We start from the raw sequence: 55,962 nt of genomic DNA, 5'->3' as shown, positions 1-55,962 counted from the left end.
CCCAGCCTGCGGAGCGTCGGGGCCCACTCCGGCCGGACGATGCGGACCGCCGTGTCCGGCCAGAAGTCGTCCGCCGCCACCGCGCGCAGCACCGCGAGGCTTACCGGGCGCAGCGGTGCGTTCGACGGCGGCTCGGCCACCTTGCGCAGAGCGACGTAGCGCGCCCACTCCGCGCTCGTCGGCGTCCGCGCCGGCCCGGCGTGGACCGCGGCCGCGACGGTGGCCGGGAACGTCACCACCGGGTCGCGGCCCAGCACCCGCAGGACCGTCCAGACCGTCGACAGCGCCGCGCCGCAGTCGAGCAGCGCCGCCGTTCCGGCGCGGTCGCGGCCGCCGCCGGGTGACTGTGCCGTCAGCAGCACCTCGTCCGGCCTCACCTCCGCGACGCACCGGTTCGGGCCCAGCCGCACCAGCGCGTCGCCGAGAACGGCGCGGGACGAGGAGTCCCACCGGAAGCCGGGTGCGGTCATCCGGTGGTGACCGGGATGCCGAGGTGTCTCGCCGCGGCGCGGCAGGTGGCGAGCAGGCCGTCGACGTCGATCACGGTGACGCGGTTCTCCAGGCCCGGCGGCACTTCCGCGCGGACCGCCGGATCCGGCGAGACCAGCGCGACCGGCACGTTGTCGCGGACCGCGCAGACGACGCCGTACTCGCGGGCGGTCAGTTCGCCGCCCTGGCCACGGACATCGACGACCAAGTCGGGCTGGGCGAACGGCTCATCGAGCGGGCAGCGGCCGCCCACCGCGAGCGCCCGGCACAGCCCGGCCCGGCTGTGACAGCGGCTGACCAGGCAACCGGCGTCACGCAGAGGCTGGACGAGGAAATCGGCGTCCCCGAAGGACGATTCAGTCAGCAGCACGTGCATGGTTCACCTCGCGAACACTCGGGCGAGCGCCTCTTCGGCGCCGCGGGCCAGCTCCAGGTCTTCCCGGGGCAGCACGATCAAGGCGGGCACCGGTGAGCCCGCCGCGGTGACGATCCGATCGACTTCGGTGTGTGGAACGTCCCCGGCACGCACACCGAGCACGCCCAGCCCCTCGATCACCGACGTGATCACCTCCGGCTGATGCTCGGCGACACCGCCGGTGAACACGACCGCGTCCAGCCGCGACAGGCTCGTCGCGGCCGCACCGATCTCCCGCCGGAGCCGGTGCCGGTAGACATCCAGAGCCACCGAGGCGTCCGGTTCGCCGCGCGCGGCCGCGGCCAGCACCCGCCGCAGATCACCGTTGGTCCCGCTCATCCCGGCCAGCCCCGACCGGTGGAACAGCGCGTCGGACATCTCCGCCGGGCTCATCGGCACCGTCTGCATCACGTGCAGCAGCAGCCCCGGATCCACCGAACCCGACCGCGTCGCCATCATGGCGCCTTCGAGCGGGGTGAATCCCATGCTGGTGTCGACGCCGTGACCGTCGCGGATCGCCGTCACCGACACCCCGGCACCCACGTGAGCGCAGACGAGCTGCAGCTCTTCGGGTGCCCGGCCCAGCAGCTCACCGGTACGGCGCAACGCGTACTGGCACGACAGGCCGTGGAAACCGTAGCGGCGCAAGCGGTTCTGCGCCGTCCACGCCCGCGGCAACGGATACCGGGCCGCAGCTTCGGGCATCCGCGCGTGGAACGCCGTGTCGAAGCAGGCCACCACGGGGACGTCCGGCAGCAGACGGCGGACCTCGCGGGTCACCGCCAGCGACAGCGGCTGGTGGTTGGGCGCCAGCGAAGTGAGCCGTTCCAGGTTCGCGAGCAAGGCGTCGTCGACCCGGGCCGGGGCCTTCTGCGAGCCGCCGTGGACGAACCGGACGGCGACGGCGTCCACATCGGACCAGCGGCGGATCGCCTGGCCCACCACGGCCGGGTCGGTCAGGTCCCAGGCGGCCCAGCCGACCGCGGTGCCGTCGTCGACCAGCGACACCTTCATGCTCGACGAGCCCGGGTTCAGGGTCAGCACACGCACGGCAAAGCTCCTTCAGTCTCGCAGGTGACGCAGGAACGGGTCGGCGGCCGCGGGCCGCTCCAGCCGGGCGCGGACGTCGAGCGCCACGCAGCCGTCCGCGCGCACGCGCAGCGGGTTGAGGTCGAGTTCGGCCAGCTCAGGCACCAGCTCGGCCAGGCGGCTCACCTTCAGCAGGACTTCGCGGACGGCCGCGCGATCCAGCCCGGACGCCCAGAGCGCCTTCGACGCGCGCAACCCGTCCAGGAGCAGATCCGCGTCCGCGCCGGTCAGCGGGGCCAACCGGGCGGCGTGGTCGGCGATCAGGTCGGTGTCGACCCCGCCGAGACCGAACACCACCAACGGCCCGAACACCGGATCCGACCGCACCCCCACCAGCAGCTCCCGGCCAGGCTCGGCCATCGGCTGCACCGTCACCCCACGCAGCGCCGAGCCGAAGCGGGCCCGCAACGTCCGGAACGCCTCGAGGATCCGGTCCGCACCGTGGACATCCAGCAGGACACCGCCACCGGCGGTCTTGTGCAGCAGCCCATCGGCGTCCGCCTTGAGCACGACGGGAGAGCCGAGGTCGGTGGCCGCGGCGGCCATCGAGTCATCCGCCGTGACGTAGTGGGTCTCCACCATCGGGACGTCGGCCAAGCGCAGCAACTCGACGGCGTCAGCGGGCGAGAGCCAGCCTTCACGCCCGGCGGCGAACGCGCGCAGGGCGTCCGGATCTTCCAGTGGTGGCGAGGAATTCTCGGTTTCGGGCCGGTTGAGCCACCGCGCGTAGCGGACGAGCCTGGCGAGCACGGCGGCCGCCGCAGCGGGGTCGTCGTAGCAGGCGGTCACGCCACCGGGGACGAGCGGCGTGACGCGGGCCCGCTGCCCCGGCCGGACGGCGAAGACCGTCTTGTACTCGGGCGGCAGCACTTCGGCGAGCGAAGAGCCGGGGTCGCCGCACGCGGTCGGCACGGTCACCGCGATGACCGCGTCGACGCCGTCGTCGTCGAGGACCGCACGCAACGCTTCGGCGAACACCTCCGGCGCGACGGCCGCGGTCGTGTCGACCGGGTTCCGCACGGCGGCTTCGGCCGGGAGCGCCTTCGCGAGCCGCTCCCGGGTGTGGCCGGACAGCTCGGCCATGACCAGGCCTTCGCGCTCGCACGCGTCGGCGGCGAGCACCCCGGCTCCCCCGGCGTTGCTCACGACGGCCACCCGCGGCCCGCCGGGCAGCAGCTGCCAGGACAGGCCCGCGATGACGTCGACCAGCTCGGCGACGGTGTCGACGGCGATCACTCCGGCCTGCTCGAACAACGCGTCGCGCGTGACGGCGGGCGTCGCGGCCGCGGCGGTGTGCGACGCCGCCGCGCGCTGCGCGGTGTCACCACTGCCGGACCGGACGGCGAGCACCGGCCGCGTCCGGGCGAGCTGCCGGGCCAGGCGGCCGAACTTGCGCGGGTTGCCGAACGACTCGAGGTAGAGCACGGCCAGTTCCGTGTGCGGGTCGGCGGCCCACCACATCAGCAGGTCGTTGCCGCTGACGTCGTACTTGTCACCGGTCGAGACCAGCGTCGACAGGCCGAGGCCGAGGTCGCCGAGGGATTCGGCGAGCGCGATGCCGACGCCGCCGGACTGGGTGACGACGCCGACGGCGCCGGGCCGTACGGGCGCGCCGAGGAACGTCACGTTCACCGGGCAGGCGGGATCGGTCGAGACGACGCCGAGGCAGTTCGGCCCGACCAGGCGCAGGCCGTACTCGCGCACCGCCGCGCGCACCCGGTCGCCGGCTTCGGTCCCGGTGAGGCCCGACGAGATCACGACCACCGCGCGGACCCCGCGTTTCCCGCACGCTTCGACCGCCTCGGCGGCGGCGGGCGCGGGCAGGCAGACCACGGCGAGCTCGGGCGTGCGGCTCAGCTCCGCGACGGACGGCGCGCACGGCACGCCGAGGATCGCGCGGGCCCGCGGGTGCACCACCTCGACCGGGCCGCGGTAGCCGCAGGTGACCAGGTTGGCCAAGACGGCGTGGCCGACCGAGCCGGGTTGCCGTCCGGCCCCGATCACGGCGACCGAGGACGGCCTGAGCAGGTGCGCGAGGCTGGCCGCGTCGGCGGCCGCGTCGCGCTCGAGCACGGCGTCGAGGTAGGCGGTGTCCTGCTCGAGGTCCATCACGATGTCGCGTTCGGGGCCGCCGAGCCCGGGGTCGAACCGCAGGCCGAGGTCCCGGAAGACGTGGATCACCTTGGCGTTCTCGGCCAGCACTTCGGCGATGAACCGCTTCAGGCCCGTCGCGCGGGCGTGCGAGACCAGGTGTTCCATCAGCAGGGTCGCGACGCCCTGGGTGCGCACGGCCGCGTCCACGACGAGCGCCACTTCGGCGTCGGTGGAGCCGTCCAGCACCTCGTAGTTGGCGACGCCGATGAGCGCTCCGCGCAGGTAGCAGCCCACGGCGTAGTGGCCGGGCCCGGGTTCGGCGGCGATCTCGGCGGCCAGCTTGGCCAGGCCGGACGGCGCGCCGAAGAACCGGAAGTAGGTGTCCCGCCGGTCGAGCCGGGTGTGCAGGGCGAGCACCTCGGCGGTGTCGGCCGGGCGCAGCGGGCGCACGAGCACCACGTCGCCGCCGGAGAGCAGGGCCCGGGAGCCCGCCTCGACGCTCATCGCTTTCTCCTCACGGCATGCGGGTGGGCGCGGCCGACCAAGGGGCCGCGCCCACCGCGGGGCGGCCACCCGGTTCGCGGTGACCTGGCTCTTCGACGGCCGGTCACGGGGCTGTCCGTCCTCAGTGGACTTGGTCGCGCGACCTCGGGTGGCACCGCACAAGCAGACCGCGAGGGAGGGGGTGGGCGAACCGGCCGGACTGCCCGAACCCGGAGGACTTTGGTCACTGGCGCCGGGCGGGCACGAGTGTGGGCCGGCGCGCTGAGGGGGAGGGAGCGCGCCGGCCCACGGGCATGACGCTAGCGGAGTGCCGTCCGGTTCGCCGATCGGAGCCGGACGGCGCCTAGTGGGCCTGGTTGCGCAGCTCGGTCGCCAGGACGGCGGCTTGGGTGCGGCGTTCCAGGCCGAGCTTGGTCAGCAGCCGGGAGACGTAGTTCTTGACCGTCTTCTCGGCCAGGAACATGCGTTCGGAGATCTGCCGGTTGGTCAGGCCCTCCCCGATCAGTTCCAGCAGCTTGCGCTCTTGGTCCGACAGGTCCGCGAGCGGGCCTTTCTTGGCCTGGCTGTCGCGCAATTTCGCCATCAGGGCGGCGGCCGCGTGGGCGTCCAGCAGCGACTTTCCCGCGCCGACGTCCCGGACCGCCGACACCAGGTCCATGCCCTTGATGTCCTTGATGACGAATCCGCTCGCCCCGGCCATCACCGCGTCGAGCATGGCCTGCTCGTCGGTGTAGGAGGTCAGCATCAGGCACTTCAGCTCCGGCAGCTTCGACCGGAGTTCGCGGGCCAGCTCGATGCCGTTGCCGTCCGGCAGCCGCACGTCCAGCACCGCGACGTCCGGGTTCAACGCCGGAATCCGCGCCAGCGCCTGCGAGACGCTGCTCGCCTGCCCGACCACCGTGAGGTGCTCGTCCTCGTCCAGCAAATCGGCGACACCACGACGGACCACCTCGTGGTCATCGACGAGGAACACGCGCAGCATCCTGACCTCCTGAAACCGGTTCGACGGAGATCAGCCTACGGCCACCGGGCCGCGCGCGGCGATGACCAAAGTCCCCGGTTCCGCGCCACAGGTCCCGCCGCGCCGGAGAACAGATCACCGTCATCCTGTCCGGTTTGTTGAAGTTTCGCCGGATCGCGGATACGCTGTCGCACACGCTGGGAGCGCTCCCAATGGTCACCACCACTCATCACGAATGGAGGCCCATTCATGCGTACACGGACCACCTCCCGACGGCGGAGGGTCCTCATCGCCCTCGTCGCCGCGCTGGCCGGGATGTTCCTCTGGGTGCCGGCGGCATCCGCGCACGGCACCATCGTCAGCCCCGCCACCCGCGCCTACCAGTGCTGGCAGGACTGGGGCAGCCAGCACACGAACCCGGCCATGCAGCAGCAGGACCCGATGTGCTGGCAGGCCTTCCAGGCCAACGCCGACACCATGTGGAACTGGATGAGCGCCCTGCGGGACGGGCTCGGCGGCAACTTCCAGGGCTCGACCCCCGACGGCCAGCTCTGCAGCAACGCGCTGGCCCGCAACAACTCCCTGAACACCCCCGGCCCGTGGAAGGAGACCAGCCTCGGCAGCACCTTCTCGATGCACCTGTATGACCAGGCCAGCCACGGTGCCGACTACTTCCGGGTCTACGTCAGCAAGAACGGGTTCGACCCGGCCACCCAGCGCCTCGGCTGGGGCAACCTGGACTTCATCACCCAGACCGGCCGGTACGCCCCGGCCAAGGACATCACGTTCACGGTCCAGACGTCCGGCGCCTACCGGGGCCACCACGTCGTGTTCACCATCTGGCAGGCCTCCCACCTGGACCAGACGTACATGTGGTGCAGTGACGTGAACTTCGGTTAGCGGAGAGAGCGGGCTGAAGGGGACGTTCAGCGCATGTGATGCGCTGAACGTCCCCTTCACCGCATTACATGCGGGGAAAGTCCCCTTCAGCCCGCCGGGCCACCCGGGGCACTGTGGCCGTCGCGGAAGTGACCAAGGACCCTCTCGCCGGTGGCCCGCCCCACCGGATGCTGGCGCGGTCACCTTCGTCCGCGCGAGCAGGAGAAACCGGATGAGCGCCCTGGACCTCGCCCGATGGCAGTTCGGGATCACCACCGTCTACCACTTCCTCTTCGTCCCCTTGACCATCGGGCTGTCGTTCCTGGTCGCCGGGATGCAGACGGCGTGGGTCCGCACCGGGAACGACCGCTACCGCCGGATGACGAAGTTCTGGGGGAAGCTGTTCCTCATCAACTTCGCCATGGGCGTGGCGACCGGCATCGTGCAGGAGTTCCAGTTCGGGATGAACTGGTCGGACTACAGCACCTTCGTCGGCGACATCTTCGGCGCGCCACTGGCCATCGAAGGCCTGCTCGCGTTCTTCCTCGAGTCGACCTTCCTCGGCCTGTGGATCTTCGGCTGGGACAAGCTGCCGAAGAAGCTGCACCTGGCCACCATCTGGCTCGCCTCGATCGGCACGGTCCTCTCGGCGTACTTCATCCTCGCCGCCAACTCCTGGATGCAGCACCCGGTCGGCTACGCGGTCAACCCCGCCACCGGCCGCGCGGAGCTGAAGGACTTCGGCGCCGTGCTCACCAACTCCACCGCGGTCGGCGCCTTCGCCCACACGATCACCGCGTGCTTCCTCACCGGCGGCATGTTCGTCGTCGGGATCAGCGCCTGGCAGCTGAAGAAGAACCGCGACGCCGACGTCTTCCGCCCGTCGATGAAGCTCGCCCTGGTCACCGTGCTCATCGCCAGCCTCGGCGTCATCGTCACCGGTGACCTGCAGGCGCGGCTGATGACCGAGCAGCAGCCGATGAAGATGGCCGCCGCCGAGGCGCTCTACGACACCGTCGCGCCCGCGTCGTTCTCGCTGTTCACCATCGGCTCGCTCGACGGGTCGCAGGAGAAGTTCAGCATCCGCGTGCCCGGGGTGCTCTCGTTCATGGCCACCGGCAGTTTCGACGGCCGGGTCGAGGGCATCAACGACCTCCAGGCGGCCGAACAACAGCAGTACGGTCCCGGCGAGTACCGGCCCGACATCCCGGTCAGCTACTGGACGTTCCGCCTGATGATCGGCTTCGGCTTCTTCTGCCTGCTGATCTCCTTGGTCGGCCTGTGGCTGTTCCGCCGCGGCCGCACGCCGGGCGTCCGCTGGTTCTTCCCCGTCGCGACCGCCGGGCTCGCCCTGCCGTTCCTCGGCAACAGCGTCGGCTGGATCTTCACCGAGATGGGCCGCCAGCCGTGGTCGGTGTTCGGCGTGCTGCAGACGGCCGATTCGGTGTCGCCCACGGTGTCCGCCGGGACTGTGCTGACCTCGCTGATCGTGTTCACCGTGCTCTACGGCGTGCTCGCGGTCATCGACGGCGTCCTGATGGTGCGTTACGCCAAGGCCGGGCCGCCACCGCCCGAGGCACCGCGCGAAGAGACCGATTCCGACGAGCCGCGCCCCGCGGCCTTCGCCTACTGACGCCGGAGACCCGCCATGGCCCTCACCGACATCTGGTTCCTGCTCATCGCGGTCCTCTGGACCGGTTACTTCGTCCTCGAAGGCTTCGACTTCGGCGTCGGCACGCTGCTGCGCATCCTCGGCCACGACGACACCGACCGCCGGGTCCTGATCAACACGATCGGCCCGGTCTGGGACGGCAACGAAGTCTGGCTGCTGGTCGCCGGCGGCGCGACGTTCGCGGCGTTCCCGCTCTGGTACTCGAGCCTGTTCTCCGGCTTCTACCTGGCCTTGCTGCTGGTGCTCGTCGCGTTGATCCTGCGCGGCGTCGCGTTCGAGTTCCGCGGCAAGATCGACAGCCCGCGCTGGCGGAACGCCTGGGACTGGGTCATCGTCGGCGGTTCCGCCGCGCCCGCCCTGCTGTGGGGCGTGGCGTTCGGCAACATCGTCCACGGCGTCCCGCTCGACGCCCAGCACCACTTCACGGGCTCGTTCTTCACGCTCCTCAACCCGTACGCGCTGCTCGGCGGGCTGGCCACGCTCAGCCTCTTCTCCTTCCACGGCGCGGTGTTCCTCGCCTTGAAGACGACCGACGCGCTGCGCGACCGGGCTCGGGCGATCAGTCGCGCGCTCGGCGGCGCGGCCATCGTGGTCGGCGGCGGCTTCCTCGCCTACACCGCGGTCGAGCACGGTGGCTGGGCGTGGCTGTCGTCGGCCGTCGCCGCGGTGCTGCTGGCCGCGGCGGTGCTGTTCGCCGCGGGTGAGCGCGACGGGTTCGCCTTCGCGAGCACCGCCGGCGCGATCATCGCGGTCACCTTCACGCTGTTCTGGTCGCTGTACCCGGACGTGCTGCCCTCGACGACCGACCCGGCGTTCAGCCTGACCACGACGAACGCCTCCTCGACGCCGTACACGCTGCAGATCATGACCTGGGTCGCGGTCGCGTTCACCCCGATCGTGCTCGCCTACCAGGCCTGGACGTACTGGGTGTTCCGCAAGCGGATCAGCCGCGCGTCGATCCCCGCCGGCGGCGGTCTGCCCGCGGCCCGCCGGTGAAGCCGCTCGACCCGCGGCTGCTGCGCCACGCGAGCGCGGTCCGGCCGTTCGTGCTGGCCTGCGCCGCGCTGGGCGTGCTCACCGCGATGCTGGTGCTCGCCCAGGCGGAGCTGCTGGCGAAGACGGTCACCTGGGCGTTCCTCGACGGCTTCGGCCTCCGGGCCCTGCTGGTGCCGCTCGCGCTGCTCCTGCTGGTGGTCGTCGCGCGGGCCGGGATCACGTGGCTTTCGGAGACGACCGCCCACCGCGCCGCCGCGCGGGCGCTGTCGCAGCTGCGGGAGACCGTGATCGCGGCCGCGCTGCGCCTCGGGCCGCGGCGGGCGGACCGCTCGCCCGCGGAGATCGCCGGGCTGGCCACGCACGGCGTCGACCGGCTCGAGGGCTACTTCTCGCGGTACCTGCCGCAGCTGCTGATCGCCGCCGTGGTGCCGCTGGTGGTCGGGGTGCGGATCCTCGTCTCCGACTGGGTCGCGGCCCTGGTCGTCGGCCTCACGGTGCCGCTCATCCCGCTCTTCATGATCCTCATCGGGCTCTACACCCAGCGCGACGTCCGGCGGCAGTGGAAGACCCTGTCCGTGCTGGGCGACCACTTCCTCGACCTGGTCGCCGGGCTGGCCGAGCTGACGGCGTTCGGCCGGGCCCGGGCGCAGCTGCGCTCGCTGCGGGAGATCACCGGGCAGTACCGCGCGCACACCTTGCGCACCCTGCGCGTCGCGTTCCTGTCGGCCCTCGCGCTCGAGCTGCTCGCGACGCTGTCGGTCGCGCTCGTCGCCGTGTCGATCGGGCTCCGCCTGCTCGCCGGCGAGCTCGACCTGCACACGGCGCTGGTCGTGCTGATCCTCGCACCCGAGGTCTACCTGCCGCTGCGCGCGGTCGGCGCGCGCTTCCACGACAGCGCCGAGGGGCTGGCCGCGGCCGAAGAAATCCTCGCGCTCGCCGAGACGCCGTCCGGCGACCACGGCACGGGCACGGTCCCCGACCTCACGCGCACGGCGTTGCGCTGCGAAGACGTGACGGTCGAGGGCCGCTCCGGGCCGATCCTCGACGGCTTCACCCTGCGCCTCCCGCCCGGCGAGATCGTCGGCGTCACCGGGCCGAGCGGCGCGGGCAAGTCGACGCTGCTCGACCTGCTCCTCGGCTGGCGGCGCCCCGACGGCGGCCGCGTCATGGTGGGCGACGTCGACCTCGCCGACATCGGCCGCGCCACCTGGCACCGGCACCTGGCCTGGGTGCCGCAGCAGCCGCACCTGGTGGCCGGGACGGTGGCCGAGAACATCCGCCTGGGCTCCCCCGACGCTTCCGCGGACGCCGTGCGCGCCGCCGCCGAAGCCGCGGCCCTCGACGTCCCGCTGTCCACTGTGGTCGGTGAGCTGGGTGCCGGGCTGTCGACGGGCCAGCGCCGCCGGGTGGCGCTGGCCCGCTCGGTGCTGCTCGACCGGCCGCTGCTCCTGCTCGACGAGCCCACGGAGGGCGTCGACGCGGAGACCGAGGCGGCCATCCTCGACCGGCTTCCGGCGGTCCTGGCCGGGCGGACGGCGGTGATCGTCAGCCACCACCCCGCGGTGCTGGCCCGCTGCGACCGCGTCGTCTCGCTCGGCGGGCCGGTCGAACCCGCTGCTGTTCCGGAAGTCGCCGCACCTGCCTCGTCCTCGCCTCCTGCTCCTCAGCCTTTCGTGCCCACGGCTTCTTCCGCCACTGTGGACGGTGCGAAGTGGCGGCCGCTGCTGGCGGCGGTACGCCCGCACCGGTGGCGCCTGGCGATGGCGTGCCTGGCCGCGACGGCGGCGCTCGGCTGCGGGGTCGCGCTGACGGCGACGTCGTCGTGGCTGATCGCGAGCGCGGCCCTGCACCCGCCGGTGCTGAGCCTGATGGTGGCGATCGTGGCGGTGCGGACGTTCGGCTTGGCGAAGGGGATCCTGCGCTACGTCGAGCGGCTGTTGTCGCACGACGTCGCGTTGCGGGCGTTGGCGGACCTGCGGGTGCGGGTGTGGGCCCAGCTGGTCCGCATCGGGCCGGCGGGCACGTCCCGCCTCCGCCGCGGCGACCTCCTGCACCGCCTGGTGTCCGATGTGGACAGCCAGCAGGACGTCCTGGTCCGCGGCCTCGTCCCGGGCGTGTCGGTGGCGGCGGTGCTGACCGGAACGGCGATCACGCTCGGCGTGATCCTCCCGGGCGCCGGCTTCGCGGCGGCTCTCGGCCTGGCCGCGGCCGGTGTACTGGCCCCGGCGGTGGCGGCGATCGCGGCCCGCCGAGCGCAGCGCGAGACGGCGCGGCTGCGAGCGGAGCTGACGGCGGGCACGGTGGAGCTCCTGCAGGCGGCGGCCGACTTGATCACCCACGACGCGGCGACCCGGCGGCACAACCGGCTGCGGGAGCTGGACGCGGCGCTGACGGCGTTGCACCGCCGCTCGGCGGCGTGGCGCGGGCTCGGCGGCGGGATCGCGACGCTCGGGGTCGGGCTCACGTCGGTGGCGTGCTTGGCACTGGGCATCCTGGCGGCGGTCCCGGGCCCGGCGCTGGCGGTGCTGGCGTTGCTGCCCCTGGCGACGGCCGAGCTGGTGGCGGGCTTGCCGGAGGCGGCGCAACGGCTGCTCGGCGCGGCCGGTTCGGCACGTCGGCTCGCATCGCTGGACGCGTTGCCGGGGCCGGCGGAGGCTCGGGCGGTCGCGCCGACGGCGGCCGAGCTGGCGGCGGAGCACCTGTCGGTCCGCTGGCCGGGGGCTGTCGCCGACGCGGTCCGCGACGTCGACGTCCGGATCGGGTCCGGTTCCCGGATCGCGTTGACCGGGCGGTCCGGGGCGGGCAAGAGCACGGTGATCGCGGCGTTGATGCGGTACCTGGACCCGTCGGCGGGCCGGGTCCTGCTGGACGGCACGAACACGCTGGCGTACGACGGCGATTCGGTGCGCGAGCAGATCGCGTGGTGCGGGCCGGAGACGCACTTGTTCGACAGCACGCTGCGGGAGAACCTCCGCTTGGCCCGGCCGTCCGCTACGGATGCCGAGTTGCTGGTGGCGCTCGGTTCGGCCCAGCTGGGGGCGTGGTTCTCGCGGCTGCCGCTGGGTCTCGACACGGCGTTGGGGGCGCACGGAACGCCGGTGTCGGGCGGCGAAAGGCAGCGAATCGGGGTGGCCAGGGCGTTGCTGTCGGACCGGCCGATCCTGCTGCTGGACGAGCCGACGGCGCACTTGGACGCCCCGACGGCGGCGGCGTTGGCGGCCGACGTGCTGGCGGCGACCGAGGGGCGGTCGGCTTTGGTGGTGACGCATCGGCCCGCGGAGTTCCCGACGCTCGAGACAGTGGAGGTCGGCCGCCAGGGCGCGACCGTCGGGTGAGGTGACGGACCTTCGGGGCGGAAGCCGGTGGTTGACCATCGGCCTCCGCCCCGATTCGCACGCCGGAACCACGGATGCCTGGCAGCGAACCGCCAGGACACCGGCAACCGAAGGCCGGTCGACGCTGGTGGAGACCCACGGACCCGCGGAGTTCCCCACGCTCGAGACAGTGCAGGTCGGCCGCCAGGGCGCGGCGACCGGTCCGGGGTGTGGTGAAGGGTCCTTTCCTCGCATCACATGCGAGGAAAGGACCCTTCAGCCCGCTTCGAGGCGGGACCACCGCGAGCCCCCAGCAGGGCACAACGCAAATCGGCCACGACTCGAGGTGAGTCGTGGCCGATTCCGGTTCTCTCAAGCCTGCCAGCTCCAGTTCCGGACCTCGGGCAAGTCCTCCCCGTGCGTCCGGATCCACCGGCTGTGCCGCCCCTGGGCCTCGGTCATCTCCTGCCGCAGCACACCCGCCGTCGCCGCGAGGCCCGGTACCCGGTCGATCACGTCGATCACCAGCTGGAAGCGGTCCATGTGGTTGAGCACGAGCATGTCGAACGGTGTCGTCGTGGTCCCGTGCTCGGTGTACCCGCGCACGTGCATCCCGGCGTGGTTCGTCCGCCGGTAGGCCAGGCGGTGGATCAGCCACGGATAACCGTGGTAGGCGAAGATCACCGGGCGGTCCGGGGTGAACAACGCGTCGAACTCCCGGTCCGACAGCCCGTGCGGGTGCTCGGACTCCGGCTGCAAGCGCATCAGGTCGACGACGTTCACCACGCGGACCGCGAGCGACGGCAACGCCGCACGCAGGAGCGACGCCGCCGCCAGGACCTCCAGCGTCGGCGCGTCACCCGCGCAGGCGAGGACGACGTCCGGCTCCCGATCGGTGTGCGTGCTCGCCCACTCCCAGATGCTCACGCCACGAGCGCAGTGCAGCGCCGCCTGCTCGGCGTCCAGCCAGTTCGGCGTGTCGTTCTTGCCCGCCACCACCACGTTCACGTAATCGCGAGAACGCAGGCAGTGCGCCGAAACCTCCAGCAACGTGTTCGTGTCCGGCGGGAAATACACCCGCACGACCTCGGCGCTCTTGTTCGCCACGTGGTCGACAAACCCCGGGTCCTGGTGGGAGAACCCGTTGTGGTCCTGCCGCCACACGTGCGAGGTCAGCAGGTAGTTCAGCGATGCCACCGGCCGCCGCCACGGGATCTGCCGGTGCACCCGCAGCCACTTGATGTGCTGGTTGACCATCGAGTCCACGATGTGCACGAACGCCTCGTAGCACGAGAACAACCCGTGCCGCCCCGACAGCAGGTACCCCTCGAGCCAGCCCTGGCACAGGTGCTCCGAGAGCACCTCCAGCACCCGGCCGTCCGCCGCCAGGTGCTCGTCGACCGGCTCGATCGCGGCCTGCCACTGCTTGGCCGTCACGTCGTACACGGCGTCCAGCCGGTTGGACGCCGTCTCGTCCGGGCCGAACAGCCGGAAATTCGCCCGATCGGCGTTCAGCGCGAACACGTCCCGCAGGAACCGGCCCAGCACCCGGGTCGGCTCGGCGACCGTCGCACCCGGCGCGGGAACCGCGACGGCGTGGGCCGCCGTGTCCGGCAAAACCAGCGGGCGCAGCAGCACGCCACCGTTCGCGTGCGGGTTGGCGCCCATCCGCCGCTCCCCCGCCGGGATCATCGCCGTGACCTCGGGCACCGGGCGGCCCGCCGCGTCGAACAGCTCGGCCGGGCGGTACGACAGCAGCCAGTCCTCCAGCTGCGCCAGGTGCTCGGCGTTGTGCCGGACTTCGGCGAGCGGGACCTGGTGCGAACGCCACGTGCCCTCGACCGGCTTACCGTCCACAACGGACGGACCGGTCCAGCCTTTCGGGCTGCGCAGCACGATCATCGGACGCCTCGCGAGGTCGGCGACCGCCGAGTCCAGCGCCGCGGCCATCGCCTGGTGCATCGTCTCCGGATCGCTGCCTTCGACGTAGATCGGCGCGTAGCCGTAGCCGCGCAGCAACGCGTCCAGCTCGGCGTGCGGGATGCGCGAGAGCACCGTCGAGTTGGCGATCTTGTAGCCGTTGAGGTGCAGGATCGGCAGCACCGCCCCGTCACGGACCGGGTCGAGGAACTTGTTGGCGTGCCACGACGTCGCCAGCGGCCCGGTTTCGGCCTCGCCGTCGCCGACCACGCACGCGACCAGCAGCCCGGGGTTGTCGAACGCCGCGCCGTAGGCGTGCGCGAGCGAATACCCCAGCTCGCCGCCCTCGTGGATCGAACCCGGCACCTGCGGGGCCACATGGCTGGGAACGCCGCCGGGGAACGAGAACTGCCGGAACAACTCCGCCATCCCGGCCGCGTCCCGCGTCACCTCAGGCCACGCCTCGGTGTAGCTGCCTTCGAGCCACGTGTTGGCCAGCAACGCGGGACCACCGTGGCCAGGGCCGATGACGAGCATCGCGTTCAGGTCGTGGGCCAGGATCGCCCGGTTCAGGTGCGCGTAGACGAAGTTCAGCCCGGGCGAGGTCCCCCAGTGCCCGAGCAAGCGCGGCTTCACGTGCTCAGGCCGCAGCGGTTCGCGCAGCAGCGGGTTCGCCATCAGGTAGATCTGGCCGGCCGAGAGGTAGTTCGCGGCCCGCCAGAGCGCGTCCACCCGGGCGAGCTCGGTGCCGTCGAGCGCGGGCCGGGTCTCGACGGCGGTCACGCCGTCAGCTCCGGGCGGACCACGAGCACCGGGCACTGGGCGTGCTGGACCAGCGCCTGGCTCGTCGAGCCGAGCAGCATCCCGGTGAAGCCACCGCGGCCGCGGCTGCCCACGACGACCAGCTGCGCCTGCTCGGAGACGTCCAGCAATGCGTGCCGCGGCCGGTCGCGGACCAGCACCCGGCGGATCTCGACCTCGGGGTACTTCTCCTGCCAGCCCGCGAGGCGCTGGCTCAGCAGCCGGTCCTCGTCCCGTTCGAGGCTCTCGGGCTGGGGCAGGATCCGGGCCGTGCCGAAGGCGTCCTCGTAGGTGACGTCGTTCCAGGCGTGCACCGCGACCAGCGGCACCCCGCGCAGCGACGCCTCCTCGAACGCGACGGCGATGGCCTGCTCGCTGTTCGGGCCGCCGTCGACCCCGACGGCGACCGGCCCGGTCGCCGACGGCCGCGTGGTGCCGCGGACCACCGCGACCGGGCAGTGCGCGTGGCTGACGACCGCGGCCGCGGTGCCGCCGAGCAGCATGTCCGCGAACCCGTCGGCGCCGGTCCGGCCGACGACGAGCAGCCGGGCGTGCCGGGACTCCTCGATCAGCATCGGCACCGGCGGCTCGTTCGGCAGCTCGGTCGTGACGACCAGGTCCTCGTCGATCGACACGGCGAGGCCGCGCGCGTCGGCGACGGCGCGTTCCCCGTCGGCCTGGATCGCGTCGAACAGCGTCTGCGCGCCGATGCCCGACAGGCCACCGCCGTAGTAGAGCCCGGCGATCTGCAAGCCGTGCACGATCTTCAGCTGGAGGTGGCGCCGGGAAGCGAGCTTCGCCGCCCAGGCGACGGCGGCGGTCGAGCCCGCCGAGCCGTCCACGCCGACGGTGATCCTCGGATCGATGGCGCTCATCGTGTCTGCTCCTCACCCGCGTAGGCGGTGTCGGCGGCGACGACGCCCGGCACGGCGAGGGCCAGGAGCCGGGCGACGTGCCGGTCGGTGTCGTCGTCGAACTGGTCGGTGATGTGCGCGAAGCCGTCGTGGACGTCGACGTGCCAGCGGCCGCCCCCGCCGTAGACCTCCAGCCGGTGGCGGACGTCCCGGGCGATGTCGGTGTCTTCCCGCGCGAGCACGCGGACGACGTCGCCGCGGGTCACGATGCCGACGACGGCCGCGCCGTCGACGATCGGCATCGCGCGGATCCGGGCGTCCACCAGCGCCTGGCACAGGTCGGCGACGTCGGTGCCGGAGCTCATGGCGGTGGCGGGGCTGGTCATCAGGTCGCCGACGGTCGTGCCGGCGGCGGATTCGCGGGGCTCGTGGGTGGTGCGGGGGTCGGCCGGGACGCGGCCGCGGATCAGGTCGGCTTCGGTGACGATGCCGACCAGCTCGTCGTCGGCGTCGACGACGGGCAGGGCGGTGAAGCGGTGCGTGGACAGCAGCTCGGCGGCCTCCTTGGCGGAGGTCCACGGGTGCACGGTGAGCACCGGCGCGGTCATCAGGTCGCGTGCGCGCATCGGGGGTTTCCTGCCTTTCGGGTCGCTTTCCACGGTAGGAAGGCGACGTCCGGGGCACCGCTGGCGTCGGTCACCGGTGGCGGGGACTTACGTCCCTTCGCGCGATCGTGTCCACAGAGGACGAAAGCCCCGCCCGGGTCACGGCGCGTCCCCGGTCCGCTGCGGCCGCACGACCGCCACCGGGCACGGCGAGTGCGCGATCAGCGCCTGGCTCGTCGAGCCGAGCAGCATGCCGGTGAACCCACCGCGGCCGCGGCACCCGACCACGACCAGCTGCGCGGCCTCACCGCGCTCCAGCAACGTGCGCACCGGCCGCCCGCGGACGACCTCCAGCTCGATCGTCAGGTCCGCGTACTTCCGCTGCCACCCCACGACCTGCTCGGCGAGCTTGACCCGCTCCGCCGCCGCGATCTCCGCCGGATCCTCCCGCAACGCGTGCGGCCGCGGCACCCCGTCGGCGATGATCTCGCTCCAGGTGTGCAGCGCGACGACGTCGGTACCGCGCAGGCGGGCCTCCTCGCAGGCGAACGCGATCGCGGCTTCGCTGTCCGCGGACCCGTCGGTGCCGACCACGACCGGACCGGTGCGCGGCGGCGCGTCGTACGGGGTCCGGCCGCGGACCACCACGATCGGGCACCGCGCGTGCGCCGCCACGGCCACCGCGGTCGACCCGACGAGCAAGCCGGTGAACCCGCCCAGCCCCCGCGAACCGAGCACGACCAGCTCGGCGTGCCGCGACTCCTGGACCAGCGCGGTGACCGGGCTCCACTCGCGGGCCGCCGTGGCGATCTCCAGCCCGGGGTATTCGGCCAGCACCGCCGACTTCGCGTCGGCCAGCCACCCCGCGGCCCGCTCGGCGAGCCCGGCCCGCACCTCCTCGTGACCGCCGAACGCGACCGGCGCCTCCACCCTCGGCACGGCGTAAACCTGGACGAGCCGCAGCGGCCGCCCGCGACGGACGGCCTCCGCTCCGGCCCACACCGCGGCCTGGACCGCGGACGACGAACCGTCGACGCCCGCCACGACCGTGCCGTCGGCGAACCCGCTCATGACCGGCCACCCGGCTGTGCGCGCATGACTTTCCCTTCCTCAGAAGTCCACAATGGAGAGTCGCGGGGCCGGGGCCTCGTCCCGCAGCTCGACGCCGGCGACGCCGTACACGGTCTTCGCCAGCGCGGCCACGACCCGGCGTTCGGCCTCGTCGGTGAACACGCCGCGGATCGTCACGACGCCGCCGGTGACGGTCACCGCCCACCGGTCGCGGTGACCGGAGTAGTCGGTGAGCAGCGCGTTGAGGTGCGAAGCGATCGAGTCGTCCCGGCGCACCAGCGGGGTGAGCACGTCGCGGCGGCTGACGATGCCGACGAGCACGCCGTCGTCGTCGGCCACCGGGATGCTGCGCAGCCGGTCGCCGAGCATGCGCCGGGCGATCTCGGTGACGTCGGTGTCGAGCCCGACCGTCTGGGCCGGCGCGGTCATCGCCGTGGCCACCAGCGCGTCCGGCGGCGCGCCGGTGAGCCCGCCGCGGAGCGCGTCGGCCTCGGTGAACACGCCGAGGACGGCGTCGTCCTCGCCGACCACCGGCAGCGCCGCGACGCAGTGCTCGGTGAGCAGCACGATGGCTTCGCGGACCGGCGTGCGCGGGCCGACCCGCACCACCGGCCTGGTCATGATGTCGCGTGCCTTCACGACGGCTCCTCTCCTCGGGTGTTCAGTGCACGACCGCGACCGGGCAGGGCGCGTGCGCGAGCAGGGCGTTGCCGGTCGAGCCCAGCAGGCCGCCGGCGACCGGGCCGCGGCCGCGCGTGCCGACCACGATCAGCCGCGCGTCCGGCACCGCGTTCGCCAAGGCCCACGACGGGCTGCGGTCCCGCACCGCGTGCGCGGTGATCGCCAGGTCCGGGTACTTGCGGACCCAGCTCGCGAGGCGCGCGGTCAGGTCCGCTTGCTCGGTGCCGCCGTCGCCGGTGTGCCAGGCGTGCACGACGTGCACCGGCGCGCCGGTCGTGGCGGCCTGCTCGAGGGCGAAGCCCAGTGCGTGCTCGCTGGAGGCCGACGCGTCGAGCCCGACGACGATCGGGCCGCCCGTGGCCGGCCGGTGACCGGGCACGACCACCACCGGGCAGGCCGCCCCGGCCGCGACCCGCAGGGCGACCGAGCCGATCAGGGCACCGCGCAGGCCACCGAGGCCGTGCGAACCGAGGACGACGAGGGCCGCGTCGGCCGATTCGGCGAGCAGCAGGTCGACCGCGAGGCCGAGCCGGACCACCGTCTCGACCCGCACCCCCGGCGCCCATTCGCGGGCGACTTCGGCGGAGCGGCGGAGCCGGCGGTGGACGTGTTCGAGCAGCAGCTCGCCGTCGTCACGGGCGGCGGTGTCTTCGACGAAACAGGCGTGCAGCAGCCGCAGCGTGGTGTCGCGCAGCCGTGCTTCGTTCGCCGCCCAGCGGATCGCGGCGAACGACGCCGCCGAGGCGTCCACCCCGGCGACCACCGGGCGGGTCGCGGATACCGTCATCTCGTCCTCCTGCGGGTCTCCCGGCCAGCATCGCGCGGAACGTCGGCGCCGGTCAGGGCCCGAAGTCCCTTGTGCAGGGGACCAAATCCGCCTGTCCGCGCGGACGCGGGCCGCGAGCATGGAGCCAGCCGACCGGCGAGGAGTCTCAATGACCGTGTCAAGCAGCGGCGGCGGCTGGTGGTGAGGGATGGAACTCGCGGCGGTCGCGCAGCAGCGCCCAGATGACGTCGGCCAGGCGGCGAGCCAGGGCGATCAGGGCCTGGGTGTGCCGTTTCCCTTCGCTGCGTTTGCGCAGGTAGAAGGTTCGGGATGGGCTGTCGGGGCGTTTGATGGCCGAGAGGGCGGCCAGGTAGAAGACCCGGCGCAGGCCGCGGTGGTAGCGCTGGGGGCGGTGCAGGTTGCCGCGTATCCGCCCCGAGTCGCGGGGCACCGGGGCGAGACCGGCGTAGGCGGCCAGATGCCCGGGGCTGCGGAACGCCGTTTGCAGGTCGCCGCCGGTCCCGGCGAGCTGCTGGGCCCCGAGGATCGGGCCGAACCCGTCGAGGCTGGTGATGGGCCCGGCGTCGGGGTGTCCGGCGAACCGGTCGGCGAGCTGCTTGTCCAGGTCCTTGATCTCCCGGTCGGAGTCCAGCAGCTGCCGGGCCAGCCGCGCGATCAACGGTGCGGTCACCGCTTCCCCCGGCAAGGCCACGGTTTGCTCCGCCGCGGCCGCCAGGGCCTTGTCCACCATGGACGGAATACCTGGGGCCCAGGCACCATGCTCTGCCAGATGGGCCGACAGGCCGGCCGCATCCGCCTCGCGGATGCCGTCCGGGGTCTGGAACCCGGTCAGCAGCACCAGCGCCGAGCGGGTCGAGTAGTCGAACGCCCGCTCCAGCGCGGGAAAAATCGATGCGAGCAGCTCACGGATCCGGTTGACTCCGCGCACCCAGTCGGCCATCAGGTCCTCGCGGCGCGCGGTGAGCACCTGCAGATCGGTCACGACTTCGTCCGGGTCGGGCACTGGGGTCAGATCACCGCGCAGCCGGGCGGTTTCGGCGATCGTGCGGGAGTCCTTGGCGTCGGTTTTGCCTTCACCGGCGAACGCGCCGGCCATCCGGTTGACCAGCCGGCCCGGCACATACAGCACCGGCTGCCCGGTCGCGCGCAGCAACGCGATCAACAGCCCGGCGGGGCCGGAGGTCATGTCCACCGCCCACACCACCTCCGCGGCTTTCGCGGTGGTCCGGGCGATCAACTGCTCGATCGCGGCCTGACCGTTGGCCACCTTCCGCGAGAACACGGTCTTGCCGGACTGATCCACCGCACAGGCGTGATGGAACCTCTTGCCGACATCGATACCGACCCACACCTTGCCTGCGGCCACCCAGCCTGCCTCCTGTCTTCGCAGCTCAACCCCGTGGACGAACCCGCCGGCATCTCCATAAACAGCGACCAAACGCAGATCTCAATCAGCGGCCAGGACGTCCAGAACGACAGGGCAGCCACTCCTCGCAAGCCACCCACGGCAAGAAACCATCAGCCACACCCCATCGCCCCGGGCATCCAGAACATCCCGTCCTGAACACCAACAATCTTATGGAGGAACCATGAAGCACCCGACGCCCGACGCGGACACCGTGCGGGCCGCCGTCGCGCTCGCCGTGCGCGCCCCGTCCGTGCACAACTCCCAGCCGTGGCGGTGGCACGTCGACGGCCGCACCGCGGAGCTGCGCGCGGACCTGCGCCGTCGCCTGCCGCACACCGATCCTGACGGCCGTGACCTGCTGGTGAGCTGCGGCTGCGCCCTGCACCACTTCGCGGTCGCCACCGCGGCGATGGGGTGGGCCGCCCGGATCGAGCGGCTGCCCGACGCGGGTGAGCCCGGCCTGCTCGCCCGGATCGCCCTGGTCCCGCACGAGCCCCGCGACCGCGACATCGCCCTGGCTGCGGCGATCCCCCGCCGCCGCTCGGACCGCCGCCGGTTCGCCGGACGGCCGTTGCTCGCCCGCGACGCGGACCGCTTGCGGCGCGCAGCAGCCGACCACGGTGCGGTGCTGCGGGTCGTGGACGACGCGCCGAGGCGGTCGGCACTCACGGGCGCGGCCGCGGCGGCGGCCGGGCTGCACCACGCGGACCCGGGCTACGAGGTGGAGCTGGCGGCGTGGAGCGGCCGCGGCTACGCACCCGACGGCGTGCCCGCGCGGAACGCGGTCCTCGCCACGGTGGGACGGCACGAGTTGCGGGTCCGCGAGTTCGCCGGGGCGCGCCTGGCCGACACCGCGGGTCCGGACGGCGCGGCGCTCACGGTGCTGGCCACCACCGGCGACGACCGGCTCAGCAGGCTGCGAGCCGGGGAGGCCGTGGGTGCGGTGCTGCTGGCCGCGACGCGGCTGAACCTGGCGTCGTGCGTGTACACGGAGCCGCTGGAGTTGACGAGCACGCGGGCCCTCGTCCGCGACTGCGTACTGGGCGGTGGGCTCGAGCCGCAGGTCGTCGTGCGCGTCGGTTATCCGCCGGAGGGTGCGGCCCCGCTCCCGGCGACACCGCGCCGCCCGCTCGGCGAGGTCCTGTGGCCACTCCCCCACGCGTACGGTGCGAGCCTGCCCATCCCGGTTCAGCTGCGCGGGTACCGGCCCTCGTAGCGGCCACCCGCACTCCGCGGGCACTGGCCTTCGCAGCCGGGAGGGCGGAGACTGCATTCGTGGACAAGACAGCCGTTCACGACGAGTTCGAGCAGGCCCGCCGGACCTTCCACCAGCTCCTCGACGGGGCGAGCGGGCCCGACCTGCGGCGGGCGAGCGCGGGGACGCGGTGGACCAACCGCCAGCTGTTGTTCCACATGCTGCTCGGCTACCTGATCATCCGCGCGCTGCTGGGGCTGGTGCGGCTGTTCGACCGCCTGCCCGACGGGGTGTCGCGGCGTTACGCTCAGCTGCTGAACGCCGGGACGGTCCCCTTCGACGCGGTCAACTTCGCCGGGTCCTGGCTGGGCGGCACGGTGCTGCCCCGCCGGTGGATGCTGGCGCTGTTCGACCGGACCGTCGCCGCCCTGCACGGGCGGCTGGACCGCGAAACCGACGAGAACCTGGCCAGGGGCATGCACTACCCGACCCGCTGGGACCCTTTCTTCCGGGACTACATGACCCTGGCCGACGTCTACCGGTTCCCCACGCAGCACTTCGACTTCCACCGGCGCCAGCTGACGCTGTCCGGGGAGTAGGTTCAGACGTTTTCGGTGCGGACGACCAGCACCGGGCACCCCGCGTGGTGCAGCAGGGCCTGGCTGGTCGAGCCCAGCACGAGCCCGGCGAACCCGCCGCGGCCCCGGCTCCCCACCACGACCAGCCGCGCGTCGCGGCTCGCGCTCAACAGCCGGTGCCGCGGCTTGTCGTGCTCGACCCGCCGCTCCACCACGACCTCCGGGTACTTCTCCTGCCACCCGGCCAGCCGCTGCGCCAGCAACCGCCGCCCCGACTCCTGGACCGGCTCGCCCTGGAACGCCACGTTCCCGTCGCTGAACAGACCCGCGGTGTCGCCGTCGTGCCACGCATACAGCGCGACGAGCCGGGCATTGTGCAGTGAAGCCTCCTCGAAGGCCCACGCGATCGCCGCCTCGCTGAGCGGGCTCCCGTCGACCCCCACGACGACCGGTCCGTCGACGTTCTCGTTCCCGCGCACCACGACGACCGGGCAATGCGCCTTCGCGGCGAGGTCGACGTCGGGCGAGCCGCTGAACAATCCCGCGATCGCCCCGACCGGCTCACCGGTCACCAGCAACCGCGCACGCTCGGAAACCTCCAGCAGAGCCGGGATCGGGCCACGATCACTGGCCTCGGTCGCGATCTCCAGCCCGGGCACGGCGGCCTCCAACGCCGCCCGCGTCCGGCGCAGCACCTCGTCGGTTTCGGCTTCCCTGATCGTCAACCAGTCCGACGGCGCGTACATCCGGCCACCCACCCCGGCGTCTTCGTAGCCGTACGCGGAGAAGACCAGCAGCGGCGCACGCCGCCGGGCCGCCTCGCCGGCCGCCCACAGCGCGGCGGCCTCAGCCAGGTCCGAGCCGTCGACCGCGACCACGATCGGCGGATTTCCGGTTGCGCTCATGACGTTTCCCTCCGGGTCTCGGTGCGTCGACCCGAAACTAGGACTCCGGCGCCGGTGATCGCTGCGGTCGTTCGTCCCCGCGCCCGGTGACCTTCGGCCACTCACCCGGCCCGCAGCACCGCCGCGCCGTTCACCCGGTCCGCGGCCAGGTCCGTGAGCGCCCGGTCCGCCTCGGCCAGCGCGTACGGCACCGTGCTCACCCTCAGGTGGTGGCCACCGGCGAACTCGAGGAACTCCCGCGCGTCGGCCCGCGTGTTCGCCGTGACGCTGCGGACCTGGCGCTCCTGGAACAAGTGCCGCTGGTAGTTCAGCGGCGGCACGTCGGAGAGGTGGATGCCCGCGATCGCCAGCGTCCCGCCGCGGTCGAGGGCCGCCAGCGCGGGCGGCACCAGCTCGCCGGCCGGGGCGAAGAGGATCGCGGAGTCCAGGGGCTCCGGCGGCGGGTCGGCGGCGCCCCCGGCCGACGCCGCCCCGAGCGCCAGCGCGAGTTCGCGGGCTTCGGCGCTGCGCGTCAGGACGTGCACCGTGGCGCCCCGCGCGATGGCGACCTGCGCGGTCAGGTGGGCGCTGCCGCCGAAGCCGTAGATCCCCAGCCGCCCGCCCTCGGGCACCTCCGCCCGCGCGAGCGCGTGGTAGCCGATCAGCCCGGCGCACAGCAACGGCGCCAGCTCGTCGTCGGAGTAGCCGCCGGGCAACGGCAGCGCGTAGTCCGCCGCGATCACCGCGAACTCCGCGTACCCGCCGTCGGCGTCCCAGCCCGTGTAGCGCGAGTCCGGGCACAGGTTTTCCCGCTCCCGCAAGCAATATCGGCACTTCCCGCAGGTCTCGCGCAGCCAGGCGATCCCCACCCGGTCGCCGGGCGCGAACCCGGCGACGTCCTCGCCGAGCGCGACGACTTCGCCGACGACCTCGTGTCCCGGCGTCACCCCGGGCCGGTGCACCGGCAGGTCGCCTTCCGCGACGTGCAGGTCCGTCCGGCACACCCCGCAGACCAGCACGCGCACGAGCAGCTCGCCCGCGGCGGGCCGCGGCACCGGGGCACGCACCCGGTCCAGCGGCTGCGAAGCCATCGGCCCCGGCCGGGTGACGCGCCAGGCCGTCATGGTCGTCGGCAGGTTCACGGATCGCCCTCCTCGGTCGCCCTCCCGGCCAGCATGCCGCGCTCGCCGGGGTGGCGCGAGACGCCGTCGCGCGCGGCCCAGCCGCGGTAGGCCGCCACCGCTGTCGGCAGCGTCGGGAAGATCCGCTCCTCGCCCACCTTCGCCACCAGCCCGGCGGCGGCGAGGTCGGTGCGCAGGTCCTGCTTCACGCGGGCCATCGCGAACACCACGCCCCGGCGGCCGAGCTCCTCGCGCAGCCGGTCGAGCGCGTCGGCCGCGGTGACGTCCAGTTCCACGTTCGCCTCGGCGTTCAGCACGAACCACCGCGTCGCGCCGTCGGTCGCCGCGAGGGCGCGCCGCCGGAAGTCCTCGGCGTTGGCGAAGCAGAGCGGTGCGTCGTAGCGGTACACGACCAGCCCGGGTTCGGTCCGCGCCGCCGGGTAGTCGTCGACGTCGTGCATGCCGGCCAGGCCCGGCACCGAGCCGAGGATCCCGTCGTGCGGCCGGGCGATCCGGCGCAGGAGGTCCAGAATGGACAGTCCGACGGCGGCGAGCACCCCGGTCAGGACGCCGAGGCCGAGCACGCCCGCCGTGGTGAGCAGCGCGAGCACGAGCTCGCTGTGGCGGAACCGCGCGAACCGCCGCAGCTCCCGGAGGTCGACGAGGTGCCCGGCGGCGAAGACGACCAACGCCCCGAGCGCGGCCTTCGGGAACGCGGCCAGCAGGGGCCGGGCGAACAGCACGGCGAGCACCACCGCGGCGAGCGCGACGAGCGAGTGCAGCTGGGTCCGGCCGCCCACCGCCGCGCCCAGCGCGGTCCGGCTGCCGCTGCTGCTGACCGGGAAGCCGTGCAGCAGGCCGGCGGTCACGTTCGCCGCGGCGAGGGCGCGCAGCTCCTGGTCCGCGTCGATCTCCTCGCCCCGGCGCGCCGCGAACGCCCGCGCGGTGAGCACGTTGTCGGAGAACCCGACGATCGCGATGCCCACCGCGGGCAGCACCAGCTGTTCGACGTCGGCGGCGGAGACGCCGGACACGGCGGGCGGGAGGCCGGCGGGCAGCGCCCCGACGAGGTCGACGTCCGGCAGCCCGGTCACCGCCACGACGACGGTGGCCAGCACCATCGCGACGAGCGGCCCCGGCAGCCACGGGACCAGCCGTTCGAAGAGGACGAGCAGCATCAGCACGGCCACCGCGAGCGCGACGGTCGGCCAGCGCACCTGGCCGAGCCCGCGCGCGAAGGACGCCACCTGCCCGGCGAAGTCCGTGCCGCCGACCGGGACGCCGGAGACCTTCCCGAGCTGGCCGGCCACCATGAGCACGGCGATCCCGGCCAGGTAGCCGGTGAGCACCGGCTTCGACAGCAGTTCGGCGAGCACGCCGAGCCGCGCCAGCCCGGCGGCCAGGCACAGGCCGCCGACCATGAGGGCGAGCACGGCCGCCAGCGCGGCGTAGCGCGGGGCGTCCCCCGCGGCGAGCGGCATCAGGACGGCCGCGGTCATCAACGCGGTCGTCGACTCGGGCCCGACCGAGAGCAGCCGGGACGAGCCCAGCAGGGCGTACACCGCCAGGGGACCGAGCGCCGCCCACAGCCCGGCCACCGGCGGCAGCCCGGCGACTTCGGCGTAGGCCATCACCTGCGGCACGAGGTAGGCGGCGACCGTCACCCCGGCCACGACGTCCCCGCGCAGCCAGGCCCGCCGGTAGCCGCGCAGGCGCGCGAGCCCGGGCAGGAGGGCGGACAGGTTCACGGGATCGAGGATGCGGGGCGGACCCGGGACGGGGCTGGGGCCGGAAGTCCCGGCGCACGGGGACTTCCGGCCGCACCCCACCCGCTGGGTCTTTCGGCCCTCCGGATCGAGGCGGTCCGGCCCTCGTCGCCCGGCTCCGGTGGGCGGAGTCTGGATCACGACGAAAGCGAGGCCCCCGATGACCAGCCAGTCCTTCGCTCCGGCAAGCACCATCGCGCCGATGCCCCGCCGCGACCGGCTCGTCCCCGCCGATCTCGTCGCCGCGCGTTACGCCGACGTCGCCGACCGGCGCTTGGCCGTCACCCTCACCGCGGAAGACCGGTCCGAAGAGGACGGTCTGAACCCGTTGGAGCGCATCACCTGCCGCACCCACCGGCGCTGGCTGCACGACTGCGTCGCCTCGCCGCTGCACGTCGTGGTCGTCACCGGGACCCGGTGGTGCCGCTCGTGCGAACGCGCGCTCACCGTCGCGATCGACCACGTGGCCGGCGACGTCGCCGTGTCCTGCCCGTCCTGCGGCGAGACCCCGGCCACCGCCGCCACCCGCCAGCTGGTCCGCGCCTGCCGGGCCAGCCTCGCCGCCGCGCACGACCGCTGAGCCCGCGATGACGCGCAGCCGGTTGTACCGCAGTGGTGTCCTCGAGCTCGAGGACTTCCCCCTCGCCGACGCCGCCCACCACCTCGCCGACCCGTCGGTGACCCTCTGGCTCGACGTCGGCACGGCAGCCGACCTCGCGGCCCTCGCCGCCGAGCTCGGGCTGCACCCGCTGGCCGTCACGGCCGCGTTCGGCGAAGACCACCAGCGGCCCAAGCTCGTCCGCTACGACCGGCACTCCTTCCTCACCGCCGCCACCGCGCGGGTCACCGGCGACGTCCTGACCGCGTCCGAAGTGGACGCTTTCGTCACCGACCGCGTGCTGCTCACCGTGCACCGCGACGACACGACCGGCCTCGACGCGCTCACCGCGCGCTGGGACAGCACCCCGGAGCTGGCCAAGAGCGGGGCCGCGTTCCTGCTCCACGGCCTGCTCGACCACCTCGTCGACGGCCACCTCGAGGCCGCGCAGGCGCTCGACGAGCAGGTCGAGGTCCTCGAGGACCTCGTGTTCGCCGACCACGTCGACCACACCGGCCTCCAGCGCCGCGCCCTGCGGCTGCGCCGGAGCCTCGCCCGGCTGCGGCACCTGGCCGTGCCGATGCGGGAGATCGTCGGTGCCCTGATGCGCCGCGACGACACCCTGCTGCCCTACTTCCAGGACGTCCACGACCACGTCCTGCGCGTGACCGAGTGGACGGAATCCCTGCGCGAGGAGATCGCGACGATCCGCGAGACCCAGCTGAGCATCCAGGGCACCGGCTCAACACGATCATGAAGAAGGTCACCAGCTGGGCGGCGATCATCGCGGTGCCGACCGCGATCACCGGCTTCTACGGCCAGAACCTCCCCTACCCCGGCTTCGGCCAGGCCTCCGGCGTGTGGGTCTCGACGGCCGCCATCCTCGTCATCTCCGCCACGCTCTACGCGCTGTTCAAACGCCGCGACTGGCTCTGACCGCCCGGTCACGGCAGGACTTCCACCTCCATCCCCATGATCCGCGTGGTCCGGCGGCGCCGTCGCCACCCGCGCCCCGCGCCGCCCGGCAGCTCACCGAGGAACTCCTTGCGCTGCGCCGAGGTCGCCGCGCGCCAGCGCAGCGCCAGCACCGGGCGGACCGGGGCGATGAACGGCCGCACCCGCTCGTGCGCGCCCGCCAGCCGCGTCTCGTATTCGCGGTCCGGCCGGTACGCCAGCGCCAGGTCGATCAACGGCTCGGCGCCGCCCGCCCGGTGGCGGCAGCGGGACAGCATCCGGGCGAGCTCGTCGAGCACCACCCGCACCGTGCCGGGCATCTGGTCCTGCCAGCGCCCGAGGCTCGGGGCGCTCACCGACGCCGCGGACACCTCGTCCGCGAGCACGATCAAGGCCCGGACCGCGGTCCCGGCGAGCTCGGCGCGGATCCGGTGCCCGTCGGCGGACACCGAGAACCGCAGCACGCGGCCGGCCACGACGGCGCCCGACCGCAGCCGGACCCACTCGCCGACCGCGTCGGGCGACGGGCAGGACGACACGAACGTGAACGCCAGCTCGTCGCCCGCCAAGGTCAGCGTGACCGGGAACAGGGACCCGATGTCGTGCATCAACGCCGAGCCGGCGACGAGTGCGGCTCGGGAGCCGCCTCCGGGCATCGCCGTTCCCTCCTCCCGCTACACCTGCAGGTCGGCTTCGATGCGTTTCAGGTAGTGGCGGGCCAGTGCCAGGTTCGCCCGGTCGCGGTCCAGCACCAGGTACAGGAACAACGACGAGCGGACACCCACCGAATGCAGCAACCGGATCAAGTGGTATTGGCGGTGCAACGTGATCAGGATGTCCTCGATCGTGTCGTTGAGCGCCAGCGACGACATGACCCGCAGTTTCGAACGCACGACCTCGGTGTTTCCCGCCGCGGCCACCTCCAGGTCCAGCCAATCGCCGCCGCCGGCGGTGCCGAGGGACATCCCGCTTTCGTAGTCGACCAGCGCCACCCCGACGGCGCCGGTGATCGACATGGCTTCCTTGAGTGCGGTGTCGATGTTCATCAACGTGCCTTTTCCTTTCGTGAACGGCTTGCCTTGAACGGCCCTACGCGGCCAGGATCGTGCCGATCCGCTCGACGACGGGCCCGGTCTCGAACAGCAGGCGCCCGACGTTGAGGCCCTTGTCCCCCAGCACGACCATCAGCGCCAGCCTGCCGATGGCGTAGACGGCCATGTACCCGTCGCTGCTGAACACCACGGTCTGGCTCAGCGTGCCCTTCCCGGTGATTTCCGCGGCCTGGCGGGCGATCCCGAGGTCGGCCGCGGCGAGCGCGGAGATCTTCGCCGGGTCGATGTCGTCGGCCGCGTCGGCGATGATCGGGATCCCGTCGACCGCGGCCAGCACCGTGTCGGTCACCCCGGCGACGCTTTCCCGGAGAGAGCGCAGCTCACCGGCCAGTGCTTCGAAGTCCACTGTTCTTTCTTTCTGCATCGGAACGGCTGTGGGTCGGGAAAGAGAATTCTCGTGACGTTTCGGCAATTACCCGGGAATCGTCCACCTGGCGGACGTCAGCCATTCGAGGTCGCTTTCCGCTGAGCGACCATACCGGCAACGCCAGTTCCCGCCAATGAGCACTCCACCCTCCGCGTCAGTACTACACGATCGAGTGAAACGCATTACCGGTCCCGGCGGAAACAAATTGACGCGTCCGTGAATCACCGATGCCGGGGGACGCCCGTTTCAAATTCTCGGGCGCGCGGGCGCGAGCGGCCGTTCCCAGGTCACGACCGTGCCGCCGCCGGGGCGGGCGGCGGTCGTCAGCTCCCCGCCGTGCCGCGCGGCCCGCCCGCCCGGCTCGGCAGGCGGCGTGCCGTCGTCTTCGACGCGCGCGTGGAGGCACCCCGGTTCCGGCCGCAGCTCGACGGTCACCGTGACGTGGCCGGCCCCGGGGTGCTTGGCCACATCGGTCAACGCCGCGTCCAGCACGGCCAGGAGCTGCTTGCCCGCTTCCGCGTCGAGCGCCGCGTCGAGTGTGCTGTCGACCCGGGTCGTCGTGGCGACGCCCAGCGCCTCCGCGGCCGTGTCGACGAGGTCCTGGACGCGGCGGTGCAGCGCACGCCGGCGCGCGGGCCCGGCCGGCGGGAACACCGCCGAGTTCAGCTGCCGGATGACGTCGTCCACCGCGCGCACCGCTTCCCGCACCCGGCGCGCGGCGGCTTCGCGCTGGATGATCTTCAGGGTCGCGGTCAGTCCCATCCCGATGCCGGTGAGCCTGCCGACGACGGCGGTGTTGAGCTCGCGGGCGATCCGCTCGCGGTCGTCGAGCACCGACAGCCGGACCGCGTCGCGCCGCCGTTCGGCCAGCTCCAGCGCGAGCGCGGCCTGCGCGGCGAACAGTTCCAGCGACCGCACCACCCGGGCGGCGGCGACCGGGCGGCCGGGGACGTTGACCACGGCCAGCACCCCGCGCACGGCCCCGGCCGGGCCCAGCGGGACGGCCACCGCCGCCCCCACGGCGACGTCGGCGGGCAGTCCGGCGTCGCGCGCCGCCTGAGCCGCGTCCTCGCTGATCGCGGACCGGCCGGACCGGAAGACGCGCACGCTCAGCGGTTCGGCGCCGTGCTGCTCGCCGAGGGGCAGGCGCAGGGCCCGGTAGGCGGCCGACTGCGCGCCCGCCGCGGCGGCGGTCACCAGGTGCGTGCCGTCTTCGTCGGGCGCCAGGAGCACCGTCTGGTCGACGTCGGCGATCTCGCGGGCCCGCGCCGCGATCTGCTCCAGGACCGCACCGGGAGGCGTGTCGGCCAGCAGCGCCGTGGCGATGTCCGCGGCGGCTGCCAGCCGCTGGTTCGCCTGGTGCAGCTCCCGGCTGCGGGCGAACACCTCGGCCTGCCGGGCCTGCACCTCCCCCGCCTCGTCCGGCCCGGCCGAAGGCAGCTGGTGCAGGAAGTCGGTGACCTCCTCGACGCGGTGCAGGATCAGCCGCACCGAGCCGTCGGCGTCGAGGACCGGAGCGTTGACCGGGCTCCAGTAGCGTTGTTCGACCAGGTCGGGACGGCCGGGGACGGCCACGTCGTAGCGCTGCAGCGCCATCGCGTGCCGCTGCCGGGTCGTCAGCACCCGCTCGAGGGACACCCGCAGGGCCCGCGCGCCGCGGGGGTCGTCGGGATCGTCCGGGAAGGCCTCGAAGACGTCGTGCCCGACCAGGTCCGCGCGAGCGCGGCCGGAGACCGCCTCGTAGGCGTCGTTGACCGCGAGGATGACGAACTCACGGGACAGCACGGCGGTCGGTGAAGGACCGGCCAGGAACACCGCCTCGAAATCGACTCGCGCCATCACGCCCTCGTTTCCCCGGTGTGCGCCGGATCGTCGAGGTTCACCTTGGCCCGCCCGGCGGGCCCGCGCCAGAGCCGCCCGGGCGTCAGCGCGCGATCGCGCCGACGAGCTCCCCGTAGGCCGTCCCGAGCGGCCCGGCGGCGAACACCGCCAGCAGCGCCCCGCCGAGCATGAACGGCCCGAACGGCAGCGCCGTCTTCCGGCCGCCGCCGGACGCCAGCACCGCCACCCCGGCGACCGCGCCGAGCAGGAACGCCGCGAACGCGCCGATCACCAACGCCGACCACGACAGGTAGGCCAGGATCCCGCCCAGCACCCCCGCCAGGCGGACGTCACCGAAGCCCATGCCCGCCGGGTACACCACCGCCAGGAGCAGGTAGCCGCCGAAGAGGGCCGCGCCGCCCACCGCCGCGCGGGCCAGTGACCACCAATCGCCCTGCCACCACGCCGACGCCGTCAGCAGTACGGCCAGCACCGGGTAGGCGGGCAGCACGAGCGCGTTCGGCAGGCGCCGCGTGTCGACGTCGATCAGCGCCAGCGCGAGGCCCGCCGCCGCGAGGTACAGGAACGCCGGGAGGTCCGGGAGCGGCAGGCGGAGCGCGAGCACCGCGAACAACCCCGCCGTACCCAGCTCGACCAGCGGGTAGCGCACGCTGATCCGGCCGCCGCAGCCCGCGCACCGGCCGCGCAGCAGCAGCCAGCCCAGCACGGGCACGTTGTGCCGGGCCCGGATGCCCGCGCCGCACCCCGGGCACCGCGACGGCGGGCGGACCACCGACTCGCCGCGCGGCACCCGGTGCACGACGACGTTGAGGAACGAGCCGACGAGCAGCCCCAGCACGGCGGCGGCGACGGCGATCACCGGGCACCCGACCAGCTCAGCACCGACACCTGCCGCTTGCCCGGCACCGGGTTCGTCGGATCACCGTCCACATAGGCCACCCGCGCCCGCGCGGCCGCCGTCCCGCTCGGCGCGCACGCGCCCGCGCCCGGGCAGACGTAGGCGCTCAGGTAGACGCCGAACACGAACCCCGGCGAGTCGTCCGGCACCTCGATGATCGGGCCGGAGAACGTCACGCTGCCGGTCAGCTTCACCCACAACGACCGGGCGATGACGCCGAAGCGGAAGATCGGCTCGGCGGCGTTGTTGAGCGTCATGTCCAGTGCCGCCTTGGGCGCGTAGGTGGTGCCCTGCACGTAGAACCGGTTGCCCGAGTTGTTCACCGACGTCACCAGCGCACACGCGGCGCTCGTGGTGTACGGCAGCTGGGTGCAGCCGCTTCCGGCGCGCAACGCGGGCGGGGTGTAGGTGAGCTCGAGCTGGAGGGCGTCCAGCCGCTCGATGCCCTTGTGCCGCACGGCGGCGGTGTAGCTCAGCTGCGCACCGGTGAAGGCCCCGTCGTAGACCTGCTGCGCGAGCGCGCTCGTGACGTCGACGAAGTCAGTGTGCGTCGCATTGTCGCCGTAGGACGGCACTCCGGCCGTGGTCGACCCCAGCTGCACCGACAGGTTGTCCTGCGTGGACCCGTTGTCGTTGCCGTGCACCACGCGCACGCGGGCGGCGCTGAGGATCGACCCCGCCGGGATCGCCGCGGTCGGCGTGTACCCCGTGGTGGCCAGGGTCGCGCTCTGGGCGCCACCCGCCGTGTTGACCCAGGTCGCCGCGTTGCCGTCCACTGTGGACACCTTGGCGGGCGTGGCGTCGGTGAAGGCGCCGGGCGTGACCCCGGTCGGCGCGAGCGTGGCCGTCACCGGGGCTTCCGCGCCCGAGGTGAGCCCGTACAACGCGACCGGCGGCTTCGACCCGCTGTAGGTCCCGCAGATCTCGGCCTGCCCGGCCTTGACCGCCAGCCGGCTGTCGCCACCGAAGACGAACTGGACGCCGACCGCGTTGGCGTCCTCGATCGGGTTGTCGCAGGCGCCCGGGATCTTCGCCGGGACCGACGGCGTCGCCACGATCCGGCCGCTCTCGTCCACCGGTGTGCCGCCGACGAGGTAGCCGTTGTCGATCGTCCACACGTCTTCGCCGTTGGGCAGCGACGGCGGGCGGACCGCCGCGTTGTTGTGGAAGTCGAAGTAGTACGTGCCCGGCTTGAACCACCACGTGCTGTCCTTGCACTTGCTGCTGCTCGACATCATCGCCGAGAGCCCGGCGGCGTCGTCGTAGTAGCCGGGGGTGAAGGTGACCAGCGAGCCCGCCTTGGTGCACGGCGGCAGGGACTGGCGCGGCGGCACGGACGTCAGCGCGGGCGCGTACCCCGGGTCCGCGCCGGCGCTCGACCCGCCGTAGCCGCAGGACGCGGCGGGCGTGCTCCGGATGGTGCCCGCGCACGCGCCCTTCGCGTACACCGCCGTGTTCGTGTCGAGCGAGCCGTTGACCACGTTGATGTTCGAGTTCGAGTAGACGACCCCGTGGACCCGGAACGACGACCCGGTCGGCTGCTGGATGTTCAGCCCGTCCTCGCCGCCCGTGCCGAGGGTGAGAATCGCGTTGCCCGGCCGGTTGCAGACGCTCAGCGACTGGCACTGGATCAGCACCTTCGCCGGGTCGGCGGTGCACGAGACGGCCGCCGAGTCGGCACCGCCGAACGCCGGGAGCGTGAGCGTGTCGGAGCCGCCGAAGCAGTGCTGGCCGGGCGCGCCGGTGAAGCCGCTGTTGCGGATCTGGTTGATGGCCGCCTGCAACGCGCCGTCGGCGGTGTACGCCGAGGCCGCCTGGTCGCGCAGGTTCACCGTGGTGCGGACGCTCGTGTCGGCGAACGACAGCACCGCGCCCAGCACCACGGCGATCACCGTGACCAGGACGAGCACCAGCGGGAGCGCGGCTCCGCTGTCGTCGTGGACCCACCGGCGTTTCATGACTGCCTCCGCTGGCCGAACAGAGTGACGGGATAGGGGTCGGCGTCGCCGGCGGCGGCGGTGAAGGAGAGCTTCACCCACTGCGGGACGGCGGCGGCGGTGCACGTGCTGCTGCAGGCCACGACCGCGCTGCCCGGCGCGACGTTGTGGGCGACCACCGCGTCGGACGCCGGGGCCGCGGAACCCACGCAACGCAGGCGGTGCAGCTCGGTCCCGGCGAGGTAGTAGGCGACGACCACCGTGCGGCGGGTCGCCGCCGGGGTGCTGGTGTCCCAGTCGTCGGACAGCAGCCGCAGCACCGAAACCGGCGTCGCGGCATTGCCGCAGACCTGGCCACCGGCGTCGTGGGCGGCGTCGAGCTGGACCGACGGCGAGAACGGGACCTCGCCGTTGGCGATCTGGCCGGAGTAGTCGCGCAGGCCGGTCGTGGCGACGTCCTGGGCGAAGAACGCCGAGCTCTGCTGGGCGTCGTGCGACAGCTCCAGCCGGCGGGAGGTGGCGTCGGTGGTGCGGATCGACAGCATCACCGCGGTGGCGACCGGCGCGACGACCACGCCGAGCAGCACGACCACGATCAGCAGCTCGACCAGGGTGAACCCGGCGTCGGACCGGCGGCTCAGCACAGCGCGTCCTTCAGCCCGCAGCCGCGCCGCACCACGACGGTCAGCTGTTCGCTCGCCCGGCCGTCGGTGCTCGCGACCCGCACGTTCACCTGCTGCAGCCCGCTGTCCGCGCCGCAGCTGCTCCCCCAGGCGGTCCCGGACCAGTACCGCACCGACGTCACCGAGGTGGTGAAGCCCGTGGGTGCGGTGTAGCCCGGCGGCGTGGCGTAGCTCGACGGCGACGCGCACAGCACGTAGCCCCCGGCCAGCACCTTGTGCTCGATCGCCTCGCCGAAGTCGCGCGCGGCGGTGCCCGCGGTCGCCTGCTTGCGGTGGACGTCGGACATCAGCACGCCGACGCCGATGCCGCCGACGATCGCGACCACCGCGATGCCGAGGATCGCCACCGCGATCAGCAGCTCGAGGAGCGTCTCGCCCCGGTCGTCGGTCTCCATCAGACGTGCACCTGGTTGAAGATGCCGTACATCGCCGACACGAGCGCGACGGCGACGAACCCGACGAGCAGGCCCATCACGACGATCACGGCCGGCTCGAACAGCGCGGTGAGCTTCTTCAGCCGGTAGTCGAGCTCGCCTTCGTAGTACTGGGCGGTGACTTCCAGCTGCGTGTCCAGGGTGCCGGTGTCCTCGCCGACGCGGATCATCTGCGCGGCGGTCACCGGCAGCAGCCCGGATCCGGCCAGCGGCCGGGCGAGCCCTTCGCCTTCGAGCACGGCCTCGCCGACCCGGCCGAGCGCGCGCATGAACACCCGGTTGCGCAACGACTCCGTGGCGACGCGCAAGGCTTCCGGGAGTGGCACGCCGGCACTGACCATCGAGGACAGGATCCGGCAGAACCGCTCGACGAGCGCGTGCCGCACGGTGGGCCCGATCGCCGGGAGGCTCAGCACGACCCGGTCGCGGGCGTAGCGGCCGGACGGCGTGCGCACCACGGCGAAGTACAGCAGGCCGAGAGCGAGGACACCGCCGAGCAGCGCCCACCACCACGAGCCGAGGAAGTCGGTGATGGCCAGCAGGATGCGGGTGGGCAGCGGCAGCGTCGCGTGCAGGCTGGCGAAGAACGTCTTGAACCGCGGCAGCACGAACGTCGCCAACACGACGACCGTCACCACGGACATCAGCGCGATCATCGCCGGGTAGATCATCGCGGCCTTGATCCGCCGCCGGGCTTCGAGGTCGCGTTCCAGGTAGTTCGCGAGCTGGTCGAGGACGACGTCGAGCTGCCCGCTCAGCTCGGCCGAGCGCAGGATCTCGCGGTAGAACTCCGGGAAGACCTTCGGGTGCCGGTCGATGCAGTCCGACAGCCGCTCGCCGCCGCGCAGGCCCTGCTCGACCTGGCGCAGCATCCGGGCCACGGTCGAGTTCGCCGCCTCGTCGCCGAGGATCCGCACCGCGTCGATCAGCGGCAGCCCGGCCCGGACGAACGCGCCGAGCTGGCGCGAGAGGTGCATGACGACCTCGCGCTTGACGCGAGGCGCGGTCAGCTCGAGCTGCAGCACGCTCTTCTTCTCGGTGAGCTCGATGTCCCGCAGCTCGCGTTCGTACAATGCGAGCACCGCGGAATCGGCGTCGGCGGCCTTCTGGACACCGCTCGTGCGCGTGCCGTCCGGGCCGGTGGCGACGTAGGCGTAGCGGTTCATCGCGCCCCTCCGGTGAGGTAGATCGACCGCAGCACCTCGGCCGGGGTGGTGACGCCCTCGGCGATCAGCCGCAGCGCTTCGTCCTGCAGCGTCCGCATGCCTTCCTTGCGGGCCAGCTCGTGGACCTCGCGGTGCGGGGCGCTGTCCAGCACCAGCGAGCGGATCCCTTCGCTGACCGGCATCAGCTCGTAGACGCCGGTGCGGTCGAGGAACCCGGTCCGCGCGCAGAAGTTGCAGCCGGCCCCGCGGACGAACCCGCCCGCGGGCTCCTCCGCGCCGAGGGAGTCCATGAAGGACAGTTCTTCGGCGGACGGCTCGTAGTACTCGCGGCAGCGCAGGCAGATCCGCCGGACGAGCCGCTGCGCGAGCACCGCGGTGACCGACGACGCCACGAGGAAGCCCTCGATCCCCATGTCCAGCAACCGGTGCAGCGCCGACGCGGCGTCGGTCGCGTGCAGCGACGAGAGCACGAAGTGCCCGGTCAGCGCCGACTGCACGGCGATGCGCGCGGTGTCGGCGTCGCGGACCTCGCCGACCAGGATGACGTCCGGGTCCTGCCGCAGGATCGACTTGAGACCGTCGGCGAAGGTGACGCCGGTCTGCTCGTTGATCTGGATCTGGTTGATCGAGGACATGGTGTACTCCACCGGGTCCTCGATGGTCATGATGTTGCGCTCGGCGCTGTCGAGCTCGCCGAGCGAGCCGTAGAGCGTCGTGGTCTTGCCGCTGCCGGTCGGCCCGGCGCAGATGACCATGCCGTAGGGCGACTGCAGCACCGACGCGTAGCGCGTGGCCGTGTCTTCGGGCATGCCGAGCTGCCGCAGCCGGAACAGCGGGCGGCTCTTGTCCAGCAGCCGCAGCACGATCTTCTCGCCGCCGACGACCGGCGTGCTCGCCACCCGGATGTCCACCGGGCGGTCTTCGACGTCCATGCTGATCTGGCCGTCCTGCGGGCGGCGGCGCTCGACGATGTTCATCCCGGCGAGGATCTTGATCCGGCTGACCACCGCCGGGCCCATCGAGCCGGGCAGGTCGAGGACGTCGTGGAGCACGCCGTCGATGCGGTAGCGCACGCGCACCCGCTCGGCCTGCGGCTCGACGTGGATGTCGGAGGCCCGGTCGCGCAGCGCCTGCGTGATCATCAAGGAGACGACGTGCACCACCGGCGCGTCGTCGTTCGCGGTGGCCGGGCCGTCGGAGCGGACGGCGTCGCGGCGCACGGCGTCCCGGGCTTCGAACGCCTTGACCTGCTGGTCGATGCCGGTGAGGGCGCGGAAGGTGCGCCCGATGGTGGCGACGATGTCGGCCGGGTCGGCGACGGCGACGGTCACCGGGCGGCCGAGCACCTGCTGCAGCGCGGGTGCCGTCGCCGGGTCGGCCACCGCGACCAGCACGGTGTCTTCGCGCACGACCAACGGGATCGCGCAGAGCTCGCGGGCCTTGGCCTCGCCGAGCAGCTCGGCCGCGGCGCGGTCCGGCGTCACCGTGCGCAGGTCGACGGTGCGGGGCTGGGTGCGGAGTCTCATGCCGGCACCCGCCGCGGCCGGGGACGCGGGTCGATGTCCTGCGGGTGGAGGCTGCGCGCGGCCGCGTCGGCGGGCGAAACGAGCCCGGCGGCGACCAGTTCGGAGAGCGACTGCTCGAGCGTCACCATGCCTTCGCGGTGCCCGGTGACCAGCACGTTGCGCAGCTGGTGCGGCTTGCCCTCCTTGATGAGGTTGCGCACGGCGGTGTTCGCGACGAGCACCTCGAAGGCCGCGACCAGCCCGCCGCCGACGCGCGGCAGCAGCCGCTGGTAGACGATCCCGGTGAGGGCGGCGGCGAGCTGGACGCGCACTTGCTCCTGCTGGCCCGCCGGGAAGACGTCGATCATCCGGGCGAGGGACTGCGCGGTGTCGTTGGTGTGCAGGGTGGCGAACACGAGGTGGCCGGTCTCGGCGATGGTGAGCGCGAACCGGATGGACTCGAGGTCGCGCATCTCGCCGACGAGCAGGACGTCGGGGTCCTCACGCAGCGCGCTGCGCAGGGCGGCGGGGAACGACTCGGTGTCGGTGCCGACCTCGCGCTGGTTCACCGCGGAGCGGCGGTGCTCGTGGACGTACTCGATCGGGTCCTCGACGGTGAGGATGTGGCAGGCGCGCTCCCGGTTGATCCGGTCGATGACCGCGGCGAGCGTCGTGGACTTGCCGGACCCGGTCGGCCCGGTGACGAGCACGAGGCCCTGGTGCCGCCGGGCGAAGTCGCCGAGCACCGAGGGAAGGCCGAGCTCGGTCATGTCGGGGATCCGGCGCGGGATCATCCGCAGCGCGACGACGGTGTCGCCGCGCTGGGTGAAGGCGTTGCCGCGAACGCGGGCGTGGTCGCGCCAGCTGAAGGAGAAGTCGAATTCGTGGGCGGCGCGCCAGGAGCGGGCCTGGTCGTCGGTGAGCAGTTCGGCGAGCAGGGCATCGGTGTCGTCGCCGGTGAGGGCGGGGTGGCCGGGGACCGCGGAGAGATCGCCGTGCACGCGCAGCTGGGGTGGCAGTCCGGCGGTGAGCAGCAGGTCGGTGCCGCGCGCCTGCCAGAGTGCGTCGAGCAAGCCGTCGACGCGGCTGCCGGTGAGGGTGAGCATGGGTCTCCTCCGGGGCGAGGGGGTCCGCGGGGGTGGGTCGTCCCACCCCCGCGGAAGGGGGTCAGGCGCAGGCGGCGGTGACGGCGCCGGTCCCCGCGTTGTAGGTGATCGTGTAGGGCGCGTCAGGGTCCGGCAGGTCCTTGATGTAGTTCCCGTCCTTGAGAAGCTGCAGGGTGCCCGGGTAGGCGTGCTCGTGGGCGTAGTACGCCTCCACCGCCGTCTGGACGGTCTTCAGGTCCGTCTTGCAGGCGGCGTTCTTGCCCTCGTCGTTGAACGCCTGCACGGCGAACACGACGACCCCGGCGAGGACACCGAGGATCACGACGACGATGAGCAGTTCGATCAGGGTGAAGCCGTCCTGGTTGGTGCGGGCGGCACGCAGTCTTTCCAACATGTCTTTTCCTTCTGTTCAGGGTTTGCCGAGGTCTTCAGGTGTGGTGCGGGGTCAGCAGGCGGCCACCTCCCCGGACCTGGTGCCGTGCCAGGTCCCCGCCGAGGCGCGGACGCTGACGAACGCGGGCTTCGCGGTGAGGCCGGTGAGGGTGACGCTGGTACCCGTCGCCGTGGCGATGACCGACGGAGGCTTTCCCGCGTTCGTCGCGGCGTAGATGTCGAACTGCGGTGGCAAGCTGCCGGTGTAGCTCCAGTCGAGGGAGAGCGAGTAGCTGTTGCCGGTGCAGGTCTTGGCGTTCACGGTCGGCGTTCCGGGGACGACGAGCTTGATCGCCTTCGCCGCCGCCGTGCCCGGACCGCTCTTGACCCAGGCCGCTTCGGCGCCCGGCGTCACCAAGCCGGTGAGCGCGAGCGTGCACGCGGCCGCTCCGATCAGGACGCGGCTCACGAGCTCGCCACCGTCACGGTCACCGGGATCGAGAACACCGCGCCCTGGCAGCCGTCGTCCACTGTGGACGCCATGGCGACCGCGTCGGGCAACGTGATCGTCGCGTTGCCGTCCGCGGCCACCGCCGTCTGCGGGGTCTGCTCCCGCCAGGTGATGCCCGTCGCCGTGCACGGACCGATACCGCCGGAACCGGTCGGCGCACCGGTCCCGGCGGCCACCCTGGTGACCACCACCGGATAGGGATTGGGGTTGTTCACCAGGAGCTTCGCGGTGCCCAGCGCACCGGGGTAGAGCAGGCCGGTGGTGATCGCCGACGCGTCCACCGTGCCGGTCGTCGGCGCCGTGGCGGTGCCGGCCTTCGCCGTCGCCGTGCCCGAGCCGGAGCTCGTCCACGCCGCGACGGCGATCCCGCCGCCCAGCGTCGCGCCGACCACCGTGGTGACCACGAGCACGCGGCGCAGGGTCGGGTTGTTCATGGCTTGACCGCCGTTCCTGTGTACGTCAAGGGAAAGGTGAGCCCGCGGCACGCGTCGGGCGCGCCGGGGACCATGTGGGTGGTGAGCGCGACGTCGGCCGTGCCGTCGCCGGTCACCGTGACGGGCGTCGCGAGCGGGTCGACCCGCACCGACGACGCCGGGCAGGCCGGGACGGGCTTGCCCGCGCCGTCGACGGGCCGTCCCACCGCGGCGGCGACCGTCCGGACGAGGATCGGGAAGTTCTCGGCGTTCTTCAGCCGGATCCACCGCGTCCCGGTCGCGCCGGGCACCAGCGCGGTGGCGCGGCCGGGGACGTCGGTGATGCCGAACGGCTTGATGCCGGTGCCGTTCGCGGCCGGGGCCACCGCCGAGGGCCCGGCCGCGAACCCGGCGAGCGCGACCACCGCGAGCGCGCCGAGCCACCACTTGGACATCGGCCGCGGATCAGGAGGCGTTCGACGACAGGGTGGCCGTCAGCGACAGCGTGAACGGCTGGCTCTTGCAGGCGTCCGACGCGTTCTTGTCCATGGTCGCGGTGAGGGTGTAGTCCGCGGTCGAGCCCGGCGCGATGGTGCCCGTCGGGTTGGTGACGGCGGCACTGGTGACCGTGCCCGCGGCGCAGCCGCCGACCTCGTCCGACGAACCGGCGCTGATGCTGTTCACCACGACCGGGTACGCGTTCGGGTTGGTGACCTTGACGACGAAGGTGGTGCTGTTGCCGGGGTACAGCGCGTGGTCCGAGCTGACCGACGTGATCTTCGAGTCGACCGAGGTGGTCGAGGTGACCGCGCCCGAGCCCGTGCCGGTGCTGGTCCAGGCCGCGTAGGCGACGCCGGCCACGAGCACGGCACCGGCGGCGCCGAGGACGACCGCGGAACGCTTGCTGATCTTGCGCATGGTGAATCTCCCAGAGTGTTACGTCAGGTGTGGTGCCGGTGCGGTGAGGCGGGGAAGCACCGGCGTGGCCCAGGCGGACCGTCACGAAGAGTGTGCGAATTCCGGGCGGGTGTTCACCCCGGGCGACCGGCCTGACTGCGAGTGACACAGGCCCCTTGCTCCGATCGGCGCAACGTGCTACGCGCGCACGGGATCGCCCGAAGGCGCCGGCGTTTCACCGATGCGCAACCGTGACCTGCGGTTTTACCTCAGGCGAAGCGCGCGGTGCCGGTGACGGCCCGGGCCCCGCCTTCGGCCATCGCCGACAGGGCGACGCCGTCGCCGTCCCGGCGACCGTGGGTGAGCACCGTCGCCCCGGCGAACACCGGGCTTGACAGCCGGTAGTCGAACGCCGCGACCGGCCGGTCGCCGTACCGGCGCGGGATCTCCAGCAGCAACAGCGCGAGCAAGGGCCCGTGCACGACGAGGCCGGGATACCCCTCGACGCCGGTGACGTACGGCTGGTCGTAGTGGATGCGGTGGGTGTTGTAGGTCAGCGCGCTGAACCGGAACAGCACCTGCGGCCCGGTCGACATGGCGATCTTCCAGTCGTGCGGCGGCTCCTCGGCCGCCACCGGCGTCGCGAGCCGCCGCGGCTGACCGGCGGGCTGGGACCGGTAGACGACGTCCTGGTCCTCGGTGAGCAGCAGCTCGCCGCCGCGCCGGTATTCGTGGCGGACGGTCACGAACGCCAGCTGCCCGCTGCGGCCGTCCTTGACCGCGACCTCGGCCAGTTCGCTGCGCCGGTCGATCCGGTCGCCGATGCGGATCGGCGCGTGCACCCACAGCCGCCCGCCCGCGATCATGCGCCGGCGGTCCGGGATCGGCGGCAGGAACCGGCCCTCCGCCGGGTGGCCGTCCTCCCCCAGCGCGGCCTGCGGGGTCGGCTCGAGGAAGTGGAACCAGTGCCACAACGGAGGCAACGGCTCACCCGGCCCGGCGACGGCGCCGGGCAGGTCCAGCAACGCCGAGAACGCCGCCGTGGGCCACGGCCCGATCACCTCGGCCGTCTCCAGCGGCGCGGGTGCCCAGCCGCGCAGGACGTCCGCGAGGTTCACGGCAACCCGCCGCGGGCCACGAGCTGGCCGACGATCACGTTCTGCTGGATCTCGTTGGTGCCCTCGCCCACGATCATCAGCGGCGCGTCCCGGAAATAACGCTCGACGTCGAACTCCGTCGAATAGCCGTAACCGCCGTGCACCCGGATCGCATCCAGCGCGACCTCCATCGCCGTCTCCGAGCAGAACAGCTTCGCCATCCCCGCTTCCAGGTCGGCGCGCTCCCCGGTGTCGTACCGGCGCGCGGCGTGCAGCAGCAGCTGCCGCGCCGCGGTCAGCTTGGTCGCCATCGTCGCCAGGTGATTGCCGACCGACTGGTGCTTCCAGATCGGCTTCCCGAACGACTCCCGCTCCTGGGCGTACCGCAGAGCGTCGTCGAACGCCGCCCGCGCAACCCCGGTGGCCCGCGCCGCGACCTGGATCCGCCCGATCTCCAGCCCGCGCATCATCTGCGCGAACCCCGCCCCCTCGGCCTCGCCGAGCAACGCCGTCTCCGGCACCCGGCAACCGTCGAAGACGATCTCACAGCTCTCGACACCCTTGTAGCCCAGCTTCGGCAAGTCCCGGGACACGGTGAACCCCGGGCCCTTCTCCACGAGCAGGATGCTGATCCCGCGATGAGCGGGCTCGGCCTTCGGGTCGGTCTTGCACAACAACGCCACCAGGCCCGAGCGGCGAGCGTTGCTGATCCACGTCTTGGTGCCGTCGACGACGTACTCGCCCCCGTCCTTGCGTGCGGTGGTGCGCAGGGCCTGCAGATCCGAACCACCACCGGGCTCGGTCAACGCCATCGTCGCCCGCAGCTCACCAGTCGCCATGCGCGGCAAATAGCGCTGCTTCTGCTCTTCCGTGCCGAAGGTGAGGATCAGCTTCGCGACGACCGTGTGCCCGCCCATCGCCCCCGCCAGGCTCATCCACCCGCGAGCCAGCTCCTCGGTCACCAGCGCATAACACGGCGTCGACACCCGAACGTCGCCATAGGGCTCGGGGATCGCCAGCCCATAGACCCCCAGCTCCTTCATCCGCTCGATGAGCACTTCCGGATACGTGTTGGCATGCTCCAGCTCCCGCACGACCGGGCGCACATCGCGGTCGACGAACTCGCGCACGGTGTCCACAATGGCCTGCTCGACGTCATCCAGCTGGTCCATGGATCTCCTCGGTCGGGGCACCTCCCCCGGAATCTACTCGGCGGCCCGGCGCGCCGCCGGTCATCCCGCGTCGGGGAAGCCGTACCGCTGCGCGAGTCCGGCGGTCGTGCGCACCTGGCCGGTGTGCTCGAGCACGCCGGGGTCGGCCGCGAGCGCCGCCACCCCGCGGCCGGCGAACCTCGGCGACTCGGCCGCGCCGAGGTCGAACTCGCCCGCGCCGGGGATGTCCAGCACGGCCCGGCCGTCCTCGGTGAAGCGCGCGGCGGTGGCGAGCAGCTCGGTGCGCACGAGCCCCGGCCACAGCGACACCACCGCGACGTCGTGCGGCTTCAGCTCCACGGCCATGTCCGCGGTCATCTTGTCCACCGCCGCCTTCCCGACGCCGTAGACGGTGTTCTGCTGGTACGACACGGCTCCCGACGACGAGACGTTGACGCCCAGCCCCCGCCCGGCGGCGAACAGCAGCGGCGCGGCGAACACGCTCGCGACGTAGTGCGAGCGCGCCCCGATGCCGAGCACCTCGTCCCACGCCGACACGGGCAGCTCCCAGAACGGCCGGTTCAGCCACCGCGCCAGGTCCGGCGCCGAGAAGACGTTGTTCACCAGGACGTCGAGCCGTCCGTGGTCGTCGCGGACGCGGGCGAACACGGCGGCCACCCGGTCGTCGTCGTGGTGGTCGCACCGCACCGCGACGCCGGTGCCGCCGAGCCGGGTCACCTCGGCCGCGGTCTCGCCGATCGTCCCGGGCAGCGGGCCGGCGCTCTCGCTGCGGCCGGTCACGTAGACCGTCGCCCCCGCCGCGCCGAGCTCGAGCGCGATGCCCTTGCCCACGCCGCGGCTGGCTCCGGTGACCACGGCGATCTTCCCCGCCAAAAGCTTCATGGGTGTCCTTTCCCTCGGTTCTCACCCCCGAGCCTGCCGGACCCGCGTATACAAGCCGCAGACAACATTAGAAACTTATTAAGTTGCTGATACACTTGCGGCGTGCCCGAGCTGAACGTCACCGAGCTGTCGTCGGTGTTCGAGGACTTCACCCGGATGGCCATCCGGATCCCGGCGAAGCAGCGGTGGAGCTTCACGACGCTGTCCGTGCTCCACACGCTGGCCGGCGTCGGTCCCTGCCGGCTCACCGAACTGACCGCCAGCGAACAGGTCACGCAGTCGGCGGTCACCCAGATCGTGACCAAGCTGGAGCGCGACGGGCTGGTGGAGCGGCGCCCGGCCCCTTCGGACGGCCGCGGGGTCCTCGTCCACATCACCGACGCGGGCCGCGCGGTCGTGGAGGGACGGCGGGCCGAGCGCCTGGCCCGCCTCGAGGAACTCGCCGACCGGCTGGCCCCGGCCGAGCGCGCGGCCATCGCGGCGGCCTTGCCCGCGTTGGCGCGCTTGGTCGAACTCAACCAGACGTCCAGGAGATGACGATGAGCTTCCCGCTGACGCCGGCCCCGATCCACGTGCCCGACGAGGTGCTCGCCGACCTGAAGCAGCGCCTGGAGCTGACCCGCTGGCCGGACGACGTCGGCAACGAAGACGGGTTCTACGGCGTGCCCCGCGGTTACCTGCAGGAGCTCGTCGAGTACTGGCACACCGAGTACGACTGGCGCCGGGCCGAGGCGGCGATCAACGCCTACGAGCACTACCGGGTCGACGTCGGCGGCGTGCCGGTGCACTTCATGCGCAAGCCGGGCGTCGGCCCCGATCCGACGCCGCTGATCCTCACCCACGGCTGGCCGTGGACGTTCTGGCACTGGGCGAAGGTCGTCGACCCGCTGGCCGACCCGGGCGCGCACGGCGGCGACCCGGCCGAGGCTTTCGACGTGATCGTCCCGTCGTTCCCCGGCTTCGGGTTCTCCTCACCGCTGCCGCGGCACCCGGACATGAACTTCTGGAAGGTCGCCGACGTCTGGCACGAGCTGATGACCGGCGTGCTCGGCTACGGCAAGTACGCCGCGGCGGGCTGCGACGTCGGCGCCCTCGTCACCGGGCAGCTGGGCCACAAGTACGCCGCCGAGCTCCACGGCATCCACATCGGCTCGGGCCTGAAGCTGGACTTCTTCACCGGCGACCGCGCGTGGGACTTCAGCGGTGGCCGGTCCATCCCGGAGGGACTGCCCGCCGACGTCCACGCGAAAGTGATCGCCCTGGACAAGCGGTTCGCCGTCCACCTCGCCGCGCACGTGCTCGACTCGAGCACCCTCGCCTACGGACTGTCGGATTCGCCGCCGGGGATGCTCGCGTGGATCCTCGAACGCTGGGTGAAGTGGAGCGACAACGGCGGCGACGTCGAAACCGTGTTCAGCAAGGACGACCTGCTCACCCACGCGATGATCTACTGGGTGACGAACTCGATCGGCACGTCGATCCGCACGTACGCCAACAACAACCGCTACCCGTGGACCCCGGCCCACGACCGGTGGCCGGTGGTGGAGGCGCCGACGGGCATCACGTTCGTCGGCTACGAAAACCCGCCGGGAGTCACCACCGAGGGGCGGGTGCGGAGCTTTTTGGACAGTGACCGCGCGGCTTGGTACAACCACGTCAACCTGACGGCCCACGACCGCGGCGGCCACTTCATCCCGTGGGAGGTCCCCGACCTGTGGGTGGCGGACCTGCGCCGCACCTTCCGCGGACGCCGCACCTGACCGCACCGGGCTTCGCTCAGCGGTCCGCGCCGAAGGCCCGCAGGAACGTGTCGACGATGACGTCGGCGGCCTGCGCGTCGCTCAATTCGGGCAGTTCCCGGGTGGACAGGTGCAGCAGCTGCCCGAGGACGTTGCCCGGCCAGCGGGTCGGCAACCCCGTCCGCAGCAAGCCTTCGTCGGTCGCGCGCTGGAGGAACTGGTCCACTTCGTCCACCGCGCGCAGGCGGCGCGCCCAGATCTCCGGGTACGAGCGCATCGCGGCCACCTCGGTCGGCCACTTGCGGTTCACCCCGACGATCCCCTCGACGTACCGGTGCAAGGCCACCGCCACCGGCGCCTCGCGGAGCCGGGCCGCCTCGCTGGCCGCCTCGATCGCGTCGAGGCGGGCCTCGTACACCGCCGCCAGCAGCTCCTCGCGGCCGGTGAACCGGCGGTACACCGTGCGGCGGTCGACGCCGGCTTCCGCCGCGATCGCCGCGATGCTCGTGGCGGGGTCGTCGGCGAGCATGCGGGCGCCCGTCGTCAGCAGCAGTTCCAGGTTGCGCGCGGCGTCGGCTCTCACTCCTCCAACATACCCCCCGTTGTCGCCTTCAGACCGGTAACCGCCACAACTCTGTGACGCTCATGACGAGAGTCTTACGTCCCATTCATAACCCGTCAGAGCGGTTATGAATCAATACGATCGCGTTCGTGCCCTCCCTTCTCCTCGCCGGCCTGCTCGCCGGGATCGTCACCAGCCTCTCGCCGTGCGTGCTCCCGGTCCTGCCCGTCGTCCTGACGGCGGGTGCGCGGCGGCCGTGGGGTGTCGTCGGCGGCCTGGTGACGAGCTTCAGCCTGACCACGCTGTTCGGCTCGCTCCTGCTCGACGCCCTGCACCTGCCCGCCACGCTCTTGCGGAACGCCGGGATCGCCGCGCTCGTCCTGCTGGGTATCGGCCTGCTCGTCCCGCACGTGGGCGAGCTGCTGGAACGGCCGTTCGCCCGGCTCCGGACCCGGGCCGCGGCGCCCGGGCGCGGCGGGTTCGCCACCGGATTGGCGCTGGGCCTGGTCTACGTGCCGTGCGCGGGGCCGGTGCTGGCCACCATCGCCGTAGTCGGGGCGACCGGGCGGATCGGGTTCGACAGCCTCCTGCTCACCGCCGCGTTCGGGGCGGGCACGGGCCTCCCGCTGCTCGTGCTGGCCGTCTCGGGTGGCGCGCTCGCCCGCCGGGCCCGGTTCCTCCGGACGCACGCACGCGGCCTGCGCGTCGCCACCGGTGCCGCGCTGGTGGCCGTCGCCGCCGTCACGGCCTTCGACCTCGCCGCCCCGCTGCAGCGCGCGGTGCCGGACTACACGGCGGCCGCGCAGCGGGCCGTCGGCACGGACCAGCTCGACCGGCTCACCCACGCCCCCGACCCGACCGGCATCACCGCCTGGCTCAACACGCCGGGCGGGCAGCCCGTTTCGCTGCGCGGGAAGGTCGCCGTCGTCAGCTTCTGGACCTACAGCTGCATCAACTGCCAGCGGGCGCTGCCGCACCTGGAACAGTGGGACGCCGCCTACCGCGCGGCCGGGCTCGAGGTGATCGGCGTGCACACGCCGGAGTTCGCGTTCGAGCACGATCCCGGCAACGTCGCCGACCAGGCCGCGGCCCTCGGCGTGCGCTACCCGGTCGCCGTCGACAACGACTACGCCACCTGGAACGCCTACGGCAACCAGTACTGGCCCGCGGCCTACCTGGTCGACGCGACCGGCCAAGTCCGGCGCACCAGCTTCGGCGAAGGCGGCTACGCGGAGTTCGAACAGGCGATCCGCGCCGCGCTCACCGACGCCGGCGCGACCCGGCTGCCACCGGCCACCGACGTCCCCGACACGACACCGACCACATCCCTGACCCCGGAGACCTACCTCGGCGCCGAGCACACGCCCCTGTCCACGAGCGGCAGCCGGGTCACCGCCGGGCGGACGCGGGCCTACACCTTCCCCGCCGCCGTCGACCCCGACACCTTCGCGCTCGACGGGACGTGGACTTCGGCCGACGAGTACCTGACCGCCGGGCCCGGCGCCCGGCTGCGGCTGGCCTTCCACGCCACGTCCGTCCACTGGGTACTGGGCGGCACCGGCACGGTGACCGTGGACGGCACGAAGACGATCGCGGTTTCCGGGCCGCCGACGCTGTACACCTTGCTGGACGGCCATTCCGGGCCCGGCGAGCTGACGCTGTCGGCGAGCCCCGGCGTCCGGGCCTACTCCTTCACGTTCGGCTGAGCCCCGCCGAAGAGGTTCAGCCGGCGCTCTCCCCACAGCTCGTCGTCGAGGTGGTGGTCCCGCCACCGCGACGGCGGGTCGGCGAGCCAGTCGTGCCCGAAGACGCCCTCCGAGCCGGGGTGCGCCACCTCGTGGTGGCCGAGGTAGTCCATCAGCGGCGACCACAGCTGCGGGTTCGCGACGACGAGGTAGGACGCGGCCAGTCCCGGCTCGTGGAGCCAGTCCCGCATCATCCGGCCCAGGAAGACGTCCGTGACGGGGTTCGGCTTGACCTCCCGCTCGGGGCAGATCAGGTGCCGCGCGACGCCGATGTGCGCGCCCTCGGGCAGGTCCGTCCGCCCGTCCCGCCAGATGGCGGCGACGACCGGGTCGGCGGCCAGTTCCGCCGCGGCCGGGGCGTCGAGTGTCAACCAGCTCATGAAGGCCCGCAAGCGGTTGTCCTCGCGGCGCCGCAACGCGGTGAACGCCTCGGGGCGGCGCTCCAGCCAGAACCGGACGGAGGAGGCGGTGCACGCCCCGGACGTCTCGCGGGCCAGCGCGACGAGCTCGTCGTGCTCGGCCGGGCGCACGGAAGCGGCCCGCAGGTCCTCCTCCCCCGCCGCCGAGACGAAGCGGGCGACGACCCCGCCCCGGCGCCGGAGGTGCCCGATGGTCCGCATGACCGCGACCCCCGCCTGCGGCTCGGTGGTGTCGCGCAGCAGCGGGCCCAGGACGTAGCCGCGGATCCGCCGGTGCATCCGCTCGTAGCCGACCGGATCCCGCCACCGCAGGTGGGTGTCCAGCGCGACCCGCAGCACGCCGGTGACGTCCAGGCCGTGCCCCGGCGTCTCGACGAAGGGCCGCGTGCGCAGCCAGTCGAACAGCTCGGCGGCATCACCGTCCGGGATCGCGACGCGGAGGAGGTCTTCGGTCGTGTAGCGGGCGTGCGCGCAGACGTGCAACGCCTGCCGGTGCCGGGCCGTCGGGACGTCGCCGACCAGCAGCTCCAGAACGGTGTCGACGACGTACCGCTCGGCTTCGCGCCGCGACGGCTGCCCGGTGGCCGCCAGCCCGCGGCCGACCTCGGCGGCCAGCGCCAGGACGAGCGGGTTGCCCGCCGCGAAGTCCACAATGGATGCCACTGACGCGGGGTCCGCGCCGCGCGCCTCGGCCAGCGCCGCCGACTCGCGCGCGCTCAGCGGGTCCAGGTGCCGGACCTCCAGCGCGCCGGACCACGCCGGGTCGGTGAGCCACGCGATGCCCGGACGCCGCCGCCCGGCCACGACGACGACCGCGTCGCCCGGCAGCCGCCGGAGGAAGTCCGCGCGCAGCCAGGGTTCCAGCTCCTGGTGCCGCTCGAACGAGTCGAGCAGCAGGACGGGACGCGGGGTTGCCTCCGCGGCGAGCGCGTCGAGGCGCTCGCGCAGCCGCGCGGTCGGCAGGCCGTCCAGGTGCCACACGGTCCGCCCGGCGGCCGCGGCGTCGTCGGCGAACCGGCGCACCAGGGCCGACTTGCCGATCCCGGCGGGGCCGCACAGGAAGAGCACACCTCCGCGGTTCGCCGTGGCGGCGAACGCGGCGCGCTCGGCGGCCCGGCCCACGAACAGGGGCCCGGCGGGGCGGCTCGAGGCCACCACCGGCGCGGACGCCGCAACCGGTGGTTCGTCCTCGGGTTCGGCGCGGAGGATCTTCTCGTGGATCTCCCGCAGCCGCGGGCCGGGTGCGACGCCGAGCTCCTTGCCGAGCAGGTCGTAGACCGTGCGGTAGACCTCCAGCGCCTCGGCCCGCCTACCGCTGCGGTAGAGGGCGAGCAGGTAGATCTCGTACAGGGATTCCTCGAGCCGGTTCAGCTCCAGCAGCAGCGGCACCTCGGCCACCACTTCGGCGTGCCGCCCCAGGTCCAGGCGCAGCCGGAACAGTTCCTGGGTGGCGATCAATTTGAGCCGCTCCAGGCGGGACCGCTCCCCTTCGGCGGCCTCGCCGGGCACCCCGGCCAGCGCGGTGCCCGTCCACAGGCCGAGCGCCTCCTCCAGCAGCTTCGCGGCGGCGGCGGCGTTGCCCTCGGCGCGTTCCCGCCGCGCGGTCTCGACCAGGCGGGTGAAGTCGGTGGCGTCGAGGGTGAACCGGGTGGGGTCGAGCAGGTAGCCGCCGGACCGCGACCGGATCGCTTCGCCGAGGCCGTGCTCGGCCAGCAGCCGCCGCAGCCGCGAGATGTACGTGCGGACGACGGCGTCCCCGGTGGCCGGGGCCCGCTCGCCCCACAGGCCGTCGACGAGTTCGCCGACCCGCACGAACCGGCCGCGGTGGGCCAGCAGCGCCATCAGCACCGCCTGCTGCTGCGGCGCGCCGAGGTCCAGCTCCGCCGCGCCGTGGCGCAGGGTGGGCGGCCCGAGGACGGTGAACCGGCACGCGGCGGCGGCGTCTCCCTGGCCGTGCATGGCCTGGACGCTAGGGCCGCCTGATCTTGGTCCGCGAGCGTCGGGTGACGCAGTGCCTGTACGTCACCCCGGCGATCACCGAACTGCGGCCCGCGCCCGACTGTGCACCGCCTCACAAGTGCGCACGTTCTCGACAGTAAGTGCTACATTGATGTGGCAGATCGAGAACGACCAGGAGGCAGGCAGTGCTCACCTACACCCAGCTCTTCATCGGCGGCGAGTGGACCACCCCGAGCAGCCCCGAGCTGCTGGACATCGTTTCCCCGCACGACAATTCCGTCATCGGCCGCGCCGCGCAGGCCCTGCCCGCCGACGTCGACCGGGCCGTCGCGGCCGCCCGGAAGGCCTTTGACGAAGGTCCGTGGCCGCGGACCTCGCCCGCGGACCGGATCGCCGTGCTCCGCAAGCTCGCCGCCCTGCGCGAAGACCGCGCGGACGAGATCGCCGCGCTCATCTCCGCCGAGAACGGCTCGGCGCTCTGGTTCACCAAGGCCGGCCAGCCCGGCCTGAGCCGCCAGGCCCGTGCCTACCTGAAGGCGGCAGAAGAGTTCGACTGGGAGCGGACGCTCACCCCGTCCGACCCCGCCGCGGCGTTCCGGTCGGTCGTGCGCCGCGAAGCCATCGGCGTCGTCGCCGCGATCATCCCGTGGAACTCGCCGTTCTCGGCGGCCTTCGCCAAGATCATGCCGGCGCTGCTCGCCGGGAACACCGTCGTGCTCAAGGTTTCGCCGGAAAACACACTGAGCATGAACCTGCTCGCGGACCTGCTGGCCGCGGCCGGCCTGCCCGAGGGCGTCATCAGCGTCCTGCCCGCGGACCGCGAGACCAGCGAGTACCTGGTCAAGCACCCGGACGTCGACAAGATCGCCTTCACCGGCTCCACCCGCGCCGGCCGCCGCATCGCGTCGCTGGCCGGGGAACAGCTCAAGCGCGTCAGCCTCGAGCTGGGCGGCAAGTCGGCCGCGGTGATCCTGCCCGACGCCGACCTCGACGCCGCGATCCAGGGCCTCAAGTTCGGTTCCCTGCTCAACAACGCCGAGTCGTGCATCGCGCACACCCGCGTCCTCGCGCCGCGCGAGCGCTACGACGAGGTCGTCGCCGGGCTCAAGGCGCTCATCGAGTCCCTCGGTGTCGGCGACCCGGCCGACGACAGCACGTTCATCGGCCCGATGATCCGCCGTGACCAGCAGCAGCGCGTCTTCGACTACATCCGCATCGGCGTCGAAGAGGGCGCGCGGCTCGTCACCGGTGGCCCGGAGGTCCCGCCGGGGCTGGAAAAGGGCAACTACGTCACGCCGACGCTGTTCGCCGACGTCGACAACTCGATGCGCATCGCCCAGGAGGAGATCTTCGGGCCGGTGCTGGCCGTCATCGCCTACGACGACGAAGACGACGCCGTCCGCATCGCCAACGACTCCGAGTACGGCCTGTCCGGCGGCGTGTGGTCGGCCGACCAGGAGCACGCGCTGGCGGTCGCCCGCCGGCTGCGCACCGGCACCGTCACCGTCAACGGCGCGCCCGTCGGCTTCGACGGCCCGTTCGGCGGCTTCAAGGCCAGCGGCCTCGGCCGCGAATACGGCGCCGTCGGCCTCGGCACCTACACCGAATACAAGACCATCACCGTTCCGGAAAAGAAAGACCGATGATCCTCGACACCCCCGCCAGACCCGCGGTGCGCCCGGCGATGGCGGCCCTCGTCCTCGCCGTCCTGCTGGCCGCGCTCGACCAGACCATCGTTTCCACCGCCCTGCCCAAGATCGCCGGTGACCTCGGCGGGTTCCGCGACATCGCCTGGGTCACGGCGTCCTACCTGCTCGCTTCGACCGCCGCCACCCCGCTGTGGGGCAAGCTCGGCGACATGCTCGGGCGCAAGCGCCTGTACCTCGTCGCCACGACGGCGTTCCTGGTCGCCTCCGCGCTCTGCGGCCTGGCCCAGGACCTGCCCCAGCTCGTCGCCGCCCGTGCCCTCCAGGGCCTGGCGGGCGGCGGGATGATCGTCCTGACGTTCGCGCTCGTCGGCGACATCGTCGAGCCCGCCGAGCGCGGCCGCTACCAGGGCCGGTTCGGCTCGGTGTACGGCGTCGCGAGCATCGCCGGCCCCCTGCTCGGCGGGCTGTTCACCGACCAGCTCTCGTGGCGGTGGGCGTTCCTGATCAACGTCCCGGTCGGGCTGGTGGCCGTGGTCCTCGCCGCCCGCGCGCTGCCCGCCGCGGTCCGCAAGCCCGCCGCCCGCATCGACTACGCCGGTGCGCTGCTGCTGGCCGGCGCGGCCACCGCGCTGGTGCTGATCACGTCGTTCGGGCAGCGGTGGGGCTGGACGTCGCCGGGCATCCTGGCCCTCGGCGTCGCGGCGATCGTCCTCGTCGGACTGGTGATCCCGGTCGAGCGCCGCGCGGCGGCGCCGGTGCTGCCGCTGTCGATGTTCGCCTCGCGGACGGTCGTGCTCGCCTCGCTCATCGGGTTCGTCGCCAACGTCGCGATGTTCAGCGTGCTGGTGTACCTGCCGACGTACCTGCAGGTCGTCGACGGGGTGTCGGCCACGCTGTCGGGCGTGCACATGCTGCCGCTGGTGCTCGGGCTGGTCGTCAGCCAGTCGCTCGCCGGGCGGTGGGTCGCGAACCCGGCGCGCCTGCGGGTGATCCTGGTGACCGGCATGGCGCTGAACGTCGCAGGGCTCCTGCTGCTGAGCACCCTGGCCCCGGGAACTTCGCAGCTCACGCTGGTCGGCTACTTCCTGGTCACCGGGATCGGCATCGGCATGGTCCCGATGGTGGCGCTGACGGCGGCGCAGAACGCGGTGCCCGCCGGGGACATCGGGGCGGCCAGCGCGGTGGTGACGTTCGCCCGCTCGATCGGCGCGGCGTTCGGCGTCGCGGTCTTCGGCAGCCTCCTGGGTGACGACGTCGCGCACCACATCGGTGGGGCCTTCCTCTGGATCACCCCGGTCGTGGTCGTCGGCACGCTCCTCGCCGCGTTCCTGAAGCGTCCACAAGCGACAGTCTGAGCAGTGCGGAAAGGCGCCCTCGGTTACGGGGGCGCCTTTTCCGCGTCCTCAGCCGCGTTCGGCGAAGTCCGAGAACATCCCGGGCTGGTAGGAGCCACCCTTCTGGTGCACGATCACCGCGAGCCGGTTGGCCGCGTTGATCAGCGCGACCAACGCCACCAGGGCCGCGACCTGCTCGTCGTCGTAGTGCTCGCGCACCCGCGCCCACGTCTCGTCGGAGACACCCTCGTAGGCGTCAGCCAGCCGCGTGCCTTCCTCGGCCAGAGCGAGCGCGGCCCGTTCGGCCTCGGTGAAGACGGTCGACTCCCGCCACGCGGCGACGAGGTGCAGCCGGACGGCCGACTCACCGGCGGCCGCGGCCTCCTTGACGTGCATGTCGATGCACCAGCCGCACCCGTTGATCTGGCTGGCCCGCAGGCTGACCAGCTCCTGGGTCGACTTCGGCAGCGGCGACCGCTCGATCACCTGGCCGAGGCTCGCGAACCGCTTGCCCAGCCGGGTGCCGGTCTCGGTGGTGAACAGGTCCAAGCGCGGTTCCATGACTCTCGTCCTCTCGGTCGTCGTTCGGTCGACCACAGGACACCGGTGCCGCGGACCGCGTGACAGCCCGCGAGTGTGACGTGCGTCATGCGCCCCCGGCCCGGCCGTGCTGAAGGGGACGTTCGTGGCATCTGATGCGCTGAAGGGCCCTTTCCGCTCACCACATGCCATGAACGTCCCCTTCAACCCACCTCGGCGGCGCGGTGTGTACGGATGATCGACACCGCCCATGCCGCGTACAGCGGTTGTCCACATTTCCGCGCTAGCTTCGGGCGCATGAACCGGAAGCCCCTCGCCCTGACCGCCGCCTGCGTCGCGCTCGTCGCGCTCCCCGGCACGGCGGATGCGACACCCGGCCGCGGCGTCTCGGCCGTCACGCTCTACGACCACGTCGTCGGGGACACCGACTACGTGCTCAAGGAGATCACCCTCGCCCCCGGCGGCAGCACCGGCTGGCACTACCACCCCGGCCAGGTCACCGGCTTCGTCAAGGAGGGCGTGCTCACCCACAACGACGCGAGCTGCGCCCTCGACGGCGTCTACCGCCCCGGGCAGTTCATCAGCGAGGAAAGCGGGGCCGGATACGTCCACATCGGACGCAACCTCGGCACGACGCCGGTCGTGCTCGAGGTGCTCTACCGGAGCCCCGTCGGCCAGCCGCTGGCCGTGGACGAGCCCAACCCCGGCTGCTCCTTCGAATGAGCTAGGACCCCAGCCGAGAAGGGCGCAACGGCGGGTTGCCGCGCAGCCGGGCGCGGTGGGCCAGCGCCTTCATCTTGTTGCCGCACGTCGCCATCGCGCACCACTCGCGCCGCGAACCACGTGAGGTGTCGACGTACACCTGGGTGCACCCGGGACGGCCGCACTCCCGCAGCAGCGCCGCTTCCGGGCCGCCCAGGACCGCGACCGCGGCGCGGGCGACCGACGACAGCGCCTGCCCGGCCGTCGCCTCCACCGTCCGCCCACGCGGGCCGAGCTGCGGGACCACGGACGGCCGCGCGGCGGCCCGGTTGAGCACGGCGACCGCCTCCGCGGCGCCGCGATCGCCGACGAGCCGGGCCCGCACGAGGGCGTAGACCGCCTCGCGCAGGGTCAGCGCGTCGGCGAGGTCGTCCGGGCCGCTGCCCGGGGCGCGGTCGGCGACCCCCGCCTCGACGAACCACACGTCGAGGTCGGCCGGCGTGCGGAGCATTTCCCGCGGCACGGGGTCGCGACGGCCCCTACGCGTGCCCGCGAAGTCGAGGGCGAGGTCGCCGCAGGGGAACGCGTGCCGCATGCGCCCAGTCTGCCAGGTCTCGGATCGTCTACGGATCGTCGACATCCGGCCCGGAGACTCGGCGGCATGACCGATTCCCGAACGGACCGGGCCGCGCGGGCCTGGATCAGATCCATGGCCCTGTTCGCCGAAACCCAGCCCGGCGGCTACTACCGCGAAGGCACAGCCGGTACCTCCGAGCTCGTCACCGGCGCCCCGATGCCGCTGCTGAACGGCGTCATCGGGATCGCGGCCGACCCGGACCCCGGCGAGATCGCCGAGTTCGCCGCGTCGGTGCGGCTGGCCGCCGTGGCGTGGAGCATCCAGGTCCGCGGCGAGCGGGTGGCCGACCGGATCGCCGCCACGGCCGCGGCGCACGGCCTCGGCCGGGAGACGCACCTGCCGTTCATGCTCAAGGACCTCGACGCGGACGACGCCCGCGAGGCGGCCGACGGCGTCAAGGTCCGGCACGTCTCCAGTGTGGACAGTGACCTCTACCGGACCACGATGGCCGCCGGGTACGAGGGCCCGGATCCGCTGTTCACCGTCTTCGCCCGGCCGTCCGTGCTCGACCACCCGACGATGCGCGCCTACGTCGCCGAGGTCGACGGCACGCCCGTCGCGACGTCGTTCGGCGTCCTGGTGGACGACCTGGTGGGCGTGTTCAACATCGGCGTGCCGCCGGAGTTCCGCCGCCGCGGCTACGGCC

Annotated in this window: 54 protein-coding genes (2 of these 54 running past the window's edge); 16 read left to right on the top strand and 38 right to left on the bottom strand. The window is 72.8% G+C overall.

What is annotated here, in order from left to right; genetic code table 11:
• The 5 genes from QP939_RS36050 to QP939_RS36030 form a co-directional block, all read right to left on the bottom strand.
• A protein-coding gene (locus tag QP939_RS36050; protein WP_285450845.1) for a hypothetical protein crosses the window boundary here: on the bottom strand, window positions 1-470 show its 5' portion. The gene continues 247 nt to the left of window position 1, outside the view; the window shows 470 of its 717 coding nt (coding positions 1-470); its start codon is at window positions 468-470; its stop codon lies beyond the left edge, outside the window.
• On the bottom strand, window positions 467-865 hold the full coding sequence (locus tag QP939_RS36045; protein ID WP_285450843.1) for a hypothetical protein: 399 nt from the start codon (window positions 863-865) through the stop codon (window positions 467-469). Before QP939_RS36045 ends, QP939_RS36050 begins: the two co-directional genes overlap by 4 nt.
• 3 nt (window positions 866-868) lie before the next feature.
• A complete protein-coding gene (locus QP939_RS36040; RefSeq protein ID WP_285450842.1) occupies window positions 869-1,954 on the bottom strand; it encodes an acetate/propionate family kinase in 1,086 nt (361 codons plus the stop codon).
• 12 nt (window positions 1,955-1,966) lie between these two features.
• Window positions 1,967-4,591: a GNAT family N-acetyltransferase gene (locus tag QP939_RS36035; protein ID WP_285450841.1), complete on the bottom strand. Its 2,625-nt coding sequence runs from the start codon at window positions 4,589-4,591 to the stop codon at window positions 1,967-1,969.
• A gap of 343 nt (window positions 4,592-4,934) precedes the next feature.
• Window positions 4,935-5,573 (bottom strand): response regulator transcription factor, encoded by a 639-nt coding sequence (locus tag QP939_RS36030; RefSeq protein WP_285450839.1) that lies wholly within the window; start codon window positions 5,571-5,573, stop codon window positions 4,935-4,937.
• A gap of 228 nt (window positions 5,574-5,801) precedes the next feature.
• Between QP939_RS36030 and QP939_RS36025 the strand changes: the two genes are divergently transcribed.
• The 4 genes from QP939_RS36025 to cydD all read left to right on the top strand — a co-directional run bounded on the left by QP939_RS36025 (window position 5,802) and on the right by cydD (window position 12,434).
• Entirely contained in the window at window positions 5,802-6,452 is a 651-nt protein-coding gene (locus QP939_RS36025; protein WP_285450837.1) for a lytic polysaccharide monooxygenase auxiliary activity family 9 protein, read from the top strand.
• A 211-nt stretch (window positions 6,453-6,663) separates the two neighbouring features.
• Window positions 6,664-8,064 (top strand): cytochrome ubiquinol oxidase subunit I, encoded by a 1,401-nt coding sequence (locus QP939_RS36020; protein ID WP_285450836.1) that lies wholly within the window; start codon window positions 6,664-6,666, stop codon window positions 8,062-8,064.
• Window positions 8,065-8,079: 15 nt separating this feature from the next.
• A complete protein-coding gene (gene cydB, locus QP939_RS36015; RefSeq protein ID WP_285450835.1) occupies window positions 8,080-9,099 on the top strand; it encodes a cytochrome d ubiquinol oxidase subunit II in 1,020 nt (339 codons plus the stop codon).
• Window positions 9,096-12,434: a thiol reductant ABC exporter subunit CydD gene (cydD, locus tag QP939_RS36010; protein ID WP_285450833.1), complete on the top strand. Its 3,339-nt coding sequence runs from the start codon at window positions 9,096-9,098 to the stop codon at window positions 12,432-12,434. The genes cydB and cydD overlap by 4 nt, the downstream gene beginning before the upstream one ends.
• 351 nt (window positions 12,435-12,785) lie before the next feature.
• On the opposite strand, the gene QP939_RS36005 is transcribed toward cydD, so the two are convergent.
• From QP939_RS36005 to QP939_RS35975, 7 genes are all read right to left on the bottom strand, one after another.
• Entirely contained in the window at window positions 12,786-15,116 is a 2,331-nt protein-coding gene (locus QP939_RS36005) for a phosphoketolase family protein (protein WP_285450831.1), read from the bottom strand.
• On the bottom strand, window positions 15,113-16,009 hold the full coding sequence (locus QP939_RS36000; RefSeq protein ID WP_285450829.1) for a universal stress protein: 897 nt from the start codon (window positions 16,007-16,009) through the stop codon (window positions 15,113-15,115). Before QP939_RS36000 ends, QP939_RS36005 begins: the two co-directional genes overlap by 4 nt.
• On the bottom strand, window positions 16,006-16,614 hold the full coding sequence (locus QP939_RS35995) for a CBS domain-containing protein (protein WP_285450827.1): 609 nt from the start codon (window positions 16,612-16,614) through the stop codon (window positions 16,006-16,008). Before QP939_RS35995 ends, QP939_RS36000 begins: the two co-directional genes overlap by 4 nt.
• 138 nt (window positions 16,615-16,752) lie before the next feature.
• Entirely contained in the window at window positions 16,753-17,664 is a 912-nt protein-coding gene (locus QP939_RS35990) for a universal stress protein (protein WP_285450826.1), read from the bottom strand.
• A gap of 39 nt (window positions 17,665-17,703) precedes the next feature.
• Window positions 17,704-18,303, bottom strand: a complete 600-nt coding sequence (locus QP939_RS35985) for a CBS domain-containing protein (protein WP_285450824.1) — start codon at window positions 18,301-18,303, stop codon at window positions 17,704-17,706.
• Window positions 18,304-18,325: 22 nt separating this feature from the next.
• A complete protein-coding gene (locus QP939_RS35980; RefSeq protein ID WP_285450822.1) occupies window positions 18,326-19,132 on the bottom strand; it encodes a universal stress protein in 807 nt (268 codons plus the stop codon).
• Window positions 19,133-19,289: 157 nt separating this feature from the next.
• On the bottom strand, window positions 19,290-20,498 hold the full coding sequence (locus QP939_RS35975) for an IS110 family RNA-guided transposase (protein ID WP_285450820.1): 1,209 nt from the start codon (window positions 20,496-20,498) through the stop codon (window positions 19,290-19,292).
• Between the two features lie 223 nt (window positions 20,499-20,721).
• Between QP939_RS35975 and QP939_RS35970 the strand changes: the two genes are divergently transcribed.
• Window positions 20,722-21,756 (top strand): Acg family FMN-binding oxidoreductase, encoded by a 1,035-nt coding sequence (locus QP939_RS35970; protein ID WP_285450818.1) that lies wholly within the window; start codon window positions 20,722-20,724, stop codon window positions 21,754-21,756.
• Window positions 21,757-21,815: 59 nt separating this feature from the next.
• Window positions 21,816-22,334 carry a DinB family protein gene (locus QP939_RS35965; protein WP_285450817.1) on the top strand — a complete coding sequence of 173 codons (519 nt, stop codon included), beginning with the start codon at window positions 21,816-21,818 and terminating at the stop codon, window positions 22,332-22,334.
• Between the two features lie 2 nt (window positions 22,335-22,336).
• Here QP939_RS35965 and QP939_RS35960 read toward each other — a convergent pair whose 3' ends face one another.
• The 3 genes from QP939_RS35960 to QP939_RS35950 form a co-directional block, all read right to left on the bottom strand.
• Window positions 22,337-23,218 carry a universal stress protein gene (locus tag QP939_RS35960; RefSeq protein WP_285450815.1) on the bottom strand — a complete coding sequence of 294 codons (882 nt, stop codon included), beginning with the start codon at window positions 23,216-23,218 and terminating at the stop codon, window positions 22,337-22,339.
• A gap of 101 nt (window positions 23,219-23,319) precedes the next feature.
• Window positions 23,320-24,321 carry a zinc-binding alcohol dehydrogenase family protein gene (locus QP939_RS35955; RefSeq protein ID WP_285459922.1) on the bottom strand — a complete coding sequence of 334 codons (1,002 nt, stop codon included), beginning with the start codon at window positions 24,319-24,321 and terminating at the stop codon, window positions 23,320-23,322.
• A 14-nt stretch (window positions 24,322-24,335) separates the two neighbouring features.
• Window positions 24,336-26,066, bottom strand: coding sequence for a SulP family inorganic anion transporter (locus tag QP939_RS35950; protein ID WP_285450814.1), 1,731 nt, complete (start codon window positions 26,064-26,066; stop codon window positions 24,336-24,338).
• 178 nt (window positions 26,067-26,244) lie between these two features.
• Between QP939_RS35950 and QP939_RS35945 the strand changes: the two genes are divergently transcribed.
• The 3 genes from QP939_RS35945 to QP939_RS51985 are packed head-to-tail and all read left to right on the top strand — an operon-like array spanning window position 26,245 to window position 27,618.
• Window positions 26,245-26,664: a hypothetical protein gene (locus QP939_RS35945; protein ID WP_285450812.1), complete on the top strand. Its 420-nt coding sequence runs from the start codon at window positions 26,245-26,247 to the stop codon at window positions 26,662-26,664.
• 7 nt (window positions 26,665-26,671) lie between these two features.
• On the top strand, window positions 26,672-27,439 hold the full coding sequence (locus tag QP939_RS35940) for a CorA family divalent cation transporter (protein ID WP_352248177.1): 768 nt from the start codon (window positions 26,672-26,674) through the stop codon (window positions 27,437-27,439).
• Window positions 27,436-27,618, top strand: a complete 183-nt coding sequence (locus QP939_RS51985) for a CorA family divalent cation transporter (protein ID WP_352248174.1) — start codon at window positions 27,436-27,438, stop codon at window positions 27,616-27,618. Before QP939_RS35940 ends, QP939_RS51985 begins: the two co-directional genes overlap by 4 nt.
• An 8-nt stretch (window positions 27,619-27,626) precedes the next feature.
• On the opposite strand, the gene QP939_RS35935 is transcribed toward QP939_RS51985, so the two are convergent.
• The 19 genes from QP939_RS35935 to QP939_RS35845 form a co-directional block, all read right to left on the bottom strand.
• On the bottom strand, window positions 27,627-28,292 hold the full coding sequence (locus QP939_RS35935; protein ID WP_285450811.1) for a hypothetical protein: 666 nt from the start codon (window positions 28,290-28,292) through the stop codon (window positions 27,627-27,629).
• Between the two features lie 18 nt (window positions 28,293-28,310).
• Window positions 28,311-28,682, bottom strand: a complete 372-nt coding sequence (locus QP939_RS35930; protein WP_285450810.1) for a hypothetical protein — start codon at window positions 28,680-28,682, stop codon at window positions 28,311-28,313.
• A gap of 43 nt (window positions 28,683-28,725) precedes the next feature.
• Window positions 28,726-29,094, bottom strand: coding sequence for a roadblock/LC7 domain-containing protein (locus QP939_RS35925; protein ID WP_331659303.1), 369 nt, complete (start codon window positions 29,092-29,094; stop codon window positions 28,726-28,728).
• A 267-nt stretch (window positions 29,095-29,361) separates the two neighbouring features.
• Window positions 29,362-30,954 carry a sensor histidine kinase gene (locus QP939_RS35920; protein ID WP_285450808.1) on the bottom strand — a complete coding sequence of 531 codons (1,593 nt, stop codon included), beginning with the start codon at window positions 30,952-30,954 and terminating at the stop codon, window positions 29,362-29,364.
• An 85-nt stretch (window positions 30,955-31,039) separates the two neighbouring features.
• Window positions 31,040-31,816, bottom strand: a complete 777-nt coding sequence (locus tag QP939_RS35915) for a prepilin peptidase (protein ID WP_285450807.1) — start codon at window positions 31,814-31,816, stop codon at window positions 31,040-31,042.
• Window positions 31,813-33,813 (bottom strand): hypothetical protein, encoded by a 2,001-nt coding sequence (locus tag QP939_RS35910; RefSeq protein ID WP_285450806.1) that lies wholly within the window; start codon window positions 33,811-33,813, stop codon window positions 31,813-31,815. Before QP939_RS35910 ends, QP939_RS35915 begins: the two co-directional genes overlap by 4 nt.
• Window positions 33,810-34,436 (bottom strand): prepilin-type N-terminal cleavage/methylation domain-containing protein, encoded by a 627-nt coding sequence (locus QP939_RS35905; protein ID WP_285450805.1) that lies wholly within the window; start codon window positions 34,434-34,436, stop codon window positions 33,810-33,812. The genes QP939_RS35910 and QP939_RS35905 overlap by 4 nt, the downstream gene beginning before the upstream one ends.
• Window positions 34,430-34,870 carry a type IV pilus modification PilV family protein gene (locus QP939_RS35900; protein WP_285450804.1) on the bottom strand — a complete coding sequence of 147 codons (441 nt, stop codon included), beginning with the start codon at window positions 34,868-34,870 and terminating at the stop codon, window positions 34,430-34,432. The genes QP939_RS35905 and QP939_RS35900 overlap by 7 nt, the downstream gene beginning before the upstream one ends.
• Window positions 34,870-36,075 (bottom strand): type II secretion system F family protein, encoded by a 1,206-nt coding sequence (locus tag QP939_RS35895; RefSeq protein WP_285450803.1) that lies wholly within the window; start codon window positions 36,073-36,075, stop codon window positions 34,870-34,872. The genes QP939_RS35900 and QP939_RS35895 overlap by 1 nt, the downstream gene beginning before the upstream one ends.
• Window positions 36,072-37,601 (bottom strand): GspE/PulE family protein, encoded by a 1,530-nt coding sequence (locus tag QP939_RS35890; protein ID WP_285450802.1) that lies wholly within the window; start codon window positions 37,599-37,601, stop codon window positions 36,072-36,074. The genes QP939_RS35895 and QP939_RS35890 overlap by 4 nt, the downstream gene beginning before the upstream one ends.
• The gene (locus tag QP939_RS35885; RefSeq protein ID WP_285450801.1) at window positions 37,598-38,686 is read right to left on the bottom strand and encodes a type IV pilus twitching motility protein PilT; all 1,089 of its coding nucleotides are present in this window, start codon (window positions 38,684-38,686) and stop codon (window positions 37,598-37,600) included. The genes QP939_RS35890 and QP939_RS35885 overlap by 4 nt, the downstream gene beginning before the upstream one ends.
• Before the next feature lie 61 nt (window positions 38,687-38,747).
• Window positions 38,748-39,080, bottom strand: coding sequence for a competence type IV pilus major pilin ComGC (locus QP939_RS35880; RefSeq protein ID WP_285450800.1), 333 nt, complete (start codon window positions 39,078-39,080; stop codon window positions 38,748-38,750).
• Window positions 39,081-39,131: 51 nt separating this feature from the next.
• Window positions 39,132-39,527 (bottom strand): hypothetical protein, encoded by a 396-nt coding sequence (locus tag QP939_RS35875; protein WP_285450798.1) that lies wholly within the window; start codon window positions 39,525-39,527, stop codon window positions 39,132-39,134.
• Window positions 39,524-40,003, bottom strand: coding sequence for a hypothetical protein (locus tag QP939_RS35870; protein WP_285450797.1), 480 nt, complete (start codon window positions 40,001-40,003; stop codon window positions 39,524-39,526). Before QP939_RS35870 ends, QP939_RS35875 begins: the two co-directional genes overlap by 4 nt.
• The gene (locus QP939_RS35865) at window positions 40,000-40,437 is read right to left on the bottom strand and encodes a hypothetical protein (RefSeq protein WP_285450796.1); all 438 of its coding nucleotides are present in this window, start codon (window positions 40,435-40,437) and stop codon (window positions 40,000-40,002) included. Before QP939_RS35865 ends, QP939_RS35870 begins: the two co-directional genes overlap by 4 nt.
• Before the next feature lie 10 nt (window positions 40,438-40,447).
• The gene (locus QP939_RS35860; protein ID WP_285450795.1) at window positions 40,448-40,900 is read right to left on the bottom strand and encodes a hypothetical protein; all 453 of its coding nucleotides are present in this window, start codon (window positions 40,898-40,900) and stop codon (window positions 40,448-40,450) included.
• A gap of 248 nt (window positions 40,901-41,148) precedes the next feature.
• Window positions 41,149-41,997 carry an HTD2 family dehydratase gene (locus QP939_RS35855; RefSeq protein WP_285450794.1) on the bottom strand — a complete coding sequence of 283 codons (849 nt, stop codon included), beginning with the start codon at window positions 41,995-41,997 and terminating at the stop codon, window positions 41,149-41,151.
• Window positions 41,994-43,148, bottom strand: coding sequence for an acyl-CoA dehydrogenase family protein (locus QP939_RS35850; protein ID WP_285450792.1), 1,155 nt, complete (start codon window positions 43,146-43,148; stop codon window positions 41,994-41,996). Before QP939_RS35850 ends, QP939_RS35855 begins: the two co-directional genes overlap by 4 nt.
• 60 nt (window positions 43,149-43,208) lie before the next feature.
• Window positions 43,209-44,030 (bottom strand): SDR family NAD(P)-dependent oxidoreductase, encoded by an 822-nt coding sequence (locus QP939_RS35845; protein WP_285450791.1) that lies wholly within the window; start codon window positions 44,028-44,030, stop codon window positions 43,209-43,211.
• 102 nt (window positions 44,031-44,132) lie between these two features.
• Here QP939_RS35845 and QP939_RS35840 point away from each other — a divergent pair, with 102 nt between their 5' ends.
• Together QP939_RS35840 and QP939_RS35835 are read left to right on the top strand one after the other, a co-directional pair.
• Window positions 44,133-44,567, top strand: coding sequence for a MarR family winged helix-turn-helix transcriptional regulator (locus QP939_RS35840; RefSeq protein ID WP_285450789.1), 435 nt, complete (start codon window positions 44,133-44,135; stop codon window positions 44,565-44,567).
• Between the two features lie 2 nt (window positions 44,568-44,569).
• Window positions 44,570-45,790, top strand: a complete 1,221-nt coding sequence (locus tag QP939_RS35835) for an epoxide hydrolase family protein (protein ID WP_285450788.1) — start codon at window positions 44,570-44,572, stop codon at window positions 45,788-45,790.
• 16 nt (window positions 45,791-45,806) lie between these two features.
• On the opposite strand, the gene QP939_RS35830 is transcribed toward QP939_RS35835, so the two are convergent.
• On the bottom strand, window positions 45,807-46,352 hold the full coding sequence (locus tag QP939_RS35830) for a TetR/AcrR family transcriptional regulator (protein ID WP_285450787.1): 546 nt from the start codon (window positions 46,350-46,352) through the stop codon (window positions 45,807-45,809).
• 128 nt (window positions 46,353-46,480) lie between these two features.
• Here QP939_RS35830 and QP939_RS35825 point away from each other — a divergent pair, with 128 nt between their 5' ends.
• Window positions 46,481-48,037: a redoxin domain-containing protein gene (locus QP939_RS35825; protein ID WP_285450786.1), complete on the top strand. Its 1,557-nt coding sequence runs from the start codon at window positions 46,481-46,483 to the stop codon at window positions 48,035-48,037.
• On the opposite strand, the gene QP939_RS35820 is transcribed toward QP939_RS35825, so the two are convergent.
• A complete protein-coding gene (locus QP939_RS35820) occupies window positions 48,016-50,454 on the bottom strand; it encodes an AfsR/SARP family transcriptional regulator (RefSeq protein WP_285450785.1) in 2,439 nt (812 codons plus the stop codon). The genes QP939_RS35825 and QP939_RS35820 overlap by 22 nt on opposite strands.
• 185 nt (window positions 50,455-50,639) lie before the next feature.
• Here QP939_RS35820 and QP939_RS35815 point away from each other — a divergent pair, with 185 nt between their 5' ends.
• Window positions 50,640-52,100, top strand: a complete 1,461-nt coding sequence (locus tag QP939_RS35815) for an aldehyde dehydrogenase (protein WP_285450784.1) — start codon at window positions 50,640-50,642, stop codon at window positions 52,098-52,100.
• Entirely contained in the window at window positions 52,097-53,458 is a 1,362-nt protein-coding gene (locus QP939_RS35810) for an MDR family MFS transporter (RefSeq protein WP_285450783.1), read from the top strand. Before QP939_RS35815 ends, QP939_RS35810 begins: the two co-directional genes overlap by 4 nt.
• A 48-nt stretch (window positions 53,459-53,506) precedes the next feature.
• Here QP939_RS35810 and QP939_RS35805 read toward each other — a convergent pair whose 3' ends face one another.
• On the bottom strand, window positions 53,507-53,998 hold the full coding sequence (locus QP939_RS35805; protein WP_285450782.1) for a carboxymuconolactone decarboxylase family protein: 492 nt from the start codon (window positions 53,996-53,998) through the stop codon (window positions 53,507-53,509).
• Between the two features lie 276 nt (window positions 53,999-54,274).
• Between QP939_RS35805 and QP939_RS35800 the strand changes: the two genes are divergently transcribed.
• Window positions 54,275-54,700: a cupin domain-containing protein gene (locus QP939_RS35800; protein ID WP_285450781.1), complete on the top strand. Its 426-nt coding sequence runs from the start codon at window positions 54,275-54,277 to the stop codon at window positions 54,698-54,700.
• A 1-nt stretch (window position 54,701) separates the two neighbouring features.
• Here QP939_RS35800 and QP939_RS35795 read toward each other — a convergent pair whose 3' ends face one another.
• A complete protein-coding gene (locus QP939_RS35795; protein WP_285450779.1) occupies window positions 54,702-55,274 on the bottom strand; it encodes a CGNR zinc finger domain-containing protein in 573 nt (190 codons plus the stop codon).
• 66 nt (window positions 55,275-55,340) lie between these two features.
• Here QP939_RS35795 and QP939_RS35790 point away from each other — a divergent pair, with 66 nt between their 5' ends.
• Window positions 55,341-55,962, top strand: the 5' portion of a protein-coding gene (locus QP939_RS35790; RefSeq protein WP_285450777.1) for a GNAT family N-acetyltransferase. The gene runs 143 nt beyond the window's last position; the window shows 622 of its 765 coding nt (coding positions 1-622); its start codon is at window positions 55,341-55,343; its stop codon lies off the right edge, out of view.

The organism is Amycolatopsis nalaikhensis (assembly GCF_030264295.1).
Classification (GTDB): Bacteria; Actinomycetota; Actinomycetes; order Mycobacteriales; family Pseudonocardiaceae; genus Amycolatopsis; species Amycolatopsis nalaikhensis.
Note: the sequence above shows the minus strand (reverse complement) of the source record. Positions and strands in the feature narration are given on the sequence as shown.

Bases quoted from the DNA above. Each gene is read 5' to 3' on its own strand.
- QP939_RS35850 (WP_285450792.1), bottom strand. From the start codon at position 43,148: ATGGACCAGCTGGATGACGTCGAGCAGGCCATTGTGGACACCGTGCGC.
- QP939_RS35970 (WP_285450818.1), top strand. From the start codon at position 20,722: ATGAAGCACCCGACGCCCGACGCGGACACCGTGCGGGCCGCCGTCGCG.
- QP939_RS35845 (WP_285450791.1), bottom strand. From the start codon at position 44,030: ATGAAGCTTTTGGCGGGGAAGATCGCCGTGGTCACCGGAGCCAGCCGC.
- QP939_RS51985 (WP_352248174.1), top strand. From the start codon at position 27,436: ATGAAGAAGGTCACCAGCTGGGCGGCGATCATCGCGGTGCCGACCGCG.
- QP939_RS35860 (WP_285450795.1), bottom strand. From the start codon at position 40,900: ATGCGCAAGATCAGCAAGCGTTCCGCGGTCGTCCTCGGCGCCGCCGGT.
- QP939_RS35885 (WP_285450801.1), bottom strand. From the start codon at position 38,686: ATGCTCACCCTCACCGGCAGCCGCGTCGACGGCTTGCTCGACGCACTC.
- QP939_RS36035 (WP_285450841.1), bottom strand. From the start codon at position 4,591: ATGAGCGTCGAGGCGGGCTCCCGGGCCCTGCTCTCCGGCGGCGACGTG.
- QP939_RS35820 (WP_285450785.1), bottom strand. From the start codon at position 50,454: ATGCACGGCCAGGGAGACGCCGCCGCCGCGTGCCGGTTCACCGTCCTC.
- QP939_RS35980 (WP_285450822.1), bottom strand. From the start codon at position 19,132: ATGACGGTATCCGCGACCCGCCCGGTGGTCGCCGGGGTGGACGCCTCG.
- QP939_RS36025 (WP_285450837.1), top strand. From the start codon at position 5,802: ATGCGTACACGGACCACCTCCCGACGGCGGAGGGTCCTCATCGCCCTC.
- QP939_RS35870 (WP_285450797.1), bottom strand. From the start codon at position 40,003: ATGAACAACCCGACCCTGCGCCGCGTGCTCGTGGTCACCACGGTGGTC.
- QP939_RS35810 (WP_285450783.1), top strand. From the start codon at position 52,097: ATGATCCTCGACACCCCCGCCAGACCCGCGGTGCGCCCGGCGATGGCG.
- QP939_RS35920 (WP_285450808.1), bottom strand. From the start codon at position 30,954: ATGGCGCGAGTCGATTTCGAGGCGGTGTTCCTGGCCGGTCCTTCACCG.
- QP939_RS35930 (WP_285450810.1), bottom strand. From the start codon at position 28,682: ATGAACATCGACACCGCACTCAAGGAAGCCATGTCGATCACCGGCGCC.
- QP939_RS36045 (WP_285450843.1), bottom strand. From the start codon at position 865: ATGCACGTGCTGCTGACTGAATCGTCCTTCGGGGACGCCGATTTCCTC.
- cydB (WP_285450835.1), top strand. From the start codon at position 8,080: ATGGCCCTCACCGACATCTGGTTCCTGCTCATCGCGGTCCTCTGGACC.
- QP939_RS35935 (WP_285450811.1), bottom strand. From the start codon at position 28,292: ATGCCCGGAGGCGGCTCCCGAGCCGCACTCGTCGCCGGCTCGGCGTTG.
- QP939_RS35900 (WP_285450804.1), bottom strand. From the start codon at position 34,870: ATGGAGACCGACGACCGGGGCGAGACGCTCCTCGAGCTGCTGATCGCG.
- QP939_RS35990 (WP_285450826.1), bottom strand. From the start codon at position 17,664: ATGAGCGGGTTCGCCGACGGCACGGTCGTGGCGGGCGTCGACGGTTCG.
- QP939_RS35910 (WP_285450806.1), bottom strand. From the start codon at position 33,813: ATGAAACGCCGGTGGGTCCACGACGACAGCGGAGCCGCGCTCCCGCTG.
- QP939_RS35835 (WP_285450788.1), top strand. From the start codon at position 44,570: ATGAGCTTCCCGCTGACGCCGGCCCCGATCCACGTGCCCGACGAGGTG.
- QP939_RS35945 (WP_285450812.1), top strand. From the start codon at position 26,245: ATGACCAGCCAGTCCTTCGCTCCGGCAAGCACCATCGCGCCGATGCCC.
- QP939_RS36020 (WP_285450836.1), top strand. From the start codon at position 6,664: ATGAGCGCCCTGGACCTCGCCCGATGGCAGTTCGGGATCACCACCGTC.
- QP939_RS35880 (WP_285450800.1), bottom strand. From the start codon at position 39,080: ATGTTGGAAAGACTGCGTGCCGCCCGCACCAACCAGGACGGCTTCACC.
- QP939_RS35865 (WP_285450796.1), bottom strand. From the start codon at position 40,437: ATGTCCAAGTGGTGGCTCGGCGCGCTCGCGGTGGTCGCGCTCGCCGGG.
- QP939_RS35890 (WP_285450802.1), bottom strand. From the start codon at position 37,601: ATGAGACTCCGCACCCAGCCCCGCACCGTCGACCTGCGCACGGTGACG.
- QP939_RS35940 (WP_352248177.1), top strand. From the start codon at position 26,672: ATGACGCGCAGCCGGTTGTACCGCAGTGGTGTCCTCGAGCTCGAGGAC.
- QP939_RS35895 (WP_285450803.1), bottom strand. From the start codon at position 36,075: ATGAACCGCTACGCCTACGTCGCCACCGGCCCGGACGGCACGCGCACG.
- QP939_RS35955 (WP_285459922.1), bottom strand. From the start codon at position 24,321: ATGACGGCCTGGCGCGTCACCCGGCCGGGGCCGATGGCTTCGCAGCCG.
- QP939_RS35800 (WP_285450781.1), top strand. From the start codon at position 54,275: ATGAACCGGAAGCCCCTCGCCCTGACCGCCGCCTGCGTCGCGCTCGTC.
- QP939_RS36030 (WP_285450839.1), bottom strand. From the start codon at position 5,573: ATGCTGCGCGTGTTCCTCGTCGATGACCACGAGGTGGTCCGTCGTGGT.
- QP939_RS35805 (WP_285450782.1), bottom strand. From the start codon at position 53,998: ATGGAACCGCGCTTGGACCTGTTCACCACCGAGACCGGCACCCGGCTG.
- QP939_RS36000 (WP_285450829.1), bottom strand. From the start codon at position 16,009: ATGAGCGCCATCGATCCGAGGATCACCGTCGGCGTGGACGGCTCGGCG.
- QP939_RS35960 (WP_285450815.1), bottom strand. From the start codon at position 23,218: ATGAGCGCAACCGGAAATCCGCCGATCGTGGTCGCGGTCGACGGCTCG.
- QP939_RS35795 (WP_285450779.1), bottom strand. From the start codon at position 55,274: ATGCGGCACGCGTTCCCCTGCGGCGACCTCGCCCTCGACTTCGCGGGC.
- QP939_RS35995 (WP_285450827.1), bottom strand. From the start codon at position 16,614: ATGCGCGCACGCGACCTGATGACCGCGCCGGTGCTCACCGTGCACCCG.